56 protein-coding genes and 1 pseudogene (2 of these 57 running past the window's edge) are annotated in these 56,714 nt (G+C 69.8%); 20 read left to right on the forward strand and 37 right to left on the reverse strand.

What is annotated here, in order from left to right; all coding sequences use genetic code 11:
• The 8 genes and pseudogenes from groL to alr form a co-directional block, all read right to left on the reverse strand.
• Positions 1-401, reverse strand: the 5' portion of a protein-coding gene (groL, locus tag BST28_RS05140) for a chaperonin GroEL (RefSeq protein WP_083080230.1). 1,222 nt of this gene lie to the left of the window's left edge; the window shows 401 of its 1,623 coding nt (coding positions 1-401); the start codon lies at positions 399-401; the stop codon falls past the left edge of the window.
• A gap of 100 nt (positions 402-501) precedes the next feature.
• Positions 502-804 (reverse strand): co-chaperone GroES, encoded by a 303-nt coding sequence (gene groES, locus BST28_RS05145; RefSeq protein ID WP_019736720.1) that lies wholly within the window; start codon positions 802-804, stop codon positions 502-504.
• 287 nt (positions 805-1,091) lie between these two features.
• Positions 1,092-2,117, reverse strand: coding sequence for a tRNA (adenosine(37)-N6)-threonylcarbamoyltransferase complex transferase subunit TsaD (gene tsaD / locus BST28_RS05150; RefSeq protein ID WP_065287263.1), 1,026 nt, complete (start codon positions 2,115-2,117; stop codon positions 1,092-1,094).
• Positions 2,114-2,560 (reverse strand): ribosomal protein S18-alanine N-acetyltransferase, encoded by a 447-nt coding sequence (rimI, locus tag BST28_RS24585; RefSeq protein WP_234808203.1) that lies wholly within the window; start codon positions 2,558-2,560, stop codon positions 2,114-2,116. The genes tsaD and rimI overlap by 4 nt, the downstream gene beginning before the upstream one ends.
• A gap of 21 nt (positions 2,561-2,581) precedes the next feature.
• A pseudogene (gene tsaB / locus BST28_RS24590) lies at positions 2,582-3,190 on the reverse strand (tRNA (adenosine(37)-N6)-threonylcarbamoyltransferase complex dimerization subunit type 1 TsaB); the annotation flags it as partial.
• Complete coding sequence (gene tsaE / locus BST28_RS05160; protein ID WP_065287262.1) at positions 3,187-3,642, reverse strand: tRNA (adenosine(37)-N6)-threonylcarbamoyltransferase complex ATPase subunit type 1 TsaE; 456 nt, start codon at positions 3,640-3,642, stop codon at positions 3,187-3,189. The pseudogene tsaB and the gene tsaE, both read right to left, overlap by 4 nt.
• Entirely contained in the window at positions 3,635-4,741 is a 1,107-nt protein-coding gene (locus BST28_RS05165; RefSeq protein WP_019736723.1) for an alpha/beta fold hydrolase, read from the reverse strand. The genes tsaE and BST28_RS05165 overlap by 8 nt, the downstream gene beginning before the upstream one ends.
• Positions 4,731-5,891 (reverse strand): alanine racemase, encoded by a 1,161-nt coding sequence (gene alr, locus BST28_RS05170; RefSeq protein ID WP_065287261.1) that lies wholly within the window; start codon positions 5,889-5,891, stop codon positions 4,731-4,733. Before alr ends, BST28_RS05165 begins: the two co-directional genes overlap by 11 nt.
• 156 nt (positions 5,892-6,047) lie before the next feature.
• Between alr and BST28_RS05175 the strand changes: the two genes are divergently transcribed.
• Positions 6,048-6,920: a putative endonuclease domain-containing protein gene (locus tag BST28_RS05175; RefSeq protein ID WP_083080232.1), complete on the forward strand. Its 873-nt coding sequence runs from the start codon at positions 6,048-6,050 to the stop codon at positions 6,918-6,920.
• Positions 6,921-6,994: 74 nt separating this feature from the next.
• Here the strand turns inward: BST28_RS05175 and gad are convergent, their stop codons facing one another.
• The 3 genes from gad to BST28_RS05190 are packed head-to-tail and all read right to left on the reverse strand — an operon-like array spanning position 6,995 to position 10,484.
• Positions 6,995-8,383, reverse strand: a complete 1,389-nt coding sequence (gad, locus tag BST28_RS05180; RefSeq protein WP_083080233.1) for a glutamate decarboxylase — start codon at positions 8,381-8,383, stop codon at positions 6,995-6,997.
• Positions 8,384-8,395: 12 nt separating this feature from the next.
• Complete coding sequence (locus BST28_RS05185; RefSeq protein ID WP_083080235.1) at positions 8,396-9,817, reverse strand: NAD(P)H-hydrate dehydratase; 1,422 nt, start codon at positions 9,815-9,817, stop codon at positions 8,396-8,398.
• A 31-nt stretch (positions 9,818-9,848) separates the two neighbouring features.
• The gene (locus BST28_RS05190; RefSeq protein ID WP_029248757.1) at positions 9,849-10,484 is read right to left on the reverse strand and encodes a rhomboid-like protein; all 636 of its coding nucleotides are present in this window, start codon (positions 10,482-10,484) and stop codon (positions 9,849-9,851) included.
• Positions 10,485-10,757: 273 nt separating this feature from the next.
• Here BST28_RS05190 and BST28_RS05195 point away from each other — a divergent pair, with 273 nt between their 5' ends.
• From BST28_RS05195 to BST28_RS05210, 4 genes are all read left to right on the forward strand, one after another.
• Positions 10,758-11,468 carry a sensor domain-containing protein gene (locus BST28_RS05195; protein WP_234808200.1) on the forward strand — a complete coding sequence of 237 codons (711 nt, stop codon included), beginning with the start codon at positions 10,758-10,760 and terminating at the stop codon, positions 11,466-11,468.
• On the forward strand, positions 11,465-12,340 hold the full coding sequence (locus BST28_RS05200; protein ID WP_065287255.1) for a sensor domain-containing protein: 876 nt from the start codon (positions 11,465-11,467) through the stop codon (positions 12,338-12,340). Before BST28_RS05195 ends, BST28_RS05200 begins: the two co-directional genes overlap by 4 nt.
• Before the next feature lie 101 nt (positions 12,341-12,441).
• Positions 12,442-14,361 carry a flavin-containing monooxygenase gene (locus tag BST28_RS05205; protein ID WP_083080236.1) on the forward strand — a complete coding sequence of 640 codons (1,920 nt, stop codon included), beginning with the start codon at positions 12,442-12,444 and terminating at the stop codon, positions 14,359-14,361.
• On the forward strand, positions 14,358-15,095 hold the full coding sequence (locus BST28_RS05210; RefSeq protein WP_083080238.1) for an SDR family NAD(P)-dependent oxidoreductase: 738 nt from the start codon (positions 14,358-14,360) through the stop codon (positions 15,093-15,095). The genes BST28_RS05205 and BST28_RS05210 overlap by 4 nt, the downstream gene beginning before the upstream one ends.
• Here BST28_RS05210 and BST28_RS05215 read toward each other — a convergent pair.
• The 3 genes from BST28_RS05215 to glmS form a co-directional block, all read right to left on the reverse strand.
• Positions 15,036-15,941, reverse strand: coding sequence for a DUF4436 domain-containing protein (locus BST28_RS05215; RefSeq protein WP_083080239.1), 906 nt, complete (start codon positions 15,939-15,941; stop codon positions 15,036-15,038). The two genes, BST28_RS05210 and BST28_RS05215, sit on opposite strands and share 60 nt — an antisense overlap.
• 223 nt (positions 15,942-16,164) lie before the next feature.
• The gene (locus BST28_RS05220) at positions 16,165-16,722 is read right to left on the reverse strand and encodes a hypothetical protein (RefSeq protein ID WP_083080241.1); all 558 of its coding nucleotides are present in this window, start codon (positions 16,720-16,722) and stop codon (positions 16,165-16,167) included.
• 12 nt (positions 16,723-16,734) lie between these two features.
• On the reverse strand, positions 16,735-18,603 hold the full coding sequence (gene glmS / locus BST28_RS05225) for a glutamine--fructose-6-phosphate transaminase (isomerizing) (RefSeq protein WP_083080242.1): 1,869 nt from the start codon (positions 18,601-18,603) through the stop codon (positions 16,735-16,737).
• A 97-nt stretch (positions 18,604-18,700) separates the two neighbouring features.
• Between glmS and BST28_RS05230 the strand changes: the two genes are divergently transcribed.
• On the forward strand, positions 18,701-19,540 hold the full coding sequence (locus BST28_RS05230; protein WP_065287249.1) for a dienelactone hydrolase family protein: 840 nt from the start codon (positions 18,701-18,703) through the stop codon (positions 19,538-19,540).
• A 298-nt stretch (positions 19,541-19,838) separates the two neighbouring features.
• On the opposite strand, the gene BST28_RS25040 is transcribed toward BST28_RS05230, so the two are convergent.
• Both BST28_RS25040 and gjpA read right to left on the reverse strand, forming a co-directional pair.
• Positions 19,839-22,610, reverse strand: a complete 2,772-nt coding sequence (locus tag BST28_RS25040) for a PGRS repeat-containing protein (protein WP_083080244.1) — start codon at positions 22,608-22,610, stop codon at positions 19,839-19,841.
• Positions 22,611-22,695: 85 nt separating this feature from the next.
• Positions 22,696-23,886 carry an outer membrane porin GjpA gene (gjpA, locus tag BST28_RS05240; protein WP_083080245.1) on the reverse strand — a complete coding sequence of 397 codons (1,191 nt, stop codon included), beginning with the start codon at positions 23,884-23,886 and terminating at the stop codon, positions 22,696-22,698.
• A gap of 280 nt (positions 23,887-24,166) precedes the next feature.
• Between gjpA and BST28_RS05245 the strand changes: the two genes are divergently transcribed.
• Both BST28_RS05245 and BST28_RS05250 read left to right on the forward strand, forming a co-directional pair.
• Positions 24,167-25,210: an LLM class F420-dependent oxidoreductase gene (locus tag BST28_RS05245; protein ID WP_083080247.1), complete on the forward strand. Its 1,044-nt coding sequence runs from the start codon at positions 24,167-24,169 to the stop codon at positions 25,208-25,210.
• Between the two features lie 66 nt (positions 25,211-25,276).
• Positions 25,277-27,106 carry a fatty acyl-AMP ligase gene (locus BST28_RS05250; RefSeq protein WP_165758055.1) on the forward strand — a complete coding sequence of 610 codons (1,830 nt, stop codon included), beginning with the start codon at positions 25,277-25,279 and terminating at the stop codon, positions 27,104-27,106.
• 85 nt (positions 27,107-27,191) lie between these two features.
• Here the strand turns inward: BST28_RS05250 and BST28_RS05255 are convergent, their stop codons facing one another.
• The 9 genes from BST28_RS05255 to eccCb all read right to left on the reverse strand — a co-directional run bounded on the left by BST28_RS05255 (position 27,192) and on the right by eccCb (position 37,054).
• Positions 27,192-28,529: a hypothetical protein gene (locus BST28_RS05255; RefSeq protein WP_083080250.1), complete on the reverse strand. Its 1,338-nt coding sequence runs from the start codon at positions 28,527-28,529 to the stop codon at positions 27,192-27,194.
• 1 nt (position 28,530) lies between these two features.
• The gene (locus tag BST28_RS05260; protein ID WP_019737897.1) at positions 28,531-28,833 is read right to left on the reverse strand and encodes a type VII secretion target; all 303 of its coding nucleotides are present in this window, start codon (positions 28,831-28,833) and stop codon (positions 28,531-28,533) included.
• A gap of 92 nt (positions 28,834-28,925) precedes the next feature.
• Positions 28,926-30,254 carry a phosphoglucosamine mutase gene (gene glmM, locus BST28_RS05265; protein ID WP_019737896.1) on the reverse strand — a complete coding sequence of 443 codons (1,329 nt, stop codon included), beginning with the start codon at positions 30,252-30,254 and terminating at the stop codon, positions 28,926-28,928.
• 112 nt (positions 30,255-30,366) lie between these two features.
• Positions 30,367-30,882 carry a 30S ribosomal protein S9 gene (rpsI, locus tag BST28_RS05270; RefSeq protein WP_019737895.1) on the reverse strand — a complete coding sequence of 172 codons (516 nt, stop codon included), beginning with the start codon at positions 30,880-30,882 and terminating at the stop codon, positions 30,367-30,369.
• Positions 30,879-31,322, reverse strand: coding sequence for a 50S ribosomal protein L13 (gene rplM / locus BST28_RS05275; protein ID WP_019737894.1), 444 nt, complete (start codon positions 31,320-31,322; stop codon positions 30,879-30,881). Before rplM ends, rpsI begins: the two co-directional genes overlap by 4 nt.
• A 298-nt stretch (positions 31,323-31,620) precedes the next feature.
• Positions 31,621-31,917 (reverse strand): WXG100 family type VII secretion target, encoded by a 297-nt coding sequence (locus BST28_RS05280; RefSeq protein WP_019737893.1) that lies wholly within the window; start codon positions 31,915-31,917, stop codon positions 31,621-31,623.
• Positions 31,918-31,926: 9 nt separating this feature from the next.
• Complete coding sequence (locus BST28_RS23175) at positions 31,927-32,256, reverse strand: WXG100 family type VII secretion target (RefSeq protein ID WP_019737892.1); 330 nt, start codon at positions 32,254-32,256, stop codon at positions 31,927-31,929.
• Positions 32,257-32,321: 65 nt separating this feature from the next.
• On the reverse strand, positions 32,322-33,482 hold the full coding sequence (locus tag BST28_RS23180; RefSeq protein ID WP_019737891.1) for a type VII secretion-associated protein: 1,161 nt from the start codon (positions 33,480-33,482) through the stop codon (positions 32,322-32,324).
• Positions 33,479-37,054: a type VII secretion protein EccCb gene (eccCb, locus tag BST28_RS05290; RefSeq protein ID WP_083080293.1), complete on the reverse strand. Its 3,576-nt coding sequence runs from the start codon at positions 37,052-37,054 to the stop codon at positions 33,479-33,481. Before eccCb ends, BST28_RS23180 begins: the two co-directional genes overlap by 4 nt.
• Positions 37,055-37,168: 114 nt before the next feature.
• On the opposite strand from eccCb, the gene BST28_RS05295 reads away from it, so the two are divergent.
• Both BST28_RS05295 and mycP read left to right on the forward strand, forming a co-directional pair.
• Positions 37,169-38,329, forward strand: a complete 1,161-nt coding sequence (locus tag BST28_RS05295) for an EsaB/YukD family protein (RefSeq protein WP_065287241.1) — start codon at positions 37,169-37,171, stop codon at positions 38,327-38,329.
• Between the two features lie 3 nt (positions 38,330-38,332).
• The gene (mycP, locus tag BST28_RS05300) at positions 38,333-39,643 is read left to right on the forward strand and encodes a type VII secretion-associated serine protease mycosin (protein ID WP_083080253.1); all 1,311 of its coding nucleotides are present in this window, start codon (positions 38,333-38,335) and stop codon (positions 39,641-39,643) included.
• On the opposite strand, the gene eccB is transcribed toward mycP, so the two are convergent.
• Positions 39,585-40,688, reverse strand: coding sequence for a type VII secretion protein EccB (eccB, locus tag BST28_RS05305; RefSeq protein WP_083080255.1), 1,104 nt, complete (start codon positions 40,686-40,688; stop codon positions 39,585-39,587). The genes mycP and eccB overlap by 59 nt on opposite strands.
• A 107-nt stretch (positions 40,689-40,795) precedes the next feature.
• Here eccB and BST28_RS05310 point away from each other — a divergent pair, with 107 nt between their 5' ends.
• Together BST28_RS05310 and BST28_RS05315 are read left to right on the forward strand one after the other, a co-directional pair.
• The gene (locus tag BST28_RS05310; protein ID WP_019738186.1) at positions 40,796-41,500 is read left to right on the forward strand and encodes a cutinase family protein; all 705 of its coding nucleotides are present in this window, start codon (positions 40,796-40,798) and stop codon (positions 41,498-41,500) included.
• Positions 41,501-41,565: 65 nt separating this feature from the next.
• Positions 41,566-42,195 carry a cutinase family protein gene (locus tag BST28_RS05315; protein WP_019738185.1) on the forward strand — a complete coding sequence of 210 codons (630 nt, stop codon included), beginning with the start codon at positions 41,566-41,568 and terminating at the stop codon, positions 42,193-42,195.
• Positions 42,196-42,280: 85 nt separating this feature from the next.
• Here the strand turns inward: BST28_RS05315 and truA are convergent, their stop codons facing one another.
• From truA to infA, 8 genes are all read right to left on the reverse strand, one after another.
• The gene (gene truA / locus BST28_RS05320) at positions 42,281-43,171 is read right to left on the reverse strand and encodes a tRNA pseudouridine(38-40) synthase TruA (protein ID WP_029249412.1); all 891 of its coding nucleotides are present in this window, start codon (positions 43,169-43,171) and stop codon (positions 42,281-42,283) included.
• A complete protein-coding gene (rplQ, locus tag BST28_RS05325) occupies positions 43,131-43,685 on the reverse strand; it encodes a 50S ribosomal protein L17 (RefSeq protein WP_019738183.1) in 555 nt (184 codons plus the stop codon). The genes truA and rplQ overlap by 41 nt, the downstream gene beginning before the upstream one ends.
• Before the next feature lie 62 nt (positions 43,686-43,747).
• Complete coding sequence (locus BST28_RS05330) at positions 43,748-44,791, reverse strand: DNA-directed RNA polymerase subunit alpha (RefSeq protein WP_019738182.1); 1,044 nt, start codon at positions 44,789-44,791, stop codon at positions 43,748-43,750.
• A gap of 71 nt (positions 44,792-44,862) precedes the next feature.
• Positions 44,863-45,468, reverse strand: coding sequence for a 30S ribosomal protein S4 (rpsD, locus tag BST28_RS05335; protein ID WP_019738181.1), 606 nt, complete (start codon positions 45,466-45,468; stop codon positions 44,863-44,865).
• A gap of 14 nt (positions 45,469-45,482) precedes the next feature.
• Positions 45,483-45,893, reverse strand: coding sequence for a 30S ribosomal protein S11 (gene rpsK, locus BST28_RS05340; RefSeq protein ID WP_019738180.1), 411 nt, complete (start codon positions 45,891-45,893; stop codon positions 45,483-45,485).
• Positions 45,894-45,898: 5 nt separating this feature from the next.
• Complete coding sequence (rpsM, locus tag BST28_RS05345; protein WP_029249411.1) at positions 45,899-46,273, reverse strand: 30S ribosomal protein S13; 375 nt, start codon at positions 46,271-46,273, stop codon at positions 45,899-45,901.
• Between the two features lie 191 nt (positions 46,274-46,464).
• On the reverse strand, positions 46,465-46,578 hold the full coding sequence (gene rpmJ, locus BST28_RS05350; RefSeq protein ID WP_003879483.1) for a 50S ribosomal protein L36: 114 nt from the start codon (positions 46,576-46,578) through the stop codon (positions 46,465-46,467).
• A gap of 66 nt (positions 46,579-46,644) precedes the next feature.
• Entirely contained in the window at positions 46,645-46,866 is a 222-nt protein-coding gene (gene infA / locus BST28_RS05355) for a translation initiation factor IF-1 (protein WP_003418601.1), read from the reverse strand.
• A 265-nt stretch (positions 46,867-47,131) separates the two neighbouring features.
• Between infA and BST28_RS05360 the strand changes: the two genes are divergently transcribed.
• The 3 genes from BST28_RS05360 to rfbC all read left to right on the forward strand — a co-directional run bounded on the left by BST28_RS05360 (position 47,132) and on the right by rfbC (position 49,634).
• Positions 47,132-47,977 carry an LLM class F420-dependent oxidoreductase gene (locus BST28_RS05360; RefSeq protein WP_019738178.1) on the forward strand — a complete coding sequence of 282 codons (846 nt, stop codon included), beginning with the start codon at positions 47,132-47,134 and terminating at the stop codon, positions 47,975-47,977.
• A 75-nt stretch (positions 47,978-48,052) separates the two neighbouring features.
• Entirely contained in the window at positions 48,053-49,060 is a 1,008-nt protein-coding gene (rfbB, locus tag BST28_RS05365; RefSeq protein WP_019738177.1) for a dTDP-glucose 4,6-dehydratase, read from the forward strand.
• Between the two features lies 1 nt (position 49,061).
• Complete coding sequence (rfbC, locus tag BST28_RS05370; RefSeq protein WP_019738176.1) at positions 49,062-49,634, forward strand: dTDP-4-dehydrorhamnose 3,5-epimerase; 573 nt, start codon at positions 49,062-49,064, stop codon at positions 49,632-49,634.
• 31 nt (positions 49,635-49,665) lie between these two features.
• On the opposite strand, the gene BST28_RS05375 is transcribed toward rfbC, so the two are convergent.
• Both BST28_RS05375 and BST28_RS05380 read right to left on the reverse strand, forming a co-directional pair.
• On the reverse strand, positions 49,666-49,971 hold the full coding sequence (locus tag BST28_RS05375) for a type II toxin-antitoxin system PemK/MazF family toxin (RefSeq protein WP_019738175.1): 306 nt from the start codon (positions 49,969-49,971) through the stop codon (positions 49,666-49,668).
• Positions 49,961-50,197: a hypothetical protein gene (locus BST28_RS05380; RefSeq protein WP_019738174.1), complete on the reverse strand. Its 237-nt coding sequence runs from the start codon at positions 50,195-50,197 to the stop codon at positions 49,961-49,963. The genes BST28_RS05375 and BST28_RS05380 overlap by 11 nt, the downstream gene beginning before the upstream one ends.
• Positions 50,198-50,346: 149 nt before the next feature.
• Between BST28_RS05380 and BST28_RS05385 the strand changes: the two genes are divergently transcribed.
• Genes BST28_RS05385 through mmsB form a run of 3 tightly spaced genes read left to right on the forward strand, consistent with a single transcriptional unit; the run spans position 50,347 to position 53,937 of the window.
• Positions 50,347-51,867: a CoA-acylating methylmalonate-semialdehyde dehydrogenase gene (locus tag BST28_RS05385; RefSeq protein WP_019738173.1), complete on the forward strand. Its 1,521-nt coding sequence runs from the start codon at positions 50,347-50,349 to the stop codon at positions 51,865-51,867.
• Between the two features lie 23 nt (positions 51,868-51,890).
• A complete protein-coding gene (locus BST28_RS05390) occupies positions 51,891-53,042 on the forward strand; it encodes an acyl-CoA dehydrogenase family protein (RefSeq protein ID WP_064923433.1) in 1,152 nt (383 codons plus the stop codon).
• A 19-nt stretch (positions 53,043-53,061) separates the two neighbouring features.
• Positions 53,062-53,937, forward strand: coding sequence for a 3-hydroxyisobutyrate dehydrogenase (gene mmsB / locus BST28_RS05395; RefSeq protein ID WP_083080257.1), 876 nt, complete (start codon positions 53,062-53,064; stop codon positions 53,935-53,937).
• 12 nt (positions 53,938-53,949) lie between these two features.
• Here mmsB and BST28_RS05400 read toward each other — a convergent pair whose 3' ends face one another.
• The gene (locus BST28_RS05400) at positions 53,950-54,591 is read right to left on the reverse strand and encodes a L,D-transpeptidase family protein (RefSeq protein ID WP_029249105.1); all 642 of its coding nucleotides are present in this window, start codon (positions 54,589-54,591) and stop codon (positions 53,950-53,952) included.
• Positions 54,592-54,740: 149 nt separating this feature from the next.
• Here BST28_RS05400 and BST28_RS05405 point away from each other — a divergent pair, with 149 nt between their 5' ends.
• Together BST28_RS05405 and BST28_RS05410 are read left to right on the forward strand one after the other, a co-directional pair.
• Positions 54,741-55,187: an MmpS family transport accessory protein gene (locus BST28_RS05405; protein ID WP_019736551.1), complete on the forward strand. Its 447-nt coding sequence runs from the start codon at positions 54,741-54,743 to the stop codon at positions 55,185-55,187.
• Positions 55,184-56,714, forward strand: the 5' portion of a protein-coding gene (locus tag BST28_RS05410; protein ID WP_019736550.1) for an MMPL/RND family transporter. Its footprint extends 1,319 nt past the window's final position; the window shows 1,531 of its 2,850 coding nt (coding positions 1-1,531); the start codon lies at positions 55,184-55,186; its stop codon lies beyond the right edge, outside the window. The genes BST28_RS05405 and BST28_RS05410 overlap by 4 nt, the downstream gene beginning before the upstream one ends.

Here is a 56,714-nt window from a genome sequence, read left to right on the forward strand (position 1 = left end):
GCCGCGGCCAGCAGCGCCGCCGACACCGCCTCGGCCGCCTTGGCGATACCGGCGCCCAGCGCGATGGGGTTGGCGCCCGCCGCGACGTTGCGCAGCCCGCCGGAGATGATGGCCTGGGCCAGCACGGTGGCGGTGGTGGTGCCATCGCCGGCGACGTCGTTGGTCTTGGTGGCCACCGACTTCACCAGCTGGGCGCCGAGGTTCTCGAACGGGTCTTCCAGGTCGATCTCTCGGGCCACGGTCACGCCGTCCATGGTCACCGTCGGGCCGCCGAAGGACTTGGCCAGCACCACGGAACGGCCGCGCGGGCCCAACGTGACCCGGACCGCGTCGGCGAGCTTGTCGACGCCGGCCTCCATGGCCCGCCGGGCGGCCTCGTTGAACTCAATCTGCTTGCTCACGAATGTTCAACCCTTCCTTCACGCGTGCCGCCCCGGAGATCGCCCCCCAAACCAGATTGGTACGGGGATCTCCGGGGCGGGCACGGTGGTTGCTGGTGGCTTACTTGCCGACGATGGCCAGCACGTCGCGCGCCGACAGGATCAGGTACTCCTCACCGGCGTACTTGATCTCGGTGCCGCCGTACTTGCTGTAGATGACGACGTCGCCTTCCTTGACGTCCAGCGGGATCCGCTTGTCGCCGTCCTCGTCCCACCGGCCGGGACCGACGGCGACGACGGTGCCTTCCTGCGGCTTCTCCTTGGCGGTGTCGGGGATGACCAGGCCGGAAGCGGTCGTGGTCTCGGCCTCGTTGGCCTGAACGAGGATCTTGTCCTCGAGTGGCTTGATGTTCACGCTCGCCACGATTGGAGCCCTCCACATTGTCTGGATGTGGCCCGGCATTTCGCCGGGCCCATCGGTACGTACTTACTTAAGGTGTTCGGCATTCGTGCGAACCCTCGCGTCGTCGTCGCGGGTGCCGAGCAAGGAATCGTCCGACTGCCACCTAGCACTCTATACATGAGAGTGCTAGCACTCAAGGTGGGGCCGCTGCGAATCGCAACTTTTGCGCGAAGGTGCACAGTTGTACGCCTGCGCCCGGCGTGTCGGGGGCAAACACGCTCACGCCGTGGGGGGCGGGGGTCAGGGGGTCAGCCGATCCGGGCCTGCACCACCGGCAGGCCGGGATCGGTGGCCACATCCAGCGGCGAAGGCGGCGCCCCGGCCGCGATCAGATGCGCCGCGAACGACGCGATCATCGCCCCGTTGTCGGTGCACAGCCGCAGCGGCGGGATGCGCAGGCTCAGACCGGCTGCCGCGCACCGCTGCTCGGCCAGCTCACGCAGCCGGGAGTTGGCGGCCACCCCACCGGCGATCAACAACGTGCCGACACCGACGTCGGTGGCCGCCCGCACCGCCTTGGCCGTCAAGACGTCGGCGACGGACTCCTGGAAGCCCGCCGCCACATCGGCGGGGACGAAGTCGGGGTTGCGTTCCACATAGCGGGCCACCGCGGTCTTGAGTCCGGAGAAGCTGAACGCGTAGGGGGCATCGCGCGGCCCGGTCATCCCGCGCGGGAACACCACGGCATCGGCATCCCCGGTGCGGGCCAGCTCGTCGAGCACCCGCCCGCCGGGGTAGCCCAACCCGAGCAGCCGGGCCACCTTGTCGTAGGCCTCCCCGGCGGCGTCGTCGACGGTGCTGCCCAACTCGACGATCGGTTCCCCCAGCGACCGCACGTGCAGCAGGTGGGTGTGGCCGCCGGAGACCAGCAGGCCCACGCACTCGGGCAGCGGACCGTGGGCGTAGACGTCGGCGGCCAAGTGTCCGCCCAGGTGGTTTACGGCGTAGAACGGCACCCCCCAGGCAGCGGCATAGGCCTTCGCCGCGGCCGAGCCCACCAGCAGCGCACCCGCCAGACCCGGGCCGATGGTGGCGGCCACGGCGTCGGGACGCTGCAGGCCCGCACTCGCCAGCGCCCGGCGCATCGTCGGGCCCAGCGCCTCCAGGTGCGCCCGCGACGCGATCTCGGGCACCACCCCGCCGAACCGGGTGTGCTCTTCGACGCTGGAGGCCACTTCGTCGGCCAGGAGCTCCAGCGTGCCGTCGCCCGCCAGCCGCGCGATGCCGACACCTGTTTCATCGCAAGAAGATTCGATCGCCAGCACGATTGTCATAGACAGGCCTCTCGCCGCATCATGTAGGCGTCCGCACCGTTGCGGTAGTAGCGCTTCCGCAATCCGGTCTCGACGAAGCCGACGTCACGGTAGAGCGCGATCGCCGCCGTGTTGTCGGTGCGGACCTCCAGATGTACGACACCGCCGGCGGCATAGGCCAGCAGGTCGTCCAGCAGCTTGCGGCCGATTCCGCGGCCCTGGTGGGCGGGATCCACCCCGATGGTGTGCACCTCGAATTCGAACGGCGGGGTACGCCCGAGCCTCGAGATCCCGCCGTAGCCCACCAGCTCATCGCCGATGCGGGCCGCGACGTAGTGATGATCGGGGGCGCCGATGGCCCGGTGAAACGCCTCCGCCGGCCACGGGTCGTCGCCGCCGAACAACTGCGACTCCAGTTCGGCGCAGCGCGCGGCATCGGTTTCGAGCAACGCACCGATGGCCACCGACGGCGCGGCTGAACCCGACGGTTTGACGTCGGGGCGGCGCAGATACATCGGCACCAGCGGCGCCGGTTCGGTATCCCAATCCCGCACCGCGGCAACCAGTCCCGCGGGAGTCGGGTAGGAAATGTCGAGCGTCGGCAGGTCGAACAATGCGGCGTGCCCCGGTGATCCGGCCACCGCGACGGCGTCGCCGGGGTCGACGTCGGCCGGGGCACTGACCGCGGGCCCGGCCACCCGTACACCGTTGCGGTAGCGCGCCCAGTACACCTCGCGGCGCCGGGCGTCGGTGACCACCAGGGTCGCGCCGGTGGTGCACACCCCGATCGCGTCGAGGCTGCACACCCCGTGCACGTCGATACCCAGCGCATGCCCGTAGGCCGCAGCACTGGCCATTCCGACCCGCAACCCGGTGAACGGTCCCGGCCCGCAACCCACCACCACCGCCGCCAGATCGGCCATGCTCAGTCCGGCATCGGCCAGTGCGGCAAGCACATTGGGGGTGAGTCGCTCGGCGTGGGCGCGGGCGTCCAGCGTGAGCCGCTCGGCCAGTACGGTGCGCCGGTCGGCCGCCACCAGGCCCGCGGTGACCGCGGGGGTGGCGGTGTCGATGGTCAGGATCGCCCCCGTCATGGCGCGTGCCACCGCCAGGTCGCGGTGCGCGCCTCGGATTCGGCGCCCCGGTCCAGGCGGATGTCCAGATGCCGTTCGGAGAGCCGCTCGGCTAGTCCTTCGCCCCACTCCACCACGACGACGGCGTCGTCGAGTTCGGTGTCCAGGTCCAGTGAGTCCAACTCGGCCAGCAGGTCCAGGTCCGACTCGTCGAGCAGCCGGTAGAGGTCGACGTGGATCATCGCCGGGGCACCGGGCCGGCGGGGCCGATGTTCCCGCGCCAGCACGAACGTCGGCGAGGTGACCGGTCCCTCGACGTCGAGTGCCGCGGCGATCCCCTTGGCCAACACGGTTTTTCCGGCGCCGAGCGGTCCGGACAACACCACCACGTCGCCCGCGCGCAGCTCGGCACCCAGGCGCGCTCCCAACGCGATGGTGTCTTCGGCTGTCTTTAGGAGCTGCGTCTCAGCCACTGCGTCCGGCCTTCCGCCGCAGCCGGCGAGTCAACACCACGCGGCGCGGCGTGGCCCGCTCCACCAGCCGCACCAGCGCGTCGTCGATGACGTCGGGTTCCTCCAACTGCACCAGATGACCGGCGCCGGGCACGATCACCAACTCGCAATCCCACAGCGCGGCCGCCATCGCCCGCGAGTAGCCGGGCGGGGTGAGCAGATCGCGGTCGCCGCAGGCGACCAGGGTCGGGATCTTGGCCAGCGTTGCCAGAGCGGCACTCTCGTCGTGCACCTCCAGGGCGTGCAGAAAACCCACCATGGTGGCGACCGGGGTGGTGTGCATCATCTCCTCGGAGAACGCCACAACACTCGGGCTGATCTCGTCGGTGCCGTAGGAGGCCGCACGCAGGATCGGTGCGATCACCCGGCGAGCCGCGCCGCGGCCCCGGTGCACCAGACTCGGCGCGTAACGCACGCTGAACTGGACCGCCTCCAGGGCCGGGTTGCGCAGGATCTCCCCCAACGGTGATCGGGAAACCCCCTTGGCCGCCGAGGAGATCAGTGCCGCGCCGACGATCCGGCTGCCGTAGTGCTGAGGAAACTGCCGGGCGTGCGACAACACGGTCATGCCGCCCATCGAATGCCCGACCAGCACCACCGGACCCCGCGGCGCCGCGACCTGCAGCACCGCCTCCAGGTCCTGGCCGAGCCGCGGCACGGTGTAGGTCTCGGGCGGGGCGACCGTGGACTCGCCGTGACCACGCTGGTCATAGAAGACCATCCGGACCTGCCTGCCCCATTCGGCGGTCAACCGGGCCCGCTGAAAGTGAAAAGACCCCATCCGCAAACAGAATCCGTGCGCGAACACCACGGTCAGCGGTGCGTTGCGGGGCCCCACATCGCGCACCGCCAGTTCGACGCCGTCGTCGGTAACGACCACCGAACTGTGGTCGTGCGCCAGGATTTCGAAATCCTCAGCCGCGTAGGGATCTTCGGCCGTGGTGCGCCGGGTCACCGCACGTGCGACGGTGGACCCGGCGATGGTACCGACGGCGGCCAGACCGGCCACCCCGGCCAGCAGGCCACCGGCCCGCAGGTTGATGCGCCGGCTACCGGCCATCGGTGCCGCCTCCCCGGTACGTCCTGGCGACCCGTCCGCGTGGACTGTTCACCACCTCGTAGTGGATGGTTCCCAGCTCGTCGGCCCAGTCCTGGGCCAGCGGCTCACCGCTCGCGCCGGACCCGAACAGGACGACCTCGTCGCCCTCGGTGACGTCGACGGGGCCGGGCCCGAGGTCGACGACGAACTGGTCCATGCATACTCGCCCGACGCTGCGCCGGCGACGGCCGTTGATCAGCACCTCGAACCGCCCACTCAGCTGGCGGAACACCCCGTCGGCGTAACCCATCGGGACCAGCGCGACGGTGGTGTCGGCCTGAGCGATCCAGGTGTGCCCGTAGGAGACTCCCTCCCCCGCCCGGATCGAGCGCACCAGCACCACAAGGGATTTCAGCGTCATGGCGGGAATCAGACCCATGTCGCCGCGCTGCGGGATCGGACTCAGGCCGTACACCGCGATCCCCGGCCGCACCATGTCGAAGGCCAGGTCGGGCCGGGTCATCACCCCGGCCGAGTTGGCCAGGTGCGCCACCTCGAACTTCAGGCCCTGCTCGCCGGCCAGGGTCAGCATGTCGGAGAACCGTTGCCCTTGAAGATCATTGACCCGGCTGGCGACGTCGTCGGCGCAGGCCAGGTGCGACATCAGGCCCCGCACCCGGATCGCGTCGTCGGCGACGGCGCGTCGCAGCGCGGTCAGCAGCGCCGGGTAACCGGCGGCGCCCACGCCGTTGCGGTTCATCCCGGTGTCGGCCTTGACCGTCACCGTCGCGGTGCGCCCGGTCCGTGCCACCGCGTCGAGCAGCTCGTCGAGCTGGCGCACCGAGGAGACCGCGATCTGCACGTCGGCGGCCAGGGCCGGCGCGAAGTCGGTGTCGGGGCCGTGCAGCCACGCCAGCACCGGTGCGGTGATGCCGGCCGCCCGCAACGCCAGCGCCTCGTCGACGGTGGCCACCCCGAGTTCGGCGGCACCGGCGCCCAGCGCGGCGCGGGCCACCTGCACCGCGCCGTGACCGTAGCCGTCGGCCTTGACCACGGCCATCAGCTCGGCGGCACCGGCCTGTTCGGACAGCACCCGCACGTTGTGGGCGATGGCGTCCAGGTCCACCAGCGCTTCACCGAGCAGGCCGGCCGTTCGCGATGTGGCAGTCATGTCACCGCCGATTGTCCCAGAACGGCCCGGATGCCCCGATCAGGCCGCCGGGTGTGTGGTCTGGTTCGCTCCGAGGGGCGTTTTGCGACTTAGAACGCACACCGGCATGTGGATGGACGTCGGCGCCGGGGCGCGTCCGAATGCCACCCTGCGGCCATGCCACCACCGCGTAGGCCCTTCCGGGCGGCAGAGGCGTTAGCCGCCGGCGCGGTGACCCGTAGTCGGCTGCACCGTGACTACTTCCGCATGTACCCGGGGGTCTGGGCGCCACACGAGGCGGACCTCACGGCGTGCGACCGCGCCCGTGCCGCCTGGCTCTGGTCGCGCCGGAGCGGGGTACTGGCCGGGCTGTCGGCCTCGGCGATGCTCGGTGCGAAGTGGATCGACGGGGACACGCCCGCGGAGCTTGTCCACACCAATCGGCGTCCACCGCCGCTGCTCACCGTGCACACCGATAGATTGCTGCCCGGCGAGGTGCGGACGGTTGGCGGCATGCCGGTGACAACAGCCGCCCGCACCGCGTTCGACCTGGGTAGACGGCTCGGCCCCACCGAGGCGGTGCAGCGCATCGATGCCCTGATGAATGTCACCGACCTCAAGGTCGTCGATGTCATGGCGGTGGCCGACGCGCACCCCGGCGCCCGGGATCTGCGGCAACTGGATGAGACGTTGCTGCTTGTCGACGGCGGCGCCGAATCACCGTATGAGTCACTGGCCCGGCTGCTCCTGGTGCGGGCGGGCTTTCCGGGGCCGCAGACCCAGATCCGGGTGTACGGCCATCACGGCCTTGTCGTTGCGCGCATCGATATCGGGTGGGAGGAGTACCTCGTCGGCGTTGACTTCGAAGGCGCCCACCATTGGACCGACCCGGTGCAGCGCCAGCACGACGCCGAGCGCTACTACGTGCTGCCTGAACTCGGCTGGATCGACCTGCGGCTGACGGCTCGCAGGCTGCACCGCAGCCCCGAAGTGTTCCTGGAGCGGGTTGGCGCGGCGTTGATCAGCCGCGGCTGCCCGAAAACCTGGTGACCGGAGCGCCGAGTGTGCGGTTTGGGCGCCGAAATCGCGAATCTGCGACCTAAAACGCACACTCGAGGGAAAGGCTAGTGCGAGAAGTGCTGCTGATCGTCGTAGTGCCCCGCGGGTTTGACCCGGTCCAGGGCGGTCACCGATTTCATGATGTCGTCGAACAGCGCCCGGGCGAGATCCGCCGAGAGCCCCTCACGGACCACCACCCGCAGCACCGCGACGTCCTCGGCGCCCTCCGGCATGGTGTAGGCCGGCACCTGCCAGCCGTAGGTGCGCAGCTCGTGGGAGACGTCGAACTCGGTGTAGCCGCGCTCGCCGGTCAGCCGGCAGCTGACCACCGGGATCGCCGAGCCGTCGCTGATCACCTCGAAGTGCTCACTGCCGGCCAGCTGGTGCGATAACCAGCGGGCGGTGTCGGACAGGGTCCGCATCACCTCGGTGTAGCCGGCTCGGCCCAGCCGCAGGAAGTTGTAGTACTGGCCGACGACCTGATTGCCCGGCCGAGAGAAGTTCAGCGTGAAGGTGGGCATGTCTCCGCCCAGGTAGTTGACCCGGAACACCAGTTCCTCGGGCAGGTAGTCGGCGCCCCGCCACACCACGAACCCGATGCCCGGATAGGTCAGGCCGTACTTGTGGCCGCTGACGTTGATCGAGACCACCCGCGGCAGCCGGAAATCCCACTTGAGGCCCGGGTGCAGGAAGGGCACCACGAATCCGCCGCTGGCCGCGTCCACGTGTACCGGCACGTCCGGCCCGTCGCCCGCGGCGAGGGTGTCCAGCGCGGCGCAGATCTGCTCGACGGGCTCCAGCTCCCCGGTGTAGGTGGTGCCCAGGATGGCCACCACCCCGATGGTGTTCTCGTCGACGGCGTCGACGACCTGCTCGGGGGTGATCACGTAGCGGCCTTCGGCCATCGGTAGGTAGCGGGGCTCGACGTCGAAGTAGCGGCAGAACTTCTCCCACACCACCTGGACGTTGGAGCCCATCACCAGATTCGGGGTCCTGTTTTTCCAGTCGTCTCCGAGCTTCTGCCGCCACCGCCACTTCATGGCCAGCCCGCCGAGCATCACCGCCTCGCTGGACCCGACGGTGGACACCCCGATGGCACTGGCCGGGTCGTCGTCGCGCAGGTTCTCGGCGTGGAACAGGTCGGCGACCATCGACACACAACGCTGCTCGATGGCCGCGGTCGCCGGGTACTCGTCCTTGTCGATCATGTTCTTGTCGAACGACTCCGCCATCAGCGTCGACGCCTCGGGGTCCATCCAGGTGGTGACGAAGGTGGCCAGATTCAGCCGGGAACTGCCGTCGAGCATCAGCTCGTCGTGGATGAAGCGGTAGGCGGCCTGCGGGTCCATCGGGTCGTCGGGCAGTCGCAGCGCCGGGACCGGCGAGGTGAACAGCCGGCCGGTGTAGGCGGGCGCGATGGCGTGCGCCGGCACGGACGGGTGGGAATGGGTCACTACGACTCTCCTCTACAGCTGGGCCAGGGCGGTGCGGATGTGGGCCAGGATGCGCGACGCCGACGTCGGGGTGTCGCCGGGTCCGGGATCGGCGGCCGAGGCCGCGGCGGCCCGGGTGTGCACGAACGCGGCGGCGGCAGCGGCTCGGGTGGCGGGCAGGCCGGAGGCCAGCAGTGCGCCGATCATCCCGGACAGCACGTCGCCCGAGCCCGCGGTGGCCGCCCAGGACCCGCCGGCCTCGTTGAGGTAAACCTGCCCGGACGGGTCGGCGATGACGGTGACATAGCCTTTCAACAGCACAGTGCAGCCCATCTTCTCGGCCAGCTCGCGCGCCGCGCCGACCCGGTCGGAGCCCGGCGGGTGCCCGGCCAGCCGGGCGTACTCCCCGGCATGCGGGGTGAGCACGGTCGGCGCGCTGCGGTCGGCGACCAGGGCGGGGTGCGCGGCCAGGATGGTGAGCGCATCGGCGTCGACGATCACCGGAAGATCGCTGCCGAGTGCGAACCACAGCGCGGCCGCACCCGCCTCGTCGGTGCCCAGGCCCGGCCCCACCGCCCAGGCCTGCACCTTCCCGGCGGCCGCCGGGCTGGGCGCGGCCACCACCTCCGGCCAGTGCGAAACCACTTCGGCGGCAGCGCTTCCGGCGTAGCGGACCATGCCGGAGGTGGCGGCCACCGCCGCGCCTGCGCACAGGATCGCCGCGCCCGGGTAGGTCGCCGAGCCGGCCAAAATCCCGGTGACGCCCTGGGTGTACTTGTCGTCGCGCGGGCCGGGCGCCGGCCAGCACGCCTCGACGTCGGCCGCGGTCAACGAGTGTATGTCGGTGGCCGGCAGGTCCAGACCGATCTCGACCAGCTCGACACGGCCGCACTGCCCCAGCGCGTGCACCGGTTTGAGGCCGCCGAAGGTGACGGTGAGAGCGGCGTGCACCGCGGGTCCGTCCGCCGCGCCGGTGTGCGGGTCGAGGCCGCTGGGTATGTCGACGGCTACCACCGGGATGCCCGCCGCCTCAACCCCGGCGAAGACTGCCGCGGCGTTCGGCCGCAACGGGCCCCGCCCGGAGATGCCGACCACCCCGTCGATCACCAGATCCGTTGCGGGCGGCACCGTATCGACGACTCGGCCACCGGCTTTGACGAAGGCCGCCAGACCCTTGGCGTGGGCGCGTGCCGGGTCCAGCAGGATGGCGGTTGCCGCCGCGCCACGCCGACGCAGCAGGGTGGCCGCCCACAGCGCGTCGCCGCCGTTGTCACCGGAACCCACCACGGCGCACACGTTCCGCCCGGACACCCCGCCGGTGCGCGCGACCAGCTCCCGGGCGATCGCGGTCGCCAGCCCGAACGCGGCCCGGCGCATCAACACCCCGTCGGGCAGGCTCGCCAACAGGGGCGCCTCGGCGGCGCGAATGACGTCGACGGTGTAGTAGTGCCGCACTTGACCTCCTCGCCTGCTCGCGACTGTCAGGCTAGTGGCCGCGGACGGCGCTCGGGTGATGTCGCAGCGGATGGTGACGGGTCAACGGATAGCAGCAGAATCCGATCAGCAGCGCGGCGGCGTGGCCGACCGCGGTGAAGTCCGGGTTGAGGACCAACGGCACCGTGAAGATGACGAGCAACACGGCCAGATACCCCCAGCGCCAAGGCCGACGGATGCGGTAGGTCAGCACGGCCATCACACCCACCAGGAAGTAGCTGACGCCGATGTCACGGGCGTAGGTCAACCGCTCCGATTCGCGGTGCAGGTGAATTAGCACGTAGAGCGCACCCTCACTGACATAGGTGGCCCCGACATGAGAAATCAATCCGACCATCAGCCACCGCAGGTGCCCCAGCCAATGCTCGGCCGGCGCCAAAAACAGGGTGAACAACACCAGGTATGGCGAGAGGTCCTTGCCGTCGATCCACAACAGGCTGGAGGCCAGCACCTCCAGCGGGTCGGTCGCCAGGTGGTGCAGGTTGGTGGATTGCTCGACGAGCATGGTGTGCAGCCGCGGGCCGACCAGATGCTGGACGACGGTGGTGATTCCCAATACCGCCAGCCACAGGTAGGTCAGCGGGGCGGTGTGCACGAAATGCCACGCCGCGGCCAGGCGGGTACGCACGTCTGCCACGGCGTACAGCGTCGCACGGTCAGTGCAGACGCGGACAGACCCACCGCTGCTAACGTCTGATGCCAGTGAGGCCCGTCCGCCTGTGACCGGCCCCGATGGGACAGGGGGTGCCCGATGAGCGAACCGCACGGTCCAACTCCCAACCCGTACGACCCGACGCAGTTTGCGCCCATGAACCGGCCCATGCCGCCGCCGGGCGCACCGCTTCCGCCCTGGCCGCCGGGTCCTCCCCCGCGCGGCAACCGCCGACCGGTCTGGCTGTTGGTGGGACTGGTCACCGTGCTGACCGTGACCGCGGCGGTGCTCGCCGTCAACGTCGTCGGCCGCGACCGGCACGAGAGCGCGCAATCCGCCACCGAGTCGGACTCCGGCGACGGGAAACTTGTACCTGTCTCCGCCCTAGAAGGACTGCTGCCCTCCAAGGACGTCATCTCCTCGGCAGTGGGCGATCCGGGCATGGGTCTGGTCGCTACCGGCACGACTATCGACACCGACGTCATGGTGGACGCCGAGTGCCAGGGGCTCACCTCTGTTTCCGGGCCTGTTTTTGCCGGTTCCGGCTGGACCGCGGTGCGCTGGCAAGGGTGGAACAGTCCCGCTGAGCCGGATCCGCCCGATTGGAGGCACCAAGCTCTGATGTCGGTGACGACGTATCCGCATGCCAGCACCGCCCGCGCCTTCTACTCCAAGGAGAGCGCAGCGTGGCAGAAGTGCTCCGGCCGCATCATCAATAACCGCATACCCAATATCGCAGACTCGCCGGGCCGATTCTGGTCTGTCGAGAACGTCACCGACGGCGACGGGGTGCTCAAATCGACCACAATCGTCGAGGGCGGCGGCGGCTGGTCGTGCGAGAACACGCTGACCGTACGCAGCAACGTTGTGGTCCGCGTCAGCGTGTGCGCGGAGACGGATTCGACAGCGGCAGCACAGGCACTGGTCGACTCGATCACTGCGAAGATCGACGCGGGATGAACGAGCCCGTCTCGCCGGGGCCAGGCGGCCCGGCCCTGCCATTCTGGCCACCGGCCCCTCCACCGAACGGCAACCGCCGACTGATACGGCTGCTGCTGGGACTGGTCTGCGTGCTCACGGCGATCGTCGTGGGACTCACCGTGACCGCCATACGCGGTGACCGGCACGAACGCCCGCAAGCCGGCCCGGCGTCGTCACCGGCTGCCTCCCCCGACCGGACACCGACGCCCATCTCCGCTTCCGACCGTCCGGTGCCCGTCGCCGCGCTCGACGGCCTCTTGCCGGATAGAGGCGTCGTCTCAACCGCGGTGGACGACCCCGCCATCGATCTGGTGACGCACGGTGAGTACATCGACCTAGACGATCTGGCGGACGCCGATTGCCAAGGGGTCACGTCCGTCGCTTCGCAGGCCTACGCAGGCTCGGGCTGGACTGCAATCCGCTGGCAACGATGGAACAGTCCGGCCGAACCCGATCCCCGCTACCTGGTCAAGCATGTCTCGATGTCGGTGACCAGCTTTCCGCACGCCGCCGCTGCCCGGGCGTTCTATGCCAAGCAGAGCGCTGCGTGGCGAAAGTGCAACGTCCGTATTGTCAACAGCCGCCTTACCAGCGCGAACGAATCACCCGACCAACTCTGGTTTATCGACAATTTCATCGACTCCGACGGCGTGCTCCAGGCCCTCATGATGGACAACGCCAACTCCGACTGGACGTGTGAAACCAGACTGACTGTACGCAGCAACGTAGTTGTCCGCGTCGCCGTGTGCGAACGCACGACTACGTCGATAGCCGCACGCACAACTCCTTCGACAGTGGCGGCCCGTACCCTGCTCAACTCGATCACCTCGAAGGTCGACGCGGCCGGCTGAGCCGGCCGCACCGGCCGACCCTTGATCAGCCTCTGCGCCTCGCGTATCGTCCGAAACAATTTCGCGCCGCCTAGTAGCGAATAGAGGGAGGGTCCGAGCTGTTGCGCAACCGCTACGCCGGGGAACCGTTCACCACCGCCGACGCCGACATCGCCGCCGCCCTCGAGCAGGTCAGCATCCCCACCCTGTTGCTGTCGTGCGTGCACATCACCGGCGACCCCCGCTTCATCCGCGAATTCAAGCAGAACGGGATCTTCCTCAACGAGATCCAGGGGTTCATGTCCGAGGAGGACAAGGCCCGCGCCCGCGCCGAGGCGCTGCCGGTGATCATCGACTACCGCGACCGCGGCTGCCCGCAGCCCGCGTCGCTGCCTGCCGAATTGGTCAAGGAGATGATGGACTGGGCGGCCTGCGAAGTCGTGCCGGATGCCTACCTGGGCCTGCTCGCCGAAGAACTCGACCTGGACGGCGCCGACCCGCGCCGGCCGGTCCCGGTGGACCGCGCTGCGGAGCTGCCGGTGGTGGTGATCGGCTGTGGTGAGTCGGGAGTGCTGGCCGGAATCCGGCTGACGCAGGCCGGTATTCCCTTCACCATCGTCGAGAAGAACTCCGGCCCGGGCGGGACGTGGTGGGAGAACACCTACCCGGGCGCCCGGGTGGATGTCGCCAACCACTTCTACTGCTTCAGTTTCGAACCGAACAATGACTGGGGCCACTACTTCGCCGAACAGCCGGAGCTGCAAGCCTATTTCACCGCCATGATCGCCAAACACGGTATCGGCGACCACATTCGGTGGAACGCCGAAGTCACCGACGCGGTCTGGGACGACGATCACGGGACCTGGACACTGACCACCGCGGCCGGCGACACCATCCGCGCCCGCGCGGTCATCACCGCGGTCGGCCAGCTCAACCGACCCCACCTGCCGGATCTCGACGGCGCGGCGGATTTCACCGGCCCGGCGTTTCACTCCGCGGCCTGGGACCACGATGTCGACCTGACCGGCAAGCGGGTGGCGCTGATCGGGGCGGGCGCCAGCGGATTCCAGATCGCACCCGCGATTGCGGGAAAGGTGGAGCACCTCACGGTGTTTCAGCGCACCGCACAATGGATGTTCCCCAACCCGATGTACCACGACGCGGTGCCCGACGGCGTGCGTTGGGCGCTGCGGCACCTGCCGTTCTATGGCCGCTGGTACCGGTTCCTGCTGTTGTGGCCCGGCGCCGACAAGGGCCTGGAGGCCGCCCGGGTGGACCCGGACTATCCCGACCAGGACTATGCCGTCAGCGAAGTCAACGCCTTGGCCCGCCAGATGTTCACCGGCTGGATCACCGATCAGGTCGGCGACGACGAGGCGCTGCTGGCCAAGGTGCTGCCGGACTATCCGGCCACCGGCAAACGCACCCTGCAGGACAACGGCAGCTGGCTGAAAACGCTGCAACGCGACAACGTCGAGCTGGTGCGCACCGGCATCGAGCGAATCACCCCGCACGGCGTGCAGACCGACGACGGCGTCCACCATGAGGCCGATGTGATCGTTTACGCCACCGGGTTTCGGCACACCGACGTGCTGTGGCCGATACGCGTCACCGGCCGCGACGGTACCGACCTGCACGCGCTGTGGGGCAGCCGGCCGTATGCGTACCTGGGCATCACCGTGCCCGGCTTCCCGAACTTCTTCCTGCTCTACGGACCCGGCGCGCACCTGGCGCACGGCGGCAGCCTGATCTTCAACTCCGAGTTGGAGATGCGCTACATCGACGCCTGCCTGGCCCGCCTCGTCGAAGACCGGCTGCACTCGATCGAGCCGACCGCGCAGGCCGCCGCCGACTGGCACCGGGCCACCCAGGAAGAAATCAACAAGATGGTGTGGGCGCACCCGGCGGTCAAGCATTCCTACTTCAAGAACGCCGACGGCGAGATCCACACCGTGAGCCCGTGGCGCCTGGATCAGTACTGGACGGCGGTGCGCGAACCGGACTGGTCGCAGTTCGTCATCAGACAAGGAGCATTGCGTTGAGCGGAGTCGTCATCACCGGTGCGGCATCCGGGATCGGCCGGGCATGCGCGCAGGCGCTGGTCGCCGACGGTCGCCGGGTTGCGTTGTGGGACATCGCCGCCGGGGTGCAGCAGGTGGCCGACGGCTTGGGAATGCCCGGCGCGGTGGTCGACGTCTGCGACGACGCCGCGTTGCCCGACGCCGTCGCGGCCGCGGCCGAGGCGCTCGACGGCATCGACGGGCTGGTGCACGCGGCCGGGCGGGTGGCTCCCGAGCCGGTCGGCGCCTACACCGGCGAATCCTGGGACGCCGTCATGGATGTCAACCTGCGCGCGCAGGCCATGCTGGTGCAGCTGATGCTGCCGCAGCTGGAGGCGGTCGCCCGCGCCGGTGGCGGCCCGGCGGTGGTCGGCATCTCCAGCATCGAGGGACTGACCGCCAACCCGTTCATCCCGGCCTACTGCGCCTCCAAGGCCGGACTACTGGGTCTGACCCGGTCGATGGCCGCCCAGCTGGGCCCGGCCGGGATCCGGGTCAACGCGGTCTGCCCGGGCTTCATCGAAACCCCGATGCTGCAGATCGCGCTCGACGTCGAAGAGGTTGCGGCCGGGTTCGTGGCCGCCGCGCCGCTAGGACGCATCGGTCAACCCGAGGAGGTCGCGCAGGCGGTGGCGTTCCTGATGTCGCCTCGCGCCTCATTCATCACGGGCACCCAGATCGTCGTCGACGGTGGAGTCACCGCCCGCCATCCCTGATGGCGCGTGCGACTGCGCCCTCACTTCCGGTGCCGGCGCATCCGGCTCGGGCTTCAGGTCGCGCCACCAGCAGTAGATGAACAGCAGCATCGACATCACCAGCGCGACGATTACCCACAGCGTGATGGTGACGTCGATCCAGGATCCGATCGGCGGCGCGTCGGGTAGCGCATTCCTCAGCGGGACCACGGCGAAAAGCATTGCCGCATACCACGTCGTCATCGGCGGCTGGAATTTGCGCCGGCCCAGGAAAGTGAGCACCGCGACAACGGCCGCCACCGCGGCCAGCGCGACCAAGACGCCCACGACCACGGCGCCGAAAGCCATGGTGCTCGGAGACCGGTGCAGCGTGATCCGGTAGGGGCCGGCCTCGCGGTCGCTGACGATGTCGTTCTTCCAGCCAGCGATATGGTCGATAAACGTCACCGAGATCCGTTCCGACACTGCGGAGTCCCCGCGCAAGATGTCGACGGTTATCGGCCCGGTCTGGTAATGATCGAACGGCCATTTCGCCGAGTTACCGGAGACGGTCAAGGGGACCGGGAACTCACCGGGCACCATGCCCTTGGTCCAGGTGCGCTTGGTGGGTGTGACCGCGGAGTGCACCGCGATGCTGAGATCTTGCGTGAGCCCGCGCGTGCCCGGATCGAGCAGCGCCGGCCCCGGGCTGATGGTGATCTTGCCGGTCAGCGTGCCCTTCACCGGCTGGAGATCTTCGATGTCGACGGTCACTGCCGTTCCGTCGGCTGAGGGTTGGCCTTCCGTGAGTTGGCGTGGGCAGCCGCATCCCGCTCGCTCGTACAGCGCGACGGTGACGAGATAGGAGGCGATGAAGAAGACCGCCATCCCCAGGATCAGAAGCAGTCTGGACCGGTGGACTCGCGCCGCAGGATCGTCGTTGGACAAGACTGCTTTCCTTCACTCGAGGGCGACCGGCGTGCTCGGACTGATATTCGACGCCGGCTGCATCGTCTCATCGCCCGCACGTTCGCCGTCGGGATTTCGGCGCACGAACGGCGAACACTACGCCGGCCAGCAGATTCCGGATCCGCCGGAAGCCTGGAGCCGACTAAAACACGTCGCTCTGCGGTGCTGAGACGACGAATCCGTGCGTGACGGGCCGACCGCCGCTCTTGGGCCCGTTCTCGTTCGCGGCCTTGAGAACACAGGCCACCTCGGTACCCGGTGGAATCCCGCAGACCAGTGACTCGCTGGGCGAAAAGTCCCAGAACACGATCTTCTGACCGACGCCCAAAGCGACGGCGGGTACCCGTTCGGGGTCGCCGCGCAGCCGGTCGGCCGCCGTGTTCAGAAACAGGGCCGGACCGTCCCCGCGGGCCGAAACCGCGGTAAGCGTCACGCTGCGGGTGCCCGGCGGCGAGCCGGGAAAGGTGCCCTGGCAGACCACATTGTGCGTCACCATCCCGTGGCTCTTGCGGCACACCAGGCCGGTGGGTGTGGTGAACACCAGATCCGGCGTTGCGGAAAGGTCGGCGGCTGTGGCGGGCAGCGGACCGCTGATGTCGATGAGCGGATCGAGGTCGGGAACCTCGTTGGCCGCAACGGCATCCGGCGTTGTTACCAGCACAGCCATCGCGGCGCACGCCGCCACCAACAATCGTCGCACTGAAAGCTCCCGCTACTCGACGGTGACCGACTTGGCCAGGTTGCGCGGCTTATCGACATCGTATCCCCTGGCCTGCGCCACCCCGGCGGCGAACACCTGCAGCGGAATGGTCGACAGCAGCGGCTGGTAAAGCGTTGGCACAGCCGGGATCTCGATCAGATGGTCCGCATAGGGCCGCACCGTCTCGTCGCCCTCCTCGGCGATCACGACGGTGACGGCGCCGCGAGCCTGGATCTCGCGGATGTTGGAGAGCAGCTTGGAGTGCAGCATCGCGGCGTTCTTGGGCGAGGGCATCACGACGATCACCGGCAGGTCGTCCTCGATCAGCGCGATCGGGCCGTGCTTGAGCTCACCGGCGGCGAAACCCTCGGCGTGCATGTAGGCCAGTTCCTTGAGTTTGAGCGCGCCTTCCAGCGCCACCGGGTAGCCGACGTGGCGGCCCAGAAAGAGCACCGCACTCGACGCCGCAAACCGGCGCGCCAGCTCGGCCACCGACTCGATGCCATCGAGCACCTGCGCCACCAGTTCGGGCATCGCCTCCAGTTGCCGGTACTCGCGTTCGACCTCGTCGGGGTATTTGGTACCGCGGGCCTGGGCCAGCGCCAGTCCGACCAGATAGTTCGCGGTGATCTGGGCCAGGAACGTCTTGGTCGACGCGACACCGATCTCCGGCCCGGCCCGGGTGTAGATCACCGCGTCGCACTCGCGCGGGATCTGCGAGCCGTTGGTGTTGCAGACCGCCAGCACCTTGGCCTTCTGCTCCTTGGCGTGCCGGACGGCTTCGAGGGTGTCGGCGGTCTCGCCGGACTGGCTGATCGCCACCACCAGGGTGCTGCGGTCCAAAACCGGGTCCCGGTACCGGAATTCACTCGCGAGCTCTACTTCCACCGGCAGTCGCGTCCAGTGTTCGATCGCATACTTGGCCAGCAGACCGGAGTGGTAGGCGGTGCCGCAGGCCACCACGAACACCTTGTCGATCTCGCGCAGCTCCTGATCGGAGAGGCGTTGCTCGTCGAGCACGATACGGCCGTCCTCGAAGTGCCCCAGCAGGGTCTCGGCCACCGCGGTGGGCTGCTCGGCGATCTCCTTGAGCATGAAGTATTCGTAGCCGCCCTTTTCGGCGGCCGACAGGTCCCAGTCGATGTGAAAGTGCCGAGCCGCGTCGGAGGCGTCGTTCCCGGCGAAATCGGTGATGCGGTAGCTGTCCGCGGTGATCACCACCGCCTGGTCCTGGCCCAGCTCGATCGCATTGCGGGTGTAGGGGATGAACGCCGCCACATCCGAGCCGAGGAACATCTCGCCCTCGCCGATGCCGACCACCAGTGGGGTGGATCGCCGCGCCGCCACGATGGTGCCCGGCTCGTCGGCGTGGGCGAAGACCACGGTGAAGTGTCCCTCCAGCCGGCGCAGCACCGCCATCGCCGAGGCCACGAAGTCCCCGGCGGTGTCGCCGCGACGGTATTGGCGGGCCAACAGGTGGACGGTCACCTCGGTGTCGGTCTCGCTGGTGAACTCCACCCCCTCGCGCTCCAGCTCGTCGCGCAACACGGAGAAGTTCTCGATGATGCCGTTGTGCACCACGGCGAATTGCGACGCCGCGTCGCGGTGCGGATGCGCGTTCTGGTCGGTGGGTCGCCCGTGGGTGGCCCAGCGGGTGTGCCCCAGCCCGGTGCCACCGACGAGCAGGGCGGGATCGGTGCGGGACAGGTCGGCTTCCAGGTTGGCCAACCGTCCCGCGCGCCGACGGATCGTCAGCTGGCCCACACCGTCGACGACGGCGATGCCGGCCGAGTCGTAACCGCGGTATTCCATGCGGCGCAGCGCCTCGACGACGACCTCGCGGGCGGGCCGTTGCCCGACGTAGCCGACGATTCCGCACATAGGTGTTCAGGGTAGTGCAACGGCCGGCGATCTTAAGCAATCGCGCAGGTCAGCGAAGCCCTGATCATCGGCAGCCGCGGTGCGTTAACGTCATCGGATGGCCAGCATCAAGCGTCTTTACACCGCACTGAACCGACCCGGCCCGCACCGCGTGCTGCGAGGCGACCTGGCCTACGCGGGACTGGCCGGAGTGGTGTACACCCCTGCGTCGGGCTATCGGCTGCCCGCGGTGGCGTTCGGCCACGACTGGCTGACCGGCGCCGACCGCTATGCGGGCCTGCTGGAGCACCTGGCGTCGTGGGGCATGGTGGCGGTGGCCCCGGACACCGGGCGCGGGTTGGCGCCGTCGGTGCTGGACTCGGCCGCCGACTTGGGCCGTGCCCTGGAGATCGCCACCGAGATCCGGCTGGGCCCGGGCCGGATCAGCGTCGACCACCGCCGGCTCGCCGTGGCCGGCCACGGCTTCGGCGGTTCGGCGGCGGTGTTCGCCGCTGCCGGGTCGCCGATGAAACCGCAAGCGGTGGCGTCGATTTTCCCGACGGTCACCACCCCGCCGGCCGAGCAGGCCGCGGCGACGCTGGACGTGCCCGGCGTGGTGTTCGCCAGCCCCGGCGACCCGAAGTCGCTGCGCTCCAACGCCATCGAACTGGCGCATGCCTGGCGATCGGCGACGCTGCGGGTGATCAGCAAGACCTCGCCGGCCGGTCTGCCGCAAGGCCGCCGGCTGACCGGGTTCTTCGGGCTGCCGACCTCGGATCGGCGCACCCAGCGCCGGGTGCGCGCCCTGTTGACCGGTTATCTGCTGGCGCAGCTGGCCGGCGACAAGACCTACCGGGAGTTCACCGACCCGCAGGTGCGGTTGCCGCACACCGAGGCGCTTGAGGGGCTGCCGGAGCCGGTGAGCCCGGAAGAGAAGATCGCGGCGCTGCTCAAGTAGTTGCTCGAAACGGCCGCGGTCGCCGGGTCGGGTCAGACCCGACGACCGCCGCCGTTGCGCTCTGCTTAGACGTCGGCCAGCAGGTCACCGAAGAGCGATGCGACGCCGGAACCAGCGTCGTCCATGACGATCGGGTCAAACCCGAAGAAGGCCGGGGTTGGGACGGGATTCGAAATCGCCTGCGGCGGCCGTATCCGGCGCGGACCGTGCCTGCAGAACTAGCGTGTGGGTCTCCCACAACGACTACGGTCGCCGGGTCCGAGTGGACCCGGCGACCGTAGTCGCCTTCCGGAGTCGGCTACGTGCCGGGCGTACCGTCCGCGCCGTCGTTGCCAGCGGTACCCGGGCTGCCGTCTTGGCCGGGCGTGCCGCTGCCGCTCGCGGCGCCGCCAGCTCCGCCGCTGCCCGCCGCGCCGCCGCCACCGCCGTCACCGGCCGCACCACCGGTGCCGTTGCCGGCCCCGCCGGTGCCGTGGGCGCCGCCGTTGCCACCGGTACCGCCGTCACCGCCGTTGCCGCCGTCGCCGCCGTCATAGCCGTCGCCGGTGTCGGGGTTGGTGCCACCGGGTCCGCCGTTGCCGCCGGCGCCACCGTTACCGCCGGTGCCACCGACGCCACCGTTGCCGCCGGTGCCGTTGGTGGAGGTACCGCCGCTTCCGCCGGTACCGCCGGCACCCCCATCCGAGCCGTCGCCACCGTCACCGCCGGGACCGTTATCCCCGCCGAGCACCGGGTTGGGGATACCGCTCGAGCCCAGGGCACCAGAGTCGCCGTTGCCGCCGGTCCCGCCGGCCCCGCCGGTGCCGCCGGTGCCGTTGACCGCCGCGCCGCCGGCGCCGCCATCACCACCGGTGCCCGGAGTGCCCGCGTTACCGCCCGCACCACCTTCACCTCCGGTGCCGCCGTCGACGTCCCCGGCGGCATTGCCACCGGCCCCGCCGGTACCGCCGTCACCGCCAACCCCATCAGCAGTCGATTGGCCGCCGTCGCCACCGGCCCCGCCGGTACCGGCGTGGCTTGGGCCCGTGATCGGCCCGTCCGCCGGGGTTGCGACGCCACCGCTGTCACCGCCGGCGCCACCGTTGCCGCCAGCACCTCCGCTAGGGCTGGTTCCAATGCCCATGAACCCGGGACCGCCGGAACCACCGCGACCGCCGTTGCCGCCGGATGCGGTGCCGTCGCCACCGGCACCCCCATCACCGCCGGTCCCGGTCGTTCCACCGCTGCTGCTACCACCCGTCCCGCCGAAGCCGCCGTTGCCGCCCGCGCTGACCACACCCGTGCCGGTCGCGCCGTCGGCACCGGCCGAACCCGCACCGCCGTTGCCGCCGGCGCCGCTGGTGCTGGCGCCACCGGCACCGCCGGAGCCACCGTTGCCGCCGATGCTCCAGGTGGTGGTGCCGTCGCTCCAGCCCAGGCCCTCACCCGCGCCGCCACCGTCGGCACCGTCGCCACCGTTTCCGCTGGTGCTGCCGCCGCCACGACCGCCGGCGCCGCCGTTGCCACCGCGCAGGGTCCCGTCGCCGCCGTTGCCGGCTGCGCCACCGGCGCCACCGTTGCCGCTGGTGCTGGAGCCGCCGGCGCCGCCGCTGCCGCCGTTGCCGCCGGTGGTAGCCACCGTGTTGTCGCCGAGGCCGCCGTTACCGCCGAGGCCGCCGGTGCCGCCGGTTCCGCCGGTGCCGCTCTCGCTCTCACCGCCAGTACCGCCGGCGCCACCCACGCCGCCGCGGCCCAGCACACCCAGGCCGCCGGTACCCCCGTCACCGCCGTTACCGCCGGCGCTAGCGCCCAGCGAGTCCCCGCCGGCGCCACCCCTGCCTCCCGCTCCGCCGGTTCCGAAGGGGGCGTCCGGGTTGGTCGGGTTCACACCGGTGCCGTCACCGCCGTTACCGCCGGTTCCGCCGCTTCCACCGGTGCCACCGCTACCGGCGTCACCGCCGACGCCGCCGTTACCGCCGATCCCGATGTAGCCACCGTTGACGTCCGTGGCCGCGTCACCGCCGTTGCCGCCGTTGCCGCCATCCGCGCCGTCGCCGGCCGCCCCGGCGCTGCCGTAGAACGAGCCGGCGTAGTAGTCGGAGCCGCGGGCGCCGCCAGCGCCACCGTTTCCACCCTGGCCCCCGCCGCCGCCGTTCGCGCCGTTGGCGTCGCCAGTCACGCCGTCACCGCCGTTGCCGGCCGCGCCGCCGGCGCCGCCCTTGCCGCCGTCACCGAACATGTAGCCGCTGCGGCCGCCTGCGCCGCCGGTGCCGCCGGCCCCGCCGGTCTGACCTATCCCTGTGCCGCCATTGGCGAAGGTGCCCGCGGCACCATCCATTCCGGCACCGCCGGCCCCGCCGGCACCGCCGTTGCCGAAGAACCAGGCCGCAGCGGCGCCGCCGTCACCGCCGGCACCGCCAGCACCGCCTTCAGCGGTCGCAGCACCGCCGGCACCGCCGTTGCCGCCGTTGCCCATCCACCAGCCGCCGGCACCGCCGTCGCCGCCGGCCGCACCGGCACCGCCGGCACCGCCATCGCCGCCGTTACCCAAGAACCCGAGCGCCGAGCCGCCGTCACCGCCGACCACACCGGCCGTGTCACTGCTCCAACCGTCGCCGCCGTCGCCGAACCACAGTCCGCCGTCGCCACCGTCGGGACTGTCGGCGGTGCCGTCGACACCGTTGCCGATCAGGTACAGGCCGGACCAGTCATTGATCATTCCGTCGATCGACATGCCGAGCGGACTGGTGATCCAGAGTTGCGCCATGTTGTGCAGCGGCTCGTAGAACCACTGGTCCATGATCCCGGTCCACGAGAATGCGTCGCCGGCCGCGCTGCCCGAGCCGCCGAACAACGCATCGAGGTCCCAGGTGGCCGCGGCGCCACCGACGTCGCTCGAGGACCAGGAGCTGACCAGGTCGCCGAAGATGTCACCGAGGTCGAAATCGACATCGGCGTATGCGGCGGGCGCCGCGGCCAACGGGGCCATCCCGAAGGCTAGGAATGCGCCCACCGCGCTGGTGGTGCCGATCAGACTGCGGTACCGCGCTCCGGTGCTGTCAGGCCGGCTGCTGCTGTGACGACGACTCATTTGCGAACACCTCTCCTGTGAAGCGGTTCTGTAAAGCAGTTGTGAAGGTTGTCGGGTCAGATTTCGAAGGCGCTGGGGCTCTCGGTCAGCTACCGAGCGCCGCGATCAGATCGGTGAACCAGTCGCTGGCCGCCGCGTCCCCGGCGCCACCGTCGTCGAACAAGCCGTCGGGAACGGTCGGGAAGTCGATGCCTGCACCCGGCGGGGTGACCACGATCGGGTCCTTGCCGTCCCACCCCGAGCCCAGCAGGGTTCCCACCGTCTGAGACCAGGCCTCCATGGCGGCGATCGGACCGACTCCTTGGCCGGCGATGCTGATCTGGAGCGGAAGACCCAGGAGCGCCTCAGCATTGAGGTCCAGACCCAGGCTGTTGAAGATCGAGCCGCCCACTGCGGGCACCGACGCCACGATGTCGCCGTTCTCGCCGGCCACCTCCCACGGACCCGAGGCGACATCGCCGGGGGTGAGCAGGCCGCCGAAGGCGAACTCCAGATGGGTGATGGTGCCGGGTGGCATCGGCAGCAGACCCGATTGCTCGATCAGCGGGATGAGGCTATCCAAGTTGAGGGTGGCGCCGTTGAGGTAGCCGTCCGTCCAGCTGGCCATGATCTGGTTGAAGCTGTCGCCGTCTTGGATGGCGTTCATCATCGCGACCCAGGGGGCGATCATCGGTCCGAGCTGGCCCATGATGATGCCGCTCAGCGGCGAAGCCAGGAAATTGATGATCGGCGTGAGCAGGTCGGACTGGTCGGCCGGCAGGAACTGCGGTAGCAGCGCGAAGAGCAGGTCGTGGCCGAAGGCCGGCGTGGGACTGTTGATGTCCGTACCGCTGATGGTGTGCAGAATGACCTGGCCGATCGTGCCGGTGAAGCCTTCGTTGATGTCCGCGCCGCCGCTGGCGTTGATCAGCGTGTAGCCGGTCATCACCGCGTCGAGGTTGTGCTGGAACTGTTGCATGACGGCCGGGATCGTCGAGGGGTCGTCGAGGATCTGCTGCCACAAGTTGCCCTGGTTGGCCAGCATCTGCTGAAGGCCCACCCAAGGCGCCAGGAAGAAGTTCTGGGAGAGGGTGGAGAGGTTTTCCGACGCCTGGTTGAACACCGCCGTCCACGGCGCCAGCAGGTCGGGCAGGCCGCCGTCGGCGGTGAGTGCGACATCTCGGAGGGTGGGAACATCTGCCATCGGGGTCACCACCGGGGTGGCGGCGATCAGGCCGGAGCCGACGATCGCGATACCGGCGGTGACGTAGGGGCGAAGGGTTTGCTGCACAGCCATCTCCTTTTGTGAGGTGCCGCCCTCGGCGAGCGCCTCAGGGAGTCAGGCGCTGCCGTGTTGTTCCTGAAAATCACGCTTATTCACTGATGTGATGCAGAACACTAACCGTGAAGTAGCTAAGACACAAGCACCTTCGTCAAATATTCCTCGCGTATCTCCACAGGTCGCAGCGCCTCGACTCCTGCCAGCGATCGCTTGGGTATGCGCGGCCTGAGAATCTAGTGGAAAGCTGTGTACTTTTATAACCCTGTTTACGTATCGATACTGGTATGTGTCATAGATGCGAATCGGTGTACAGCTGTCCTACTCGGGTGGATTCAAAGAGGCGGCCGAACAGGTCGTCGAGCTGGAACGGGCCGGCATCGACGTGGTCGCGGTGGCCGAGGCGTATTCGTTCGACGCGGTCAGTCAGCTGGGCTATCTGGCTGCCAAGACCTCCCGCATAGAGCTCGTCTCGGGGGTCCTGCCGATCTACACCCGCACCCCCGCCCTGCTGGCGATGACGGCCGCCGGTCTGGACTTCGTCTCCGACGGCCGGTTCCGGCTGGGTATCGGCACCTCCGGGCCGCAGGTGGTGGAGGGCTTCCACGGCGTGCCGTTCGACGCCCCGCTGGGGCGCACCCGTGAGGTGGTGGAGATCTGCCGCGCGGTGTGGCGCCGCGAGCGGGTGAGCTATGACGGCAAGCACTATCAGCTGCCGCTGCCGGCAGACCGCGGCACGGGGCTGGGCAAGCCGTTGCAGCTGATCAACCACCCGGTGCGCGAACGGATCCCGATCTCCATCGCTTCGCTGGGCCCGAAGAACGTCGAGCTGACCGCCGAGATCGCCGAGGGCTGGCAACCAGTCTTTTACTACCCGGAGCGCGCCGCCGAGGTCTGGGGTGACGCGCTGCGGGCCGGCGCGGCCAAACGGGATCCGGCGCTGGGCCCGCTGGACGTCATGGTGGGCGCATCGCTGGCCATCGGCGATGACGTCGAGGACCGTCTGGCCTGGGCGAAACCGCAACTGGCGCTTTACATCGGCGGGATGGGTGCCAAGGGCCGCAATTTCTACCACAATCTGGCCACCCGATACGGCTTCGGCGAGGTGGCCGACCGCATCCAGGAGCTCTACCTGTCCGGGCGCAAGACCGAGGCGATCGACGCCGTCCCCGACGAGCTGGTGCGCCACACCTCCTTGATCGGGCCGCGCGGATTCATCGCCGAGCGGATCGCCGCGCTAGCCGAGGCGGGCGTGACGACGCTGCTGGTCGGTGCGCTGGCCAACGAGCCGGCCGAAGCGCTGCGCTATGTGCAGGAGCTGCGCGCACTGGTGCCGGCCTGACCCGGCAGGAGCACACGCGCATGGGCCGGGTGTGGCCCAGGACACTCCCCGGGCCAAGATAGGGCCATGGACTTCACGCCGACGGTGACGACACCCACCGCAGAAACGATGGTTGAGCTGCTGCAACGGCAAGCCGAGCGGTTCGGGGACAAGTTGGCCTTCAGCTTCTCCTACAACGGCGACGACGAGGACCGCAGTGAGCTGAGCTTCCGCGAGTTGGACCGCCGGGCCCGCGCGATCGCGGCGAATCTGCAGCGCCACGACGTCGTCGGGGAGCGCGTTCTGGTGCTGGTGCGCCCGGGTCTGGACTTCATCGCCGGGTTCTTCGGATGCCTCTACGCCGGCGCCGTCGCGGTTCCGGTGCACCAGAAGCTGGCGCCGCGCCTGCAGGTCGTCGTCCCCGACGCGCAGGCACGCTTCGCGCTCACCGCCACCGAGACCCAGCGGGCCACGCGGGCCGCGGTCGCCGGCATCGCCGGGGAACCCGAGCAGTGGTTCTTCACCGACGCCGAACCGGCAGACGCCGAGGCGTGGGTGGCCCCGGTGATCCACACCGACTCCCCGGCGGCCATCCAGTACACCTCGGGCTCGACCCGCTCACCCAAGGGTGTGCTGCTGAGCCACGGCAACATGCTGCACAACGTCGACGCCATCCGTCAGGTCTGGAACGGCGACGAGAACGCCAGGGGCGTCTTCTGGCTGCCGCCGCACCACGACATGGGTCTGGTCGGCGCGATCCTGTCCATGGTCTACATCGGGGCCAGCACTGCGCTGATGTCGCCGACCGCGTTCATCAAACGCCCGATGCGCTGGCTGGAACTGGTGTCGCGGCATCGCGGCGTCATCACCGCCGCCCCCAACTTCGCCTACGACCGATGCGTGGAGACCAGCACACCCGAAGAGCGTGCCGCACTGGATCTTTCCTGCATGACCGTCGCCATGAACGGCGCCGAGCCGGTGCGCGCCACGTCGCTGGCGGCGTTTGCCGACGCCTTTGCCCCGGCGAATTTCCAGATCTCGTCCTGCTACCCGGTGTACGGGCTGGCCGAAGTCACCCTGCTGGCATCGGGCGGGTGCCCCACCGGGATGCCCGGGGTGCGCTATGTCGATCGGGCAGCGCTGGCCGAGGACCGCATCGTCGACATCGCACCCGACGATCCCGCCGCCGCGACGTTCGTGGGGTGCGGTCAACCTCGCCAGTCCGACGTCGCCATCGTCGACCCGGTGACCCGCCGGCCCTGCGGACCTGACCAGGTCGGCGAGATCTGGGTCGCAGGACCCAACGTCGCCCTCGGCTACTGGAACAGGCCCGAGGAGACCGCGCAGACATTCGAGGCCCGGCTGGCCCCGCCGGGCGACCCCGACCGCGGACCGTTCCTGCGCACGGGTGATTACGGGTTCCTGTGCGCCGGTGAGCTTTTCATCACGGGCCGCTGCAAGGACCTGGTCGTCGTCGACGGGCACCGCTACTACCCCAACGACATCGAGTTCACCGTGCAGGAGTGCGACCCGGTGCTGGTGGCCGGCCGGGGCGCGGTGTTCGCCACCGATGCCCCACCCGGCGGCATCGAGCAGCTGGTCATCGTCCACGAACTCGACGGTGCACAGGCCGGCGAGACCGACCTGAACGGCGTCATCGACAGGATCCGGACCGCGGTGGCCACGCACCACGGAATCGCCGCCGACGCTGTGGTTTTGGTGCACCACCTGTCGATGCCCACCACGTCGAGCGGCAAGATCCAGCGCGGCCAGTCCCGTCAGCAGTTCATCGATGGCGCACTGGCGGCCGTCGCCGAATGGCGGCGCGACCCGGCCGACGAGCTGTCGCTGGAGCAGCTGGAGGCGGCGGCGAAAATCGCTTCGGCGCTGCAGACCTGGGGCAGCCGCCAGGGCTGAGTGAGGCTCAGCCCGGGTTCAGCGGGTTGATCCGGCGCGGGCCCCGGGCGTGGCGGTCTGTGCGGCCATGCTCTTCTCATTCTTTTCACCGCCCCACCTGCGGTAATTCCTCCGCAGCGGTCTCGCAAGGGGTCTTCGCCGGGAGGTCGGGCGCCGGCTCGGGGACGGGTTCGGGCTCCTGCTCGCGACCGGTGTTCTCGACCGCCGGCACCGGTTCGGTGTCGGCGACCGCCTCGGCATCGCCGACCGTCTCGGGATCGCCGGGTTCGGGTTCCTCGGCGTCGACGTCCCCGGCCGTCTCGACCACCGATTCGGGTTCAGGATCGTCGGGGCCCTGGGAGTCCGCAGCGGCGTCGCCGCCGTGCTCATCGACTCCGGTCGGTTCGCCGAACGGGTCGTTGTACGGTTGTTCGCCCAGGGGGGCGCCCAAGGCGTCGGCCAGCCGCGGAATGAGCCCGCCCAGTCCGCCCAGCCCGCCAAGGCCACCGCCCCCGGCCGGCAGCCCTCCCCCGGGCAGACCCAGATCACCGGGCAGTCCCAGACCGGACGGCAGCCCGAGATCGGCCGGCCGCACGTCCTCGGCCGGCGCGGGTTGCACCGGCAGCGCAGCACCCGAGTCTTCGCCGGGCAGCTCCGGCGCTGCGGCCACGAGACGCTGCGCCGCCGCCGGCGGGGCAACGGCGTCCGGGCCCATCGGCGCCACCGGCGCTGCCTCATCGGATCGCCAGACCGGCCCGAGTTCACCCGGGGTCGCGAAGACCACCCCGGCGCCGGGACCGACCGCCGCGGCTGCCGCCCGATAGGCCGCCGCCACCCGGTCGTGCGCGGATCGCACAGCCGGCACCCATTCGCCCCGAATGTCGTTGTCCACGTATGGGATCACCTGCTTCTCGATCACCTCGGCGGCGTGTTTGTCGCCGGTGCCGGAACTCACCGCACTCGCGGCGGCCAGCCACGCCGGGCGCTGAGCGCCCACCCGTTCGTCGACCGCCAGCACGGTCGCCACCTTGGCGTCGACCAGCTGCCACAGCTCATCGCGCAGTCCGGCGCATCGGGCGGCGGTCTCGCGCAGGCGGGCGCACAACTGCGCACCGGCCTCACAGTGCCGGCGCAGAAACTCCGCTGCGGCATCGGCGCCCGGCCCCCGCCACGCCGCAGCCAGCTCGACCAGTTGCCCGCGCTGGCGGCGCAGCACATCATCGGCGGCCTCGGCCAACGCCCCCAGCGCCGCACAATCGCTGTCGAGCAGCTGCAGATCCAAACCTGCTTCACTGTCGTAGCGGTCGAACAGCTGCCCGTCGTAGCCGGTCAGATCCGGATGGCGATAGCCCAGTCGGCTACCGGCCGAGACGTAGGTCTGGGTGTGCGCCACCGCATCTCGACCTTCGGCCAGCCGGCCCGCCACGTCGTAGCGCGGGGCCACCTCAACCGACCCGATCCGCCGCGACCGACTCGGCGCTCCGGTACCGCTGCAGCCCGGCCCGCAGCACCGCGGCGATCTCGGTGCTGGCCCGCGACCAGCTGGTCAGTTGCGGCGCAAAGCCGTCCAGCGCACGCCGCAGCGCCTCGCCCGCCGCGACGTAGTCACGCCCGGCGAGGCTACCGTCGAACCTCAAGGCACCCAGCCGGATTCGGATGGCGGTATCGAGATCTGCCGACGTGGCTTCGAAGCAGTCCGCCACCGATCGCAGCGCGGCGGCGTCGAGGTACAGCTGTTGTCGTCCCATACCGGGTAGGACGCTGCGCGCGCCCCGGCGGTTCCGCCCCATCGTGTCCGCGGGGCGAAAGATCGCCGCCGAACACAGGCGCCGGAGGCAGATCAGCGGGTGCGCACGGTTTCGGCGACGCTGAGCGCGATCTGGCGCGCGGTGTCCTCGTCGGCGGCCTCAACCATGACGCGGACGAGCTGCTCGGTTCCGGAAGGCCGCAACAGGATCCGGCCGGTGTCGCCGAGTTCTTCTTCGGCGCGCCGCACCGCGGTGCGCACCGCCAGTCGGCCCACCGCCTCGGCCTTGTCGGTGACCTCGACGTTGATCAGCACCTGCGGCAGGCTGCGCATCGCCGAGGCCAGGACCGCCAGCGGAGTACCGGTTTGCGCCATCCGCGCCATCAGCCGCAGACCGGTGATGATGCCGTCACCGGTGGTGGCCAGTTGGGGCAGCACGATGTGGCCGGACTGCTCACCGCCGAGGGTGAACCCGCCGGCCCGCAACTGCTCCAGCACGTAGCGGTCGCCGACGTCGGTGGTGCGCACCTCGACGCCCGCCTCGCGCATCGCCAGGTGCAGCCCGAGGTTGCTCATCACGGTCGCCACCAGAGTGTCGCCGGCAAGTTCACCGGCTTCCCGCATGGCCAGGGCCAGCACGACCATGATGGCGTCACCGTCGACGATGTCACCGGCGGCGTCGACGGCCAGGCAGCGGTCGGCGTCGCCGTCGTGGGCCAGGCCCAGATCCGCGCCGTGCTCGAGCACCGCCGCACGCAACGGTTCCAGGTGCGTCGAGCCGCAGCCGTCGTTGATGTTGAGCCCGTCGGGGTCGGAGTTGATCGTGATCACGGTGGCGCCGGCGGCCCGGTAGGCGCGCGGCGCGGCCTGGGAGGCCGCGCCGTGGGCGCAGTCCACCACCACGGTCAGCCCGTCCAGCCGAGTTCGGTTGGTTTCACCGAGGTGGCGCAGATAGCAGTCCAGGGCGTCTTTGGCGTCCACCACCCGGCCCAGCCCGGCGCCGACCGGTCGCAAGCCCGGCCCGGCCGCGACCAGATCCTCGATCTGGTCCTCGGTGGCGTCGTCGAGTTTGTGACCGCCCGGGCCGAAGAACTTGATGCCGTTATCGGGCATGGGGTTGTGCGATGCGGAGATCATCACCCCGAAGTCGGCTTCATAGGCGCCGGTCAGATAGGCCACCGCCGGGGTAGGCAGCACGCCGGCCCGCAGGGCGTCCACGCCTTGGCTGGTCAGCCCGGCGATGACCGCGGCTTCGAGCATCTCGCCGCTGGCCCGCGGGTCACGACCGACCACCGCCACCCGACGCTCGGTGCCGGTGGACAGCCGCTGGGCCGCCGCGCTGCCCAGCGCGACGGCCAGTTCCGCGGTCAATTCGCGGTTGGCGACCCCGCGGACGCCGTCGGTACCGAAAAGTCGACCCATAACTATCCTTTATCGCCGCGAGCGTGCGTGTTCCCGGTCCGACACGCCGGTGCCGGACCGGTTCCACGCTCCCCCGCAAGCGGGGGGTACCCCCAGCTCGCTGCCAGAACGATCAGCGCTTGCTGTACTGAGGCGCCTTGCGGGCCTTCTTCAGGCCGTACTTCTTGCGCTCGGTGGCCCGCGGGTCCCGGGTCAAGAAGCCGGCCTTCTTCAGCGCCGGCCGGTCCTCCGGCTGCACCAGGATCAGGGCGCGGGCCAGCGCCAGCCGCAACGCGCCGGCCTGCCCGGAGGGCCCGCCGCCGTCGAGGTGGGCGTAGACGTCGAAGCTGTCCAGGCGGTCGACGGTGACCAGCGGGGCCTTGATCAGCTGCTGGTGCACCTTGTTCGGGAAGTACGCCTCCAGGGTCCGCCCGTCCAGGTTGAACTTGCCGGTGCCGGGCACCAGCCGCACCCGCACCACGGCCTCTTTGCGGCGGCCGACGGTCTGGATGGGACGGCCCAGGTCGTGGGGTTCGTAGCTGCTCGGGGCGGCCTCGGCCTGCACCTCTACGGTCTCTTCGACCTCAACAGTCTCGGTGGGCTCAGGGGCCTCGGTGGTCTCGGCACCTTCGATTGCCGTCTCGGTCATTGCGTCACCTGCTTGATTTCGTACGGGACCGGCTGCTGAGCGGTGTGCGGATGCTGGGGACCGGCGTAGACACGCAGCTTGGTCTTGATCTGACGACCGAGCTTGTTCTTGGGCAGCATTCCCAGGATCGCCTTCTCCACGACGCGGTCCGGGCGGGTCTCCATCAGCTCGCCGATGCTGCGCTTGCGCAGCCCGCCCGGGTAGCCCGAGTGGCGGTAAGCCATCTTCTTCTGCAGTTTGTTGCCGCTCATGGCGACCTTGTCGGCGTTGATGACGATGACGAAGTCACCACCGTCGACATTCGGCGTGAACGTCGGCTTGTGCTTGCCGCGCAGCAGGTTTGCTGCCGCGACGGCGAGCCGGCCGAGCACCACGTCGGTGGCGTCGATGACATACCACGACCGTGTGGTGTCACCCGCCTTCGGCGTATAGGTGGGCACAGCGCTTACCTCTCTTTAGAGCCTCGAGCCGGGTCTTCCCGGTTCTGCGGATCCCGGGGCGAGCCGGGGGCCGGTCCAGCGTGGACGGGGGGTGGTTCTCGGCGACCGACAGTGACCCGAGGACCCGCTATGCCAGGACGGCACCGCACGCCAAACGAGCAGCTTACCGGCGGGAATCCGAGCAGGTCAAAACGAGGCTTCAGCCGCTTCGGACGCGGTCACCGCCGGTAGACACACCGGTGTGGCCCCGACGGCTCTCCATCCATCGGGGCCACACCGTCTTCGGGGGCGGCCTCTCCTACCTCCCCCAAGCGCCCGCGGCCCGACGGTCGGCGTCGGCGACGTCTGCCGCGCCGTCACGTACCGCGTTGCCCAACTCGAACAGGATCTGGTTGAGCGCGTCGACGGCGTGCTGCCACCTGAGTTGCTCGGCGTGGTAGGCACCGGCCGCCTCCCGTGTCCACACCTGCTGCAACGGTGCGATCTGCGACCGCAGTTGTTCGAGCGCGCCGTTGAGCCGGGCGCCCGTGGAGTGGATCTCCTGACGGACGGCGTATTCGATCTCCTCGAAGTTGTACGACAGTGGGGTGTCCACGGCTGCCCCTCAGATGCGGTCGCCGGCGGCGGCGATGCGGTGCGAGTGGGTCTCGGCAACCTCCCGCAAGGCGCGCTCGTTGAGGCGAATGGTCTCGGCGATGCGTGCCAAGGCGTGGTTCAAGCTCAGCGATTCGGCGTTCCAGCGGTCCAGGACTTCGTGGAACCGGGCCGCGGCCAGGCCCGACCAGATGGACGGTGGAACGGCCCGCATCCTGGCGACGAACGCCTGCAGCATTCCCCGGATCTCCTCGTTGCGGGCGTCGGTGGCCGCCGCCACGGCGTGCATGACGTCGAAGTCGGCGCTGAGCGTGGTGGTGGTGGCTGCGGGTGTGCTCACATCTCCCCCATATCGGTCGTTGGTAGATATGTAGTTGGACTGCGGCGGGGCGGTTTCGGTTCCCACTACCTCGCGGGGGGTGAGCCCAGCGCATGGGCGGAGCGCACCGCCTGCTCGCAGACCGCACGCAGGTCGTCGCCGCCGTCGGGTCCGCTCTGACAGCCGATGCCGATCCGTACCGCACGGTCGACCAGCACCGCCCAGTCGACGTGATGGTCGGTGCGCACCTCCCGGTAGGTCACCGCGGGCCGGCCCGCGCTGCTGCCCGCCGGGTCGAAGCCGACGAAGACCCCGGGCGTCTCGGCCTCGGCGAGCTCCATGGCACGCTGCAGCGGTTCGGCGATGGCGGCCAGGGTTTCCCCGCCGGCCGGCGCCTGGGTGATGTGCAGCATCAGCCGTGGGTCGTCCGGTGACACCACCTCCACCCGGGCCGATCCGGGCCCGGCGGTGACCCGACGCAGCGACCAGTCCGCCGGAACCTGTACCGCCACCCGGCCCTCCACCAGATTCGTCAGCGCCGTGGCGGTGTCCGGGTGGGCGTGCACGCCCACCGCGACGACGCTCAGCACGGCCGCCGCGGTCAGTGGCACCCACAGCCGCCCGCCGGTGCGGGCCGGTGCCGGGGCAGGTTCGGGGTTTGTCGGACGGGGTTCGGCGCGGCTGACCGGCAGCTCGTCGACGATCGTGACCTCGCCGGGCAACCGTTCGGCGATCATGTCCGCCAACGCTTGTGCGCCACCAACCCCGATCGGTGCGTCGATCAGCACGGCCCCGCGATCCCGCACCGCGGCGGTCACCCGGCGCGCCACGGCTTCGGCTACCTCTTCGGGCGCCCCGATGCGCGGTTCGGCGACGATGCCCGCGGCGGTGATGGCTACCAGCCGCGCGGCGATCTCGATGACCACCGCGGCCCGGAACGCCTGGCGCAGCAGCGCGAAGCGCGGCCGGGTGACGACGTCGTCGGCCAGCGCGTGCGCCACGGTGACAACCAATTCTACCCGCCGCGCCGGCCACCATGACGGGTGGATGATCTCGATGGTCTCGACGGTGACCGGGCAGGCCAGCACGCTGCGCAGCAGCTCCGGCACCTCGACCGGCTCACCGTCGACCAGCGCGACCGGGTCGTCGATCCACTCCAACGCCGCTGCGGCATCGGCGGATTCGGTGTCGCAGCACGACCTGCGGATGGTGGCCGGCCCGACTTCGATGACCGCGCGGTGCGTCATGGCTCCCAGGCCACCTGGATCAGCTGCTCACCGCGGGCCCGGGTGACCAGGGTGCCGCGCCCGGGCGGCAGCGGTCGTGGCCGAACCGAACCGATCAGCGCGGTGTCGGCCGGGTCGCCGCTCATCACCAGCCCGATGGCGCCCCGGTCGTGCAGCGCGGCCAGCACCGGCTCGTACATCGACCGCGCCGCCCCGCCGCTGCGCCGGGCAACCACCAGGTGCAGTCCGAGATCACCGGCCTGGGGCAGGTACTCCAGCAGCGGCGCCAGGGGGTTGCCCGCGGCGGTGGCCACCAGGTCGTAGTCGTCGACCAGGACATACAGCTCCGGACCAGTCCACCAGGACCGGTCGCGCAGTTGCTGCGGGGTGACGTCGGGCCCGGGCAGCCGCCGGGCCAGGCGGTCGATCAGGCCCGGGAGCAGGGCCGCACACGCCGCAGCCGACACGGCGTAGCCGGCCAGGTGCCCGGAGTCGACGACCCCGAGCAGGCTGCGGCGGTAGTCGACCACCAGCAGCTGCGCCTGATCAGCGGTGCGGGTGCGCATCAGCTCCCGGCACAACACGCGCAGCACCGTGGACTTGCCGCACTCGTTGTCGCCCAGGATCAGCAGGTGCGGCTGCCGAACGAAGTCAACAGTGACCGGGCCGCGGTCGTCGGCGCCCAGCAGCGGTCGGCTACCGGCCGCGGCCACCAGGTCAGCCCGTTCGACCACCGCCGGCGGCAGCGGGATCGGTGGTACAGCGTAAGCGGTGTGCCGCACCGGTTCCCATTCCTGCGGGAGCGCGACCAGCATGTGCAGGCCATCAGCTGTCAGGCCGCGCCCGGGCCGGTCAGTCGGTACCCGGTGCGCTTGGCGCCGATCCAGCTCGGATTCGGCCGGATCGCCCAGGCGCAGCTCGATTCGGGTGCCGATCAGATCGCGTAATGCGGGCCGGATCTCGGCCCACCGCGACGCGGACAGCACCACGTGCACGCCGTAGGACAGCCCACGGCCGGCCAGGGCGATGATCCTCGCCTCGACGTCGGCTTCACGGTCGAATTCGCGGCACAGGGCTGCCCACCCGTCGATCACCAGGAACACCTCGCCGGGCGGTCCGCCGTCGCCGACACCGTGTTCGCGCCGTGTCTCCCTGCGTTGCACGATCGCCTCCATTTCGGTGATCGTGTGCGCCACCGCGTCGGGCTGCCCGCGACCGGCCACCGACCCCACCTGCGGCAGCCAACCCAGCTCGGTGAGGGCGCCGCCGCCGAAGTCCACGCAGTAGAACGCGACCCGTGTCGCGTCGTAGACGGCGCTCAGCGCGGCGATCAGCGTGCACAGCGCCGTCGACTTGCCGGACCGGGGCGCGCCGACGACGGCGGCGTGTCCGGCGGCCCCGCCGAGGTGGACCACGAGCGGGTCGCGCCGCTGTTCGAAGGGCCGGTCGACGACCCCGATGGGCACGCTCAGCTCGGGGTGCTCGCCGTCGAGCAGTGCGCCCAGCGCCGGCGAGGAACCCAACGGCGGCAACCAGATCCGCCGCGCGGCCGGGCCGCGCCCGGACAACCGCTCTAACATCGCCTGCAGTACGGTGCGGCCGGCCTGCTCGGGCGCCGGTGCGGCCGAACCGTTCGGGGCGGCGGTGAACAATCGCGCTTCGCGCGGCGCCGGAAGGGCTCCGGGGCACCCGCCGGAGACGTATGCCGTCTGGAATCGGGTGATCTGTCCGTCGGCGGTGCGCAGGAATCCCGCCCCGGGAACGTTGGGCAGCTCGTGGGCATCGGGTACGCCCAGCACCAGCCGGGACTCGGCGGCCGACCCCGTCTTGAGGCACACCCGGTAGGACAGGTGCGATTCCAGCCCGCGTAGCCGCCCCTCCTCGAGGCGCTGGCTGGCCAGCAGCAGTTGTATGCCGAGCGAGCGCCCCAACCGGCCAATCGCGACGAACGTATCGATGAAATCGGGTTGCTGGTCGAGCAGTTCGGAGAATTCGTCGACGATCACAAGCAATGTCGGAAGGGCCGGCAGTGTCATCGGTGCGGCCCGCCGGGCCTGCGCGTAGCCGCCGATACCGGAAACCCCCGTGGCGCGCAGCAGCTCCTGGCGCCGGTGCATCTCACCGGCCAGGGCGTCACGCATCCGGTCGACCAGCGGCGCCTCATCGGCGAGGTTGGTGATGATCGCGGCCACATGGCGTACTTGTTCGAAACCGAGAAAGGTTGCACCGCCCTTGAAGTCGACCAGCACCAGATTCAGGTCCGCTGGTGAATGCCGGACCGTCATACCCAGCACCAGAGTGCGCAGGAACTCGGATTTGCCCGAGCCGGTGGCACCGATGCACAGCCCGTGCGGCCCACTGCCCCGCTCGGCGGGCTCCTTGATGTCCAACCACACCGGCCCTCCGGCCGGGTCGGTGCCGAACGGGACGCACAGCCGCTGCGCGGGGGTGCGGTCCCACCCGTCGGCCGGGTGGTAGCCCTCGACAGCACCGATGCCCAGCAGCTGTGCCCAGTCCGCCGGCCCCCCACCACCGGAGTCGGCCCGGCGGTGACCGGCAAGCTGCTGCGCGCACACCACCGCCTCGGCGATGGCGAGGAAGTCCGGCCGGGCGCCCTCGGGATCGCTCAGCGCCGCCGCGGTCACCGTCAGCCGTCGCGGGGCGCCGGGGGCGCCGGGGGCGATCACCGTCAGGCCCGCGTCCGCGCTGTCGATGACCACCACCGCCCGCCGGCCGGCCAGCGCGGTCTCGGCGGCAGCCAGGCTGTGGTAGATCAGCCGCAGCGGCCCCGTGGCGTCGACGGCCGAGGGATGTTGATGGTGGGGCAGCCATTTGAGCCAGTCCCACAGTGCGGGTGCATCGGTGACGGCCGCGATCAGCACCACATCCGGTCCGTGCAGGATCGCCAGCTGGCAGATCATCGCCCGTAGCAGGCCGCGGACCCGGTCGGCCTCGCCGTCCAGCAGCAGCGGTGCCGGCCCCAGCAGGGGCACCGTGACCGGAACCTCGGGCACCGTCGCGTGGGCGCTCAGGAAGCGGCTCAGGGCGGCCTCGGTGAAGGGGTCGACGCGCCGCACCGGATCCTTCGGCGGTGGCACCAGCCGGGTGGCCAGACCGACCGGTCCGATCCCCACCCTGACGCAGCCGAAGTCGGTATCGCCGGGCCGGCGCTCCCACATCCGGTCGCTACCGGCCAGCATCCACAGCGCATCGGGCTCCGGATGGGTCCGCGCCAGAAACGAGCGCTGCCGGGCGGCGGTATCGGCGACGGAGTCACGCAGCGCGGCAAGATAATCCAGGTAGTCGTCGCGAGCGTCGTCGATGTCCTTGGGGCCGCGGCCTCGCCCGGCCACCACCGCCGAGACCAGCATGGTCAACGGCAGCAGCGCGAACACCGGGCTGCGCGCCGCCGGAGACCCCGCACGGTAGAGCACCACCGTCATGGCGAGCACCCCCACCGCCGACACGGCCGGCACCAGCCGGGTCAGGGCGAGGCCGCCTTCCGACCGGTCCACCGATGGCGGTGCGGCGACGGCGATTTCACCGGCCGGCGGCGCCGGCGGAGGTTCCGCAGTGCGTCGCAGCGCGATCATCGGCACACCGTAGACAGCCCGCGAACGGCCGGCAAGTCAGCTGTGGAACACCGAAAACACCTGCGCCGTCATCGCGCTACGGTGCGCAGACGGCGAGAAGCGAGGAGGCAGCGCGTGTCGGTTCCGGATTCGGGTCTGCGTCGGGTCGCGGTGCACGCCGACACCGCTCACGCCGATCTGGCGCTCCCGGCCGGGGTGCCGGTGGCGGCGCTGATCGCCGCCATCGTCGACCTCATGGCAAGTCGGGACGGCCCGCACCCGTTGCGCCCCTACCGGCTGGGCCTACCGGGACGAGCACCGCTGGACTCCTCGAAGACATTGGCACAGCATGAGATCGGCGACGGCGCCGTGTTGGTGTTGACGCGCGCGGACGACCCGGTACCCGACCCGCGTTTCGACGATCCCGCCCAGCAGGTGGCGGCCACGGTGCGGGCAACGGCACGCCCGTGGAGCCCGGCGGCTCGCCGGTTCACGGCCGTGCTGGCGGCATCCGGCCTGGCCGGAGTCGCCGGTTTCGTGGCGGTCCCCGGTGGGCCCGGCGCCCCCAACGCGCTGTTGGCCGCCGCGGCGGCCGGGACGGTGGCCGTGTCGGCGGTGCCGTCGTGCGGGAGCGGCGGTACGGTGCGCGCGATGCTGTGCTGTCTGGCGGGGGTGGCGGTGGCCGCTGCTGTCGTCGGGATAGCCTGTGCCGCAACCGGTGTCTCGCTACAGGCAGCCGGTGCGGTGTCAGCGGCCGGCGCGGTCGTTTTGATCCGGGCTGCCGGCCGGGTCGCGATCGCGGTGACCGGGCTGTCGCGCCGGCCGGTGGCCGACCGTACCGATCGCGCCCGGGATCTGCTGACCGGGCTGGTGGCCGGATCTGCGGCGGCGGTGGTGCTGGGTGTGGCCGGGGTGGCCGCCGGGCAGCAGGGTGCCGGGGTGCCCCGCCTTGTCGGTGTCGCGTTCGCGGTGGCGGCCGGTGCGGCGCAGTTGCTGCGGGCCCGCTCGCACACCGACGGTACGCAGGTCGCGGCGCTGGTGGCCGGGGGTGTCGGCGCGCTGGGGATCGCCGTGCTGGCCGCGGCAGATGCGGCGCCGCACCGGGTGTGGCCGGCCGCGGTGGCGGCGGTGCTATCCGGTGCCGCAGTCGTTTTCGGCTTCACCGCACCGGCCCGGTCCCCGTTTCCGCGGCGCTGCGCCGAAGTGCTGGAAGGCGTGGCGCTGGGCACGCTGGTGCCGCTGGCCTGCTGGCTCTGCGGGGTGTACGGGGTCGCTCGCGGACTGGGTCTGGGCTGAGGCGTGCGCAGCAGCCGGATCACCCGGATCGCCGCGGCCGCTGCGGTCGCCGGGACCACCCAGTGCGTGCCTCCGGCGAACGCGGTCGCACCACCGCCGATCGACAACTCCCGGCTGCCCGCCGCGGCACCGGCCGCACCGGTGCACCGCACCGTCCAGCGTGAGGTGTGCGCGGTGCCGGAGCTGGATCCGGCTGTGTCCCCCACCCAATTCGACGGGCTGGACCTGGAGGCGGTCTGGGCGCTCAGCCGCGGGGCGGGCCAGCGGGTGGCGGTGATCGACACCGGGGTGGCGCCGCACCGGCGGCTGCCCGGTCTGGTCGGCGGCGGCGATTATGTGTTCACCGGCGACGGCACCCAGGACTGCGACGGGCACGGCACACTGGCCGCCGGAATCATCGCGGCCGCAACAGACCACGCGGCGGACCGATTCAGTGGGGTGGCGCCGCTGGCCACCGTGATCGGTATCCGCCAGTCCAGCGCCAGATTCGCCGCCGTCGGCGACGCCGCGGGTGTGGGCGACGTCGACACCCTGGCGAAGGCGGTGCGCATCGCGGCCGACCTGGGAGCATCGGTGATCAACATCTCGGCGGTGGCCTGCCGGCCGGTGGGCTCCGGTCTGGACGACCGGGCGCTCGGCGCCGCCCTGGCCTATGCGGTCGAGACGAAGAACACCGTCGTAGTCGCCGCGGCGGGCAACACCGACGACGGCTGCGATGCCGATGGGCCGATGATCGTCACCCCGGCCTGGTACGACGACTACGTGCTGACCGTCGGCTCGGTGGACGCCCACGGCGCACCGTCGGCGTTCACCCGCGCCGGCCCCTGGGTCGATGTCGCCGCGCCCGGCGAGGGAGTGCTGTCGCTGAGCACCGTCGGAGATGCGATGGCCAACAGCGTCGGCGGGGCGGTGGTTCACGGCACCAGTTTCGCCGCGCCGGTGGTCAGTGGGCTGGCGGCGCTGATCCGGTCCCGCTTCCCGGGGTGGACACCGCGGCAGGTGATGGACCGGATCACCGCCACCGCGCACCATCCCCCGGGTGGCCGCGACGACGTCGTCGGGGCCGGTGTGATCGATCCGCTGGCGGCGGTCAGCTCCGAGGTCGCTCGGCACGCCCCGGACCGCCGGGGTGCCGACCCGGCGGCCCGCCCGGCGCCACCACCCCCGCCGCATCCGGAACCCGCCACCGCGCCCGCCGGGCTGCGCACCGCGCTGACCGGTACCGGGATCCTGCTGGCGTTGCTGCTGGTGGTGCTCACCGGCCGGGCGGCGGCAGCACGACGTCGTGCGCCAGCAGCGCCTGCTCCCGACTGAGCCGCGGGCCGGCCGGAAGCCCGGCGAGCATCGGCCAGGGCACCCCGTCGGGCGTGTCCGGCAGGCCCAGGCTGCGTGCCGCGGCGGCGTCGTCGACGGTGAACCGCACCCCGGTCTCGGTGATCAGGTAGCCGGCCCCATGACCGGAGGCACCGGCGGCCCGCACGTAGCCGCTTCGGCCCGGCGGCAGATAGACCGCGTCCAGGGCCGGGCCTGAGCCGTCGGCCTGGGCCAGCACCGTCGGCGCCGCACCGGCCGGCAGCGGCAAACCCACCCCGGCCGAGAGCGTGACGCCGACCGGGTCGTCGGCGCGCCAATGGGCGCACAGCGTCACCGCGGCGGCGGGCAACGTCGCGACGCGGCCGAGAACGTCGGCCGGTTTCGCCGGCGGCGCCTCGGGGATCGCCGCGAGCAACAGGGCCGAGACCCGCCGCGGCACGGGGGATTCCAGCATCGAATCGGCCGGGTTGACCGGGATCCGCCGGCCCCGCAGCAGCAGGTAGGCCGCCGCGGAATCCGAGCCGACCGGCACCGCCTCATCGGCGTCGATACGCGCGGATTGCGGCGGGTCGGCCCCGGCGATGAGGGTGGTGCCGGCCGGGCCGTCGCACAGCGACCAGGTTTGCGTCGGCGGCAGTGCCGTACCGAGCGCGCCGGGTGCACCCGGGATGCCCAGCGGCGGCCCCCGCCGGGCACGTCCGATCTCGGTGCCGCTCACCGGCCGCGGGTCGGCGGCTCCGGTGATCAGGCGCGCGGAGGCGAGGTTGAACACCGGGTGGACGGTGTCGCCGACCCGGACATACAGCGCCCCGGATGCACGGTCCAGCAGGATCGGCGCATCACCGAGTCCCGGTTGCGGCCGCAGGACGGCCAACACCACCGCACCGGCCACCACGATCACGCTGGCCAGGCAGCCCAGGCCCAACCCGGCCCACCCCGGCGCCCGATCACCGGCCACCTGGCCGCACCGCAGCGCACGCTCCAACCGGCGGGTTCCGATCCGGTGCGCGCTGAGCTGCAACTGTGTGGTCGTTCGTGCCGCCATGCGCCCCCGTTCCCGTGCCGACGACGCTAACGAGGCAGCGGCCCGGCGGCGTCCGGCCATCCACAGTCGCGTCCGGGGCGAAAACCGGCTTCGGTACCATTTCCGTTATGCGTTTTGTTCAGTTGAGCAGCATTTTCTCGGCGACGTTGATGGCGGGGGCACTGCTGACCGTCCCGTCGGTGGTTCCCGGTTCCATCCCCTCAGCGGCCGCGTACGACTGCCCCGATGTCGAGGTCATCTTCGCCCGCGGTACCAGCGAGCCGCCCGGTGTCGGCCGGGTGGGCCGGGCGATGATCGACTCGCTTCGGCAGCAGACCTCGAAGAAGGTCGACGAGTACGCGGTGAACTACCCCGCCGGCCGGCTGCAGCTGGGCGGCGGCGACGGCGCCAACGATGTGATCCGGCGCGTCAAGGACGCCGCCAACGTCTGCCCCGACACCCAGTTGGTGCTGGGCGGCTACTCGCAGGGCGCCTCGGTCATCGACATCGTCACCGGCACCCAGGTGGGCGGTATCACCTGGGGCAACCAGCTGCCCGCGGAACTCGCCGACCATGTGGTGGCGGTCGCGACTTTCGGCAACCCCGCCGACCGCGCGGGTGGCCCGATCAGCGCGCAGAGCGCCTTGTTCGGCTCCAAGGCCATCGACCTGTGCAACCCGGGCGACCCGATCTGTCACGAGGGCCCCGGCAACGAGTGGACCGACCACACCGACGGCTACATCCCGGCGCTGACGAGCCAGGCGGCGAACTTCATCGCCGGCAGGCTGCGGTCTCCCGGGCCGGTGCCCGACGCCGAGCCGCTCGTTCGCTGACAGCTGACCGGCCGCAACCGGTTTAGTTAGCACATCAAGTATTTTTTTCGTTACTATCCTTCGCTGTGAAGGCATACCGGATCCTGGCGGCCTGTGCCGCCGCCGCAGCACTGCTGATCAGCCCGTTTCCGTCGCCGACGGCGTCGGCCGACGGGTGTCCGGACACCGAGGTGGTGTTCGCGCGGGGCACCAATGAGCCGCCGGGCCTGGGCCGGGTCGGCGATGCCTTCGTCGGTGCACTGCGGGCCCGGACCTCCCGGTCGGTCGGCACCTATGCGGTGAACTATCCGGCCAGCTATGACTTCGGCCGGGCGGCCGACGGCGCCAACGACGCCAGTGGCCACATCATGTGGATGCTGGAGAACTGCCCGGGCACCCGGCTGGTTCTCGGCGGGTACTCGCAAGGCGCGGCGGTCATCGACGTGGTGGCCGCCGCCCCGGTGCCCGGCTTCGGGTTCACCGCGCCGCTGCCACCCGAGGCCGCCGACCATATCGCGGCGATCGCGGTGTTCGGCAACCCCTCGAACAAGATCGGGCAGCCGTTGACGAACAGCCCGGCGTACGGGTTCAAAACGATCGATTTGTGCACCGACGGCGACCCGGTCTGCTCCCCCGGGCGGAACTTCGCCGCCCACTCCGGCTACACCCCCGGCATGGCCAACCAGGCCGCCTCGTTCGTCGCCGGGCTGCTGTAGCACGTTAGTTCTTCCGCGTGAGGGCGTGTTTGCACACCGACACGCCGTCAAAGCCGTGCAACTGTGCACGCTCGCGCCCAGGAGGTCAGCTGGGCTTGCGCAGGTCCCGGGTGATGATGGTGCGCGCCCCCAGCTGGTCATCAGGCGGGTAGTCGACGCCGACCAGCGTCAGCCCGCGCGCCGGTGCCGCGGTGAAGTCACTGGATCGTCGGTCGGCGTTCAGCAGGTCGGCACACCACGCGACATCGCGGCGATGCTCACCGACCGCGAGCACCGCCCCGACCAGGGAACGCACCATCGACCAGCAGAACGCGTCGGCACTGACGTGCGCGGTGACCAGATCACCGTCGCGGACCCAGTCCAGGCGTTGCAGGTCACGGATGGTGGTGGCGCCCTCGCGATGACGACAGAACGCCGCAAAGTCGTGCAGCCCCACCAGGTGTCGGGACGCCTCGGCCATCGCGTCGATATCCAGCTGCCGCGGCCAGGCGGTGACGTAGCGGGCCAGTTGGGGCACCACCCCGTACGGCGCGGTCGAGAGCCGGTAGGCGTAGTGGCGCCGCAGCGCCGAGAACCGGGCATCGAAATCCGGTGCGGCCCGGCCGATCTCCAGCACCCGGACGTCGGCCGGCAGGAAACGCGCCAACCGCCTGGTCAACGCCAGGAATTCGGACTCGCCGTCCCACCGGGTCCGCGAGTAGGCGTGCTTGAGCGCCGCCGCCGGGACGTCGACGTGAGCCACCTGTCCGGTGGCATGCACTCCGGTGTCGGTGCGCCCCGCCGCGAACAGCCGCACCCGGGTGCGGAACACCGTGGACAGCGCGTCGTCGAGGACCCCGGCGACCGTGCGCTGCCCGGCCTGAACAGCCCAGCCGGCGAATTCCGTGCCGTCGTAGGCGATGTCGAGCCGAAGCCGGACGGCCTCGGCGGTGCCGTCAGGACTCGTCGGTGCCCTCGGCGGTCGCGGTGTCCTCAGCCGCGTCGGCAGCCTCGGTGTCCTCGGTGGCCTCTTCGACCTTCTCCTCGGCCTCGGCGGACTCGACCTTGGCCGGCTTCTCGGCCTTCTCGGCCTTGGCCGCCTTCTCCGCCTTGGCCGCGGCACGGCGGGCGCGGTCGGCCTCGGAGGTCACCGTCTTCTCCCGGACCAGCTCGATCACGGCCATCGGGGCGTTGTCACCCTTACGCGCCTCGACCTTGATGATCCGGGTGTAGCCGCCGTTGCGGTCCGCGAAGTGCGGGGCGATCTCGGCGAACAGCGAGTGCACCACGTCCTTGTCGCGGATCTTCTTGAGCACCTCACGCCGGTTGTGCAGCGTGCCCTTCTTGGCGTGGGTGATCAGCTTCTCGGCGTACGGTCGCAATGCCCGCGCCTTCGGCTCGGTGGTCTTGATCCGGCCGTGGGTGAACAGCGACGTGGCCAGGTTGGCCAGAATCGCCTTCTGGTGCGAGGACGACCCGCCGAGACGGGGACCCTTGGTGGGCTTGGGCATTGCTGGCTTCTCCTAAATGGGGCCGACCCCCGTATCAGGTAGGGCCGGGACGGAAATTTGTGTTACAGCTGTTCGGTTTCGGCGTAGTCCTGCTCGTCGTAGCCGGCGTCGGCCGACCAGGTTCCGGTGGCGACGTCGTAGCCCGCCACCTGCGACGGGTCGAAGCTGGCCGGACTGTCCTTGAGCGACAGACCCAGCTGGTGCAGCTTCACCTTGACCTCGTCGATCGACTTCTGCCCGAAGTTGCGGATGTCGAGCAGATCGGACTCGGTACGAGCGACCAGCTCCCCGACCGTGTGCACGCCCTCACGCTTGAGGCAGTTGTAGGAGCGCACCGTCAGGTCCAGGTCGTCGATCGGCAGCGCGAACGACGCGATGTGGTCCGCTTCGGCCGGCGACGGCCCGATCTCGATGCCCTCGGCCTCGACGTTGAGTTCGCGTGCCAGACCGAACAGCTCGACCAGGGTCTTGCCGGCCGAGGCCAGCGCGTCCCGGGGGCTGATGGAGTTCTTGGTCTCCACGTCCAGCACCAACTTGTCGAAGTCGGTGCGCTGCTCGACACGGGTGGCCTCGACCTTGTAGGTCACCTTGAGCACCGGCGAGTAGATCGAGTCGACCGGGATGCGGCCGATCTCAGCGCCCGACACCTTGTTCTGCACGGCCGGGACGTAACCGCGGCCGCGCTCGACGATCAGCTCGACCTCCAGCTTGCCCTTGTCGTTCAGGGTGGCGATGTGCATGTCCGGGTTGTGCACCGTCACACCGGCCGGCGGAACGATGTCGCCGGCGGTGACGGCACCCGGGCCCTGCTTGCGCAGGTACATGGTGACCGGCTCGTCCTCCTCGGAGGAGACCACCAGGCCCTTGAGGTTCAAGATGATGTCGGTGACATCCTCTTTGACACCGGGGACCGTGGTGAACTCGTGCAGCACGCCGTCGATGCGGATGCTGGTGACGGCCGCACCGGGGATCGACGACAGCAGGGTGCGCCGAAGCGAGTTACCCAGGGTGTAACCGAAACCCGGCTCGAGCGGTTCGATGACGAACTGGGACCGGTTGTCGGCCACGACCTCTTCGGACAGGGTCGGTCGCTGCGAGATCAACATGTGTTTTCCATCTCCTTCTCGGCACCCGCTATTTGATGCCGGTCAGTCCTGCACAGGTCAGTGCAGGGGTCTTACTTCGAGTAGAACTCGACGATCAGCTGCTCGGCGAGCGGAACGTCGATCTGCGCACGCTCGGGAAGCTGGTGGACCAGGATGCGCTGCCGCTCCCCGACCACCTGCAGCCAGCCCGGAATCGGGCGGTCGCCCGCGGTCTCCCGGGCGATCTGGAACGGCACCGTGTTGATCGACTTGTCCTTGACGTCGATGATGTCGTACTGCGACACCTGATAGCTGGGCACATCGACCTTCACCCCGTTGACGGTGAAGTGGCCGTGGCTGACCAGCTGGCGAGCCATCCGTCGCGTGCGGGCCAGGCCGGCGCGGTAAACCACGTTGTCCAGCCGGCTCTCCAGGATGCGCAGCAGTTCCTCGCCGGTCTTGCCGCCGCGACGGACGGCTTCCTCGTAGTAGCGGCGGAACTGCTTCTCCATCACGCCGTAGGTGAAGCGCGCCTTCTGCTTCTCCTGCAGCTGCAGCCGGTATTCGCTTTCCTTGATCCGCGCGCGGCCGTGCTGGCCGGGCGGGTAGGGCCGCTTCTCGAATGCCTGGTCGCCGCCGACGAGGTCAACACCCAGACGGCGGGACTTGCGGGTGGCGGGTCCGGTGTAACGAGCCATCTCTTCCTAACCTCCTAGACCCGGCGCCGCTTGGGCGGACGGCAACCGTTGTGCGGCTGCGGCGTGACGTCGGAAATCGCACCGACCTCCAAACCGGCGGCCTGCAGCGAACGGATCGCGGTTTCGCGGCCCGAACCCGGGCCCTTGACGAACACGTCGACCTTCTTCACGCCGTGCTCCTGCGCCTTGCGGGCCGCGTTCTCGGCGGCCAGCTGCGCGGCGAACGGGGTGGACTTACGTGAGCCCTTGAACCCGACGTGACCCGACGACGCCCAGGCGATGACGTTGCCCTGCGGGTCGGTGATCGTCACGATCGTGTTGTTGAAGGTGCTCTTGATGTGCGCGGCACCGTGCGGGACGTTCTTCTTTTCCCGCCGCCGGGTCTTCTGACCCTTCTTGGGCCCGGTCGCTTTCTTCGGTGGCATGACGATTACCTGGCCTTCTTCTTACCGGCGATGGTGCGCTTGGGGCCCTTGCGGGTGCGCGCGTTGGTCTTGGTCCGCTGGCCGCGCACCGGCAGGCCGCGACGGTGCCGCAGGCCCTGGTAGCAGCCGATCTCGATCTTGCGTCGGATGTCGGCCTGCACCTCGCGGCGCAGGTCGCCCTCGACCTTCAGGTTGCGCTCGATGTAGTCACGCAGCGCGGTGACCTGGTCGTCGGTGAGGTCCTTGGTGCGCTGGTCCTTGTCGATACCGGTCGCGGCCAGGATTTCGTTGGAGCGGGTACGGCCGATGCCGTAGATGTAGGTCAGCGCGATCTCCATGCGCTTATCGCGCGGCAGGTCGACGCCCACAAGTCGAGCCATGGGTGGCATTCCTCTTTCGTAGCGGAGGTTGTGATCCCAGCCCGTTCCCGGCTGACAGCTCCGGGGCCCGGCCTCCGATCCGGGCGTATGTGAACTGGCCCATCTCTAAAGATGCCAGCCATTCACTGGTACTGGGAGGTCTGCATTCAGTTGTGGCTGGTGCCCGGCTACGCCGGGCCGGCGACTGCTAGCTAGCCCTGACGCTGCTTGTGGCGCGGGTCCGAGCAGATCACCATGACCCGGCCGTGCCGACGGATCACCCTGCACTTGTCGCAGATCGGCTTGACGCTGGGGTTCACCTTCACGGCTGCTGGGGTCCTGTTCTAATCGCTGGTTGGCTTACGTCTTCTGGGCGGCTGGACGATCCGGAGCTACTTGTACCGGTAGACGATGCGTCCCCGGGACAGGTCGTAGGGAGACAACTCCACGACCACCCGGTCTTCCGGCAGGATACGGATGTAGTGCTGCCGCATCTTGCCGCTGATGTGGGCGAGCACCTTGTGACCGTTCTCCAGCTCAATGCGAAACATCGCATTGGGCAGGGGCTCGACCACCCGGCCCTCGACCTCGATGGCACCGTCTTTCTTGGCCATTACTCTCCGGCGATCCTCCGTGTCTGGCTTACTTGTATATGTGCTTGCGCCCGCCGCGGCGCAGCATCGACTACGACTACAAAACGTGGGCCGGTGGCAGGAAATTCCAGGTAGATCCTGAGAATCTCAGACTGGGCACGCAAGAGTCGACGCGGAAGCCGCACCGTCGTCCCACGATACCCGTTGAAGAGCCCGGGCCAAAATCGTCGGCAGTGACAAACTGGTACGAACGCCCGACCGTTGTCACGCACCCGATGGGACGCACATGACCGAAGCACTGCCACTCAAACCCGACCTGGGCCGCTACGGCGTCTGGACCTTCGGCGCCCCCACACCCGAGCAGGCGACCGAGATCGAACGGCTGGGCTACGGCGCGATCTGGGTAGGCGGCTCACCGGCCGCCGAGCTCTCCTTCGTCGAACCGCTGCTGGCGGCGACCTCGACGCTGCAGCTGGCGACCGGGATCGTCAACGTGTGGTCGGCGCCCGCACCGGCGGTCGCAGAGTCGTTTCACCGGATCGAGGCCGCCTATCCGGGCCGGTTCCTGCTCGGTATCGGCGTCGGGCACGCCGAAGCCACCGCCGAGTACCGCAGCCCGTACCGCGCCTTGGTGGACTATCTCGACGCCCTCGACGCGGACGGGGTGCCGACCAGCCGGCGGGTGCTGGCCGCGCTGGGCCCCAAGGTGCTGAAGTTGGCGGCCGAGCGCAGCGCCGGGGCGCACCCCTACCTGACCACCCCCGAGCACACCGCGACCGCCCGGGAGCTGATCGGGCCGTCGGTGTTCTTGGCGCCCGAGCACAAGGTGGTGCTCTCCAGCGATGGTGCCGCGGCCCGCGCCGCGGGACGGGAGGCGGTCGGCTTCTATCTGCGCCTGTCGAACTACGTCAACAACTGGCGACGGCTGGGCTTCAGTGAGCGCGACGTGCGCGCGCCCGGCAGCGACCGGTTGATCGACGCGGTGGTGGCGCACGGCAGTGCCGACGAGGTCGCCGCCCGGCTCGGTGAGCACCTGGCGGCCGGCGCCGATCAGGTGACGATCCAGGTGCTGGGCGGCTGGGACCGCCTGCTGCCGACGTTGACGGAGCTGGCCGGGCCGCTGGGTTTGTGATTTCGGCGCGATTGTTCCCGCTGAGCGAGGGAAACCGCGCCGAAATCGCCCGGGGACCCCGGCTAAGGTTGCCCCATGCGTCTGCTGGTCACCGGGGGCGCCGGGTTCATCGGCGCCAACTTCGTGCACCGCACGCTCGCCCAGCAACCCGACGTCGCGATCACCGTGCTCGACGCCCTGACCTACGCCGGCAGCCGCGAATCGCTGGCGCCGGTGGCCGACCGGATCCGCCTGGTGCAAGGCGACATCACCGATGCCCCGCTGGTCACCGAGCTGGTCAGTGAGCTGGATTCGGCCACCGACGCGGTGGTGCACTTCGCCGCCGAAACCCACGTCGACAACGCGCTGGCCGACCCCGAGCCATTTTTGCGGTCCAACGTGGTCGGCACCTTCACCGTGCTGGAGGCGGTACGCCGGCATCGGGTGCGGCTGCACCACGTCTCCACCGACGAGGTCTACGGCGAGCTGGCCCTCGATGACCCGCGCCGGTTCACCGAGACGACCCCGTATCACCCGTCGAGCCCGTACTCGTCGACCAAGGCCGCCGCCGACCTGCTGGTGCGGTCCTGGGTGCGCTCCTACGGGATCCACGCGACGATCTCGAACTGCTCCAACAACTACGGGCCGTATCAGCACGTGGAGAAGTTCATCCCGCGCCAGATCACCAACCTGCTGACCGGGCGCCGAGCCAAGCTGTACGGCAGCGGCGCCAACGTGCGCGACTGGATCCACGTCGACGACCACAACAGTGCCGTCTGGCAGATCATGACCCGTGGGCATCCCGGGCGCACGTACCTGATCGGCGCCGACGGCGAACGTGACAACCGCTCTGTGCTGCAGACCATCCTGCGGCTGATGGGCCACGACCCCGACGACTTCGATCACGTGCCCGACCGGCCCGGCCACGACCTGCGCTACGCGATCGACCCCTCGGCGCTGCGTGACGAACTGGACTGGAAACCCGAACACACCGACTTCGAGGCCGGACTGCGGGCGACGATCGAGTGGTATCGCGCCAACCAATCCTGGTGGGCGCCACTGAAAGAGGCCGCCGAGGCCCGCTACGCCGAGCTGGGGCGCTGACGTGACATTCCGCGAACTGGCCATCCCGGGAGCCTTCGAGCTCACCCCAACCCAGCACGCCGATGACCGCGGGCTGTTCTTCGAATGGTTCACCGACGACGAGTTCACCGCGTTCGCCGGGCACCGCTTCGAACTGCGCCAGGCCAACTGCTCGGTGTCGCGCGCCGGGGTGCTGCGCGGTCTGCATTTCGCCCAGGTGCCGCCCGGGCAGGCCAAATATGTGACCTGCGTGTCGGGGGCGGTCTTCGATGTCGTCGTCGACATCCGGGTCGGCTCACCGACGTACGGGCGCTGGGATGCGGTGCTGCTGGACACCCGCGAGCGCCGGTCGGTGTACCTCGCGGCCGGACTGGCCCACGGATTCGTTGCGCTGCAGGACGATTCGACGGTGATGTATCTGTGCTCGGCCGGCTACGACCCGCAACGCGAGCACACCATCTGCGCCACCGACCCGGAGATCGGCATCGACTGGCCGGATGACCACCCCGTGGTGCTCTCCGAGCGCGACCGCAACGCGCCGTCGCTGGCCGAGGTCCGTGCGGCCGGGCTGCTGCCGAGCTGGGATCAGGGCTGAATCCGCATACGCCCGAGCGCCTTATTCGCGGCTACAGATCGAGGACCAACGCGAGTGCCTCGTCGACCCGCCCGATCTCCTCGATGGTCAAAAAGCCGACCGGCTCGGTAAGTCGGCGGAGATCGACAGTGTCGAGCTGGTCGCACATGACCAGAGTCTTTTGATCGGCAATGGTGACGACCGGCCGGAAGCTGGCTTCCCGAGCGCTAGTGCTGGTGAAGGCCACAATCCAGGTGCTCAGAGCAAGCCAGTCCGGTTGCAGCACCACGGCGAACCGGCGGCCCTTCTGCTCGTGGCCCGTGCCTCGCGCCGGCAGCCGGTAAACCTCACCCTTCATGCAGCGCCGCCCGATCCTGCTGGATCGCCCGGATTTCAGCAAGATCGACTGGATCGTCCTTGATGGCACGCGCTTCTGCCGCGGCCACTTGGCGGCGTTCGTCGCGGCGCATAGCTGCCAGTGCGGCCAGGATGACCTGGTCGGCGCTCTGCCGCCGGGAAGCCCCGATCTGAAGGAGCAGATCACGGGTGCTGGTTTGGACCTTGACGGTAGTGGTGTCGGCCATGACGCGCAGTCTACCCCCGGTAGACCGCGTGTTGCGAGGATCACATGCGGTCGAGTTTCCGCCCACGGCACCCGCCCTCGCATTTACTAGGATATCCTAGTATTCTCGTTGGTGGCTCGAGCTCACGACACACATTCCCGGGATGGCACATGACCGCTCAAATTCCACACTTCATCGATGGCCGCCGCACCGCCGGCCAGTCACAGCGCAGCACCGACGTTTTCGACCCCAACACCGGCGCCGTGCAGGCGACCCTGCCGCTGGCCAACACCGCCGACGTCGACGCCGCCGTCGCCTCGGCCGCCCAAGCACAGAAGGGCTGGGCCGCCCAGAACCCGCAGCGCCGGGCGCGGGTGATGATGCGCTTCATCGACCTGGTCAACACCCATGTCGACGAGCTGGCCGAGCTGCTCTCCCGCGAACACGGCAAGACCCTCGAGGACGCCCGCGGCGACATCCAGCGCGGCATTGAGGTGATCGAGTTCTGCGTCGGCATCCCGCACCTGCTCAAGGGCGAACACACCGAGGGCGCCGGGCCGGGCATCGACGTCTTCTCGCTGCGCCAGCCGCTCGGTGTGGTCGCCGGCATCACCCCGTTCAACTTCCCGGCGATGATCCCGCTGTGGCAGGCCGGCCCCGCGCTGGCCTGCGGTAACGCCTTCATCCTCAAGCCGTCCGAGCGCGACCCCTCGGTCCCGGTACGGCTGGCCGAGTTGTTCATCGAAGCCGGGCTGCCGCCGGGCGTGCTGCAGGTGGTGCACGGCGACAAGGAGGCCGTCGACGCGCTGCTGCACCACCGCGACGTCGCCGCGATCGGTTTCGTCGGCAGCTCCGACATCGCGCAGTACATCTATTCGACGGCGACCGCCCATGGCAAACGCGCCCAGTGCTTCGGCGGGGCCAAGAACCACATGATCGTGATGCCCGACGCTGACCTGGACCAGGCCGTCGACGCGTTGATCGGCGCCGGCTACGGCAGTGCCGGCGAGCGGTGCATGGCGATCAGCGTGGCGGTGCCGGTCGGCGACCAGACCGCCGAGCGGTTGCGCGCCCGGCTGACCGAGCGGATCAACAACCTGCGGGTCGGTCACAGCCTCGACCCCAAGGCCGACTACGGGCCGCTGGTCACCCGCGCGGCCCTGGAACGGGTCAACGACTACATCGGCCAGGGCGTGGCCGCCGGCGCCGAACTGGTGATCGACGGCCGCGAACGCGCCAGCGACGACACCCAATTCGGTGATGCCGATCTGACCGGCGGCTTCTTCGCCGGTCCCACGCTCTTCGACCACGTCACCACCGAGATGTCGATCTACACCGACGAGATCTTCGGCCCGGTGCTGTGCATCGTGCGAGCGCAGGACTACGAAGAGGCCTTGCGGCTGCCCAGCGAGCACGAGTACGGCAACGGGGTGGCGATCTTCACCCGCGACGGCGACACCGCCCGCGACTTCACCTCCCGGGTGCAGGTCGGCATGGTCGGGGTCAACGTGCCGATCCCGGTGCCGGTGGCCTACCACACCTTCGGCGGCTGGAAGCGCTCCGGCTTCGGTGACCTCAACCAGCACGGCACCGCGTCGATCACCTTCTACACCAAGGTCAAGACCGTCACCCAGCGGTGGCCGTCGGGTATCAAGGACGGCGCCGAATTCCATATCCCCACAATGCAATAGGCGCTGAGCAAGTGAACACAGCAATGGATGACGAAGAACGGGTGATCGTCGAGACCGCGGCGGCGTTCGCCGAGAAGCGCCTCGCGCCGCACGCCCTGGACTGGGATGCCACCCACCACTTCCCGGTCGACGTGATGCGCGAAGCCGCCGAGCTGGGCATGGCGGCGATCTACTGCCGTGATGACGTCGGCGGGTCCGGGCTGCGCCGCCTGGACGGGGTGCGCATCTTCGAACAGTTGGCCATCGCCGACCCGGTGATCGCCGCCTACCTGTCGATCCACAACATGTGCGCCTGGATGATCGATTTCTACGGCACCGAGGAACAGCGCAAGACCTGGGTGCCGCAGCTGGCACCGATGACCGCGGTCGCCAGCTACTGCCTCACCGAACCGGGCGCGGGATCGGATGCCAGCGCGCTGAGCACCCGGGCGGTCCGGCACGGCAGCGATTATGTGCTCGACGGCGTCAAGCAGTTCATCTCCGGCGCCGGCGTCTCGGACGTGTATGTGGTGATGGCCCGAACCGGCGACGACAGCCCCCGTGGCATCTCCACGTTCATCGTCGAAAAGGACACGCCCGGACTGAGTTTCGGCGCCGCCGAGCAGAAGATGGGCTGGAACTCCCAGCCGACCGCGCAGGTGATCCTCGAGGGCGTGCGGGTGCCCGCCGAGGCGATGCTCGGTGGCCCCGACGGTGAAGGCACCGGTTTCTCGATCGCGATGAACGGCCTCAACGGCGGCCGGATCAACATCGCGGCCTGCTCACTGGGCGGCGGCCAGGCCGCGTTCGACAAGACCGGCAGTTACCTGGCCGACCGGGCGGCGTTCGGCAAGCCGCTGCTCGACGAGCCGACGATCCGGTTCACCCTCGCCGACATGGCCACCGCGCTGGAGACCTCCCGGCTGCTGCTGTGGCGGGCGGCGACCGCCCTCGACGACAATGCGCCCGACAAGGTCCAGCTGTGCGCGATGGCCAAGCGCTACGTCACCGACGCCTGCTTCGGCGTCGCCGACTCCGCGCTGCAGCTGCACGGCGGCTACGGGTATCTACGCGAATACGGTCTGGAGAAAATCCTCCGGGATCTGCGGGTGCACCGCATCCTGGAGGGCACCAACGAGATCATGCGGATGGTGATCGGACGGGCCGAAGCCGCCCGCGTCCGGTCCGGGCAGTAGCCGGCGCAAAGGAGACACCTTGGCAATCGTGGCGTTCCTCGGGCTGGGCCACATGGGTGGGCCGATGTCGGCGAACCTGGTGGCCGCCGGGCACACCGTGCGTGGCTTCGACCCGGTGGCGGTAGCCGCCGCGGCCGCCGAGCAGCACGGGGTGAGCATCCAGCCGTCGGCTGCCGAAGCGGTGGCCGGCGCCGATGCGGTGGTCACCATGCTGCCGCACGGGGACGCGGTCAAAAGCTGCTACGCCGACATCCTGCCGGCCGCCCGGCCGGACACCCTGTTCATCGACAGCTCCACGATCTCGGTCGCTGACGCCCGCGAGGTGCACGCGCTGGCCGGCTCGCACAGGTTCGCCCAACTCGACGCACCGGTGTCCGGCGGCGTCGCCGGTGCGGTCGCCGGGCGGCTGGCGTTCATGGTCGGCGGCAGCGAAGACGCAGTGCGGCGGGCGACCCCGGTGCTGGAGCCGATGGCCGCCAAGATCATCCACTGCGGTGCGGCAGGCGCCGGCCAGGCCGCCAAGATCTGCAACAACATGGTGCTGGCCGTGCAGCAGGTCGCGGTCGCCGAGGCGTTTGTGCTGGCCGAAAAGCTCGGGCTGGCCGACCAGGCCCTGTTCGACGTGATGACCGGGGCCACCGGAAACTGCTGGGCGCTGCACACCAACTGCCCGGTTCCCGGTCCGGTGCCCACCTCCCCGGCGAACCGGAACTTCGAGCCGGGGTTCGCCACCGCGCTGATGAACAAGGATCTGCACCTGGCGATGGACGCGGTGTCATCGACCGGCGCGCGCGCCCCGCTGGGCAGCCACGCCGCTCAGATTTACCGGGACTTCGCCGCCGAGCACGCCGCGCAAGACTTCAGCGCCGTCATCAATGTGCTGCGCGGAAGCTGAGCGCCTCCCCGGCTATTTCGCGATCGCCATCACCGCACCGGGCCTCAGCCAGCCGATGATCTTCACGAGCGTGGCGTCATCGATCGCCACGCAGCCCGCCGTCGGCCCGCCGTCGGTGGCGTGAAAGAAGTAGGCGGAGCCGGCACCGGGTGTGCGTGTTTTATTGATGCCGATGACCACCGCGTGCCGGTACTGCGGGATGGCGAGGTTCTCACTGGCCGCCGTGTTGAACGAGCACTGGGCCTTTTTGCACACCTGCATGGTGTTGTAGGTCGGGCTCGAGGGGTCGCTGTCCCACCAGTGGTCTGATCCGACCTGCACGTACGGCAGGCCGCCGCCGGGATTGGGCGCGGTGCCGAACGCCGAATCGAGCGGGTAGGTCCCCATCGGGGTCGACGGCTCACCTTCCTTGGTTTGCGGGGTGATGCCTGCCGAGCCGACATGGGCCGGAATCCCGGCCGCGACCGGTGTCCAGCCCGTGCGGGTCCGCTGGTAGACATCGATCTTTGCGGTCGAATGGCCCACTGCGACAACCGAAACCACCTGGGTGGCGTTGCCCACCGAGTTCCCGAACCACGGGATGACGTCCGCGGTGGCCGGTGGAGCAGTCACCGATATCGCGCTCGCGCACAGCAGAACCACCAGTCGGCGCACCAGATCATGGTCGGCGACCGGCGCCGGCAACGTCAAACACAGACGAAACAGCCGGGCCCGGCGGCTCATGCGACGCGATAACGCCGGGCGTATACAACCACGACCCCGCCATGTACATTTTTTCGAAAGTGTCCAGAGGAGGCTGACAGATGACGGGCGTCACAACCTCGAAGCGCCGGCGGCAACGCAGCGATCGATGGGTCCCGATCACGGTGGCGATCACCTTGGCCGCCGCTGCGGCCATCGCAACGAAAACACCCTCGGTGGCCCTCAGCAATCCTGATGACCTGGTCGTCCGTCAGCCCAGCCCGCCGCTTGCCCTGGCCCGCCCGCACATCGCGTACCAGGTTGGCGGCCACGGTGATGCCCGCGTCAGCTATATCACCGGCAGCGGCGAGCTGGCTGTCGCCACGGTGACGCTGCCCTGGTCACTTGATATCGAGATGTCCAGTCCGATGCGACCCGCCAGTGTCACCGCCACGACACTCGGCGGCGGCGCGCTGACGTGCCGGCTGGAGGTCGACGGCGCTGAGCAGGACGCCCGCGAGTCCGAGCCGGGCGCCGGCGTAGTGCTGTGCAGCGTGGTGTCGGCATGACGTCGCCTGTCCGGCGCATCCGCAGGCGTGCCCCCGAGTCGATTCGCCGGCTGGCGGTCCCGATCATCATCGGCTGGGCCCTACTCGCCGGCGTGCTCAACGCGTTGGTGCCGCAGCTGGAACGGGTGGTCGCCGAGCACTCCCCGCCGTTCCTGCAGGCCGACACCCGATCGGCGACGGCGCTGGTGAACATGGCGCGTGCCTTCGGCGAAGGCGACACCAACAACACCGTCTACGTCGCCCTCGTCGCCGAGCAACCGCTCGACTCCGCGGCTCGCTCCTACTACACGCGGCTGGTGGGCACCCTGCACGAGGAACCGCTCGTGCAGTCGGTGCGCGACCTGTGGTCGGATCCGATCGCCGGCGCCGCAGCCGAAAGCGCCGATCACCGCATGGCCTATCTGCAGCTGTGGCTGCAGGGCAACATGGGGGAAGCACGCTCGTTCGAGGCGCTCGACCGCGTCAACCAGCTCGCCGCGCAGACCAAGCCGCCGCAAGGACTGCAGGTCTATGTCACCGGACCTCCCGCGGTGATCATCGACGAATTCCGCACCGCAGATCGCGATGCCCTGATCCTCTCAGGAATCGCCTGCGTAGTGATCCTCGCGATGCTGCTGCTGGTCTACCGGTCCCTGGCGACCGCGCTGGTGCCACTGATCTCGGTCGGACTGGCGCTCCTGGTCGCCCGCCCGGTCATCAGCCTGCTCGGCATGCACGGCGTGGTCGCAGCATCGATGTTCGCTGCCGCCATGTCAGCCGCACTGATCCTGGGGGCCGGCGCCGACTACGCGATCTTCTTCATCGGCCGCTACCACGAGGCGTTGCGGGCCGGCCGAAGCCGCGCCGAGGCGTACGCGGAGGCGTACCTGGGGGTCAACCACATCGTCGTCGCGTCGGCGCTGACGATCGCCGGGGCATGTTCCTGCCTGACGTTCGCGCAGATCTCAGTGCTGCAGACCGCCGGAATCCCTTGCGCGGTCGGGATTCTCATCGGGCTGGCCAGTGGACTTACCCTGACCCCGGCGCTGGTCGCAATCATCGGCCGCAACGGCCGGCTGGACCCGGTGGCCGGGACTGAACGCCATCGCCGGTGGCGGCGCATCGGCACCGGCATCGTGCGATGGCCACAGCCGACCTTCATCGCTGCCGCCGCTGCCTTGACGGTGCTGACCCTGGCCCTGCCGACGATGCGGATCTCCTTCGACGAGATCGGTGTGCAGCCCGACGACACCCCGAGCGTCCGCGGCCTCGCCGAACTCGACCGGCACTTCCCCCACAATCAGGCGACCCCGGACTTCGTCACGATCACGGCCGACCACGACATGCGCAACTCGTCGGATGCGATGGCCATCGAAGAGGTCAGCCGCGCGCTGACCCAGCTGCCAGATGTTCAAGGGGTGCAGTCGATCACCCGTCCTACCGGGCACCTGCTCGCCGAGTCGATGCTGGTGAACCAGGCCAGCGCGCTCGGCGGCCAGCTGGAGCAAGACAGCCAATTGGCCGAGCAGCGGTTGACCGACCTGCGCC

Source organism: Mycolicibacter kumamotonensis (genome assembly GCF_002086285.1).
Taxonomy (GTDB): Bacteria; Actinomycetota; Actinomycetes; order Mycobacteriales; family Mycobacteriaceae; genus Mycobacterium; species Mycobacterium kumamotonense.

Bases quoted from the DNA above. Each gene is read 5' to 3' on its own strand.
- tsaD (WP_065287263.1), bottom strand. From the start codon at position 2,117: ATGACAATCGTGCTGGCGATCGAATCTTCTTGCGATGAAACAGGTGTC.
- BST28_RS05165 (WP_019736723.1), bottom strand. From the start codon at position 4,741: ATGGCCGGTAGCCGGCGCATCAACCTGCGGGCCGGTGGCCTGCTGGCC.
- alr (WP_065287261.1), bottom strand. From the start codon at position 5,891: ATGACTGCCACATCGCGAACGGCCGGCCTGCTCGGTGAAGCGCTGGTG.
- BST28_RS05175 (WP_083080232.1), top strand. From the start codon at position 6,048: ATGCCACCACCGCGTAGGCCCTTCCGGGCGGCAGAGGCGTTAGCCGCC.
- BST28_RS05200 (WP_065287255.1), top strand. From the start codon at position 11,465: ATGAACGAGCCCGTCTCGCCGGGGCCAGGCGGCCCGGCCCTGCCATTC.
- BST28_RS05215 (WP_083080239.1), bottom strand. From the start codon at position 15,941: ATGGCGGTCTTCTTCATCGCCTCCTATCTCGTCACCGTCGCGCTGTAC.
- glmS (WP_083080242.1), bottom strand. From the start codon at position 18,603: ATGTGCGGAATCGTCGGCTACGTCGGGCAACGGCCCGCCCGCGAGGTC.
- BST28_RS05230 (WP_065287249.1), top strand. From the start codon at position 18,701: ATGGCCAGCATCAAGCGTCTTTACACCGCACTGAACCGACCCGGCCCG.
- BST28_RS25040 (WP_083080244.1), bottom strand. From the start codon at position 22,610: ATGAGTCGTCGTCACAGCAGCAGCCGGCCTGACAGCACCGGAGCGCGG.
- gjpA (WP_083080245.1), bottom strand. From the start codon at position 23,886: ATGGCTGTGCAGCAAACCCTTCGCCCCTACGTCACCGCCGGTATCGCG.
- BST28_RS05245 (WP_083080247.1), top strand. From the start codon at position 24,167: ATGCGAATCGGTGTACAGCTGTCCTACTCGGGTGGATTCAAAGAGGCG.
- BST28_RS05250 (WP_165758055.1), top strand. From the start codon at position 25,277: ATGGACTTCACGCCGACGGTGACGACACCCACCGCAGAAACGATGGTT.
- BST28_RS05260 (WP_019737897.1), bottom strand. From the start codon at position 28,833: ATGGGACGACAACAGCTGTACCTCGACGCCGCCGCGCTGCGATCGGTG.
- glmM (WP_019737896.1), bottom strand. From the start codon at position 30,254: ATGGGTCGACTTTTCGGTACCGACGGCGTCCGCGGGGTCGCCAACCGC.
- rpsI (WP_019737895.1), bottom strand. From the start codon at position 30,882: ATGACCGAGACGGCAATCGAAGGTGCCGAGACCACCGAGGCCCCTGAG.
- BST28_RS23180 (WP_019737891.1), bottom strand. From the start codon at position 33,482: ATGACGCACCGCGCGGTCATCGAAGTCGGGCCGGCCACCATCCGCAGG.
- eccCb (WP_083080293.1), bottom strand. From the start codon at position 37,054: ATGATCGCGCTGCGACGCACTGCGGAACCTCCGCCGGCGCCGCCGGCC.
- eccB (WP_083080255.1), bottom strand. From the start codon at position 40,688: ATGGCGGCACGAACGACCACACAGTTGCAGCTCAGCGCGCACCGGATC.
- BST28_RS05310 (WP_019738186.1), top strand. From the start codon at position 40,796: ATGCGTTTTGTTCAGTTGAGCAGCATTTTCTCGGCGACGTTGATGGCG.
- rplQ (WP_019738183.1), bottom strand. From the start codon at position 43,685: ATGCCCAAGCCCACCAAGGGTCCCCGTCTCGGCGGGTCGTCCTCGCAC.
- BST28_RS05330 (WP_019738182.1), bottom strand. From the start codon at position 44,791: ATGTTGATCTCGCAGCGACCGACCCTGTCCGAAGAGGTCGTGGCCGAC.
- rpsD (WP_019738181.1), bottom strand. From the start codon at position 45,468: ATGGCTCGTTACACCGGACCCGCCACCCGCAAGTCCCGCCGTCTGGGT.
- rpsK (WP_019738180.1), bottom strand. From the start codon at position 45,893: ATGCCACCGAAGAAAGCGACCGGGCCCAAGAAGGGTCAGAAGACCCGG.
- rpsM (WP_029249411.1), bottom strand. From the start codon at position 46,273: ATGGCTCGACTTGTGGGCGTCGACCTGCCGCGCGATAAGCGCATGGAG.
- infA (WP_003418601.1), bottom strand. From the start codon at position 46,866: ATGGCCAAGAAAGACGGTGCCATCGAGGTCGAGGGCCGGGTGGTCGAG.
- BST28_RS05360 (WP_019738178.1), top strand. From the start codon at position 47,132: ATGACCGAAGCACTGCCACTCAAACCCGACCTGGGCCGCTACGGCGTC.
- rfbB (WP_019738177.1), top strand. From the start codon at position 48,053: ATGCGTCTGCTGGTCACCGGGGGCGCCGGGTTCATCGGCGCCAACTTC.
- BST28_RS05375 (WP_019738175.1), bottom strand. From the start codon at position 49,971: ATGAAGGGTGAGGTTTACCGGCTGCCGGCGCGAGGCACGGGCCACGAG.
- BST28_RS05380 (WP_019738174.1), bottom strand. From the start codon at position 50,197: ATGGCCGACACCACTACCGTCAAGGTCCAAACCAGCACCCGTGATCTG.
- BST28_RS05385 (WP_019738173.1), top strand. From the start codon at position 50,347: ATGACCGCTCAAATTCCACACTTCATCGATGGCCGCCGCACCGCCGGC.
- BST28_RS05390 (WP_064923433.1), top strand. From the start codon at position 51,891: ATGGATGACGAAGAACGGGTGATCGTCGAGACCGCGGCGGCGTTCGCC.
- BST28_RS05405 (WP_019736551.1), top strand. From the start codon at position 54,741: ATGACGGGCGTCACAACCTCGAAGCGCCGGCGGCAACGCAGCGATCGA.